General features: G+C 39.7%; 55 protein-coding genes, 6 tRNA genes and 1 pseudogene (2 of these 62 cut by a window edge). 33 read left to right on the top strand and 29 right to left on the bottom strand.

The genetic code is table 11. The annotated features are described in order from the left end of the window. Positions 1–402: the final stretch of a potassium transporter Kup gene (locus tag ACPF64_RS02920; protein WP_151744118.1), read on the top strand. Its footprint begins 1,476 nt before the window's first position; 402 of the gene's 1,878 nt are visible here — the last part of the coding sequence; its start codon lies off the left edge, out of view; it ends in the stop codon at positions 400–402. 56 nt (positions 403–458) lie between these two features. Here ACPF64_RS02920 and ACPF64_RS02915 read toward each other — a convergent pair whose 3' ends face one another. Continuing rightward, a complete protein-coding gene (locus ACPF64_RS02915) occupies positions 459–896 on the bottom strand; it encodes a hypothetical protein (protein WP_426455533.1) in 438 nt (145 codons plus the stop codon). Positions 897–1,151: 255 nt separating this feature from the next. Here ACPF64_RS02915 and ACPF64_RS02910 point away from each other — a divergent pair, with 255 nt between their 5' ends. From ACPF64_RS02910 to ACPF64_RS02900, 3 genes are all read left to right on the top strand, one after another. Continuing rightward, complete coding sequence (locus ACPF64_RS02910) at positions 1,152–2,231, top strand: DNA/RNA non-specific endonuclease (RefSeq protein WP_426455532.1); 1,080 nt, start codon at positions 1,152–1,154, stop codon at positions 2,229–2,231. A 97-nt stretch (positions 2,232–2,328) separates the two neighbouring features. Next, positions 2,329–2,928, top strand: a complete 600-nt coding sequence (locus ACPF64_RS02905; protein WP_419296048.1) for a LysE family translocator — start codon at positions 2,329–2,331, stop codon at positions 2,926–2,928. A gap of 45 nt (positions 2,929–2,973) precedes the next feature. Continuing rightward, complete coding sequence (locus ACPF64_RS02900) at positions 2,974–3,216, top strand: hypothetical protein (RefSeq protein WP_016139941.1); 243 nt, start codon at positions 2,974–2,976, stop codon at positions 3,214–3,216. Between the two features lie 10 nt (positions 3,217–3,226). Here ACPF64_RS02900 and ACPF64_RS02895 read toward each other — a convergent pair whose 3' ends face one another. The 3 genes from ACPF64_RS02895 to ACPF64_RS02885 all read right to left on the bottom strand — a co-directional run bounded on the left by ACPF64_RS02895 (position 3,227) and on the right by ACPF64_RS02885 (position 5,265). Further along, complete coding sequence (locus ACPF64_RS02895; protein ID WP_426456100.1) at positions 3,227–3,391, bottom strand: hypothetical protein; 165 nt, start codon at positions 3,389–3,391, stop codon at positions 3,227–3,229. A 47-nt stretch (positions 3,392–3,438) separates the two neighbouring features. Further along, entirely contained in the window at positions 3,439–4,128 is a 690-nt protein-coding gene (gene aqpZ, locus ACPF64_RS02890) for an aquaporin Z (protein ID WP_132070514.1), read from the bottom strand. 132 nt (positions 4,129–4,260) lie between these two features. Next, complete coding sequence (locus ACPF64_RS02885; protein WP_426455531.1) at positions 4,261–5,265, bottom strand: AraC family transcriptional regulator ligand-binding domain-containing protein; 1,005 nt, start codon at positions 5,263–5,265, stop codon at positions 4,261–4,263. 109 nt (positions 5,266–5,374) lie between these two features. Between ACPF64_RS02885 and ACPF64_RS02880 the strand changes: the two genes are divergently transcribed. Next, a complete protein-coding gene (locus ACPF64_RS02880) occupies positions 5,375–6,013 on the top strand; it encodes a hypothetical protein (RefSeq protein ID WP_426455530.1) in 639 nt (212 codons plus the stop codon). 41 nt (positions 6,014–6,054) lie between these two features. On the opposite strand, the gene hisF is transcribed toward ACPF64_RS02880, so the two are convergent. Continuing rightward, positions 6,055–6,813: an imidazole glycerol phosphate synthase subunit HisF gene (gene hisF, locus ACPF64_RS02875; RefSeq protein ID WP_426455529.1), complete on the bottom strand. Its 759-nt coding sequence runs from the start codon at positions 6,811–6,813 to the stop codon at positions 6,055–6,057. A 112-nt stretch (positions 6,814–6,925) separates the two neighbouring features. Between hisF and ACPF64_RS02870 the strand changes: the two genes are divergently transcribed. From ACPF64_RS02870 to ACPF64_RS02855, 4 genes are read left to right on the top strand one after another with little or no spacing between them, the layout of a single operon-like run. Further along, positions 6,926–7,876, top strand: coding sequence for a homoserine kinase (locus ACPF64_RS02870; protein ID WP_426455528.1), 951 nt, complete (start codon positions 6,926–6,928; stop codon positions 7,874–7,876). Between the two features lie 11 nt (positions 7,877–7,887). After that, positions 7,888–8,517 (top strand): DUF1294 domain-containing protein, encoded by a 630-nt coding sequence (locus ACPF64_RS02865; RefSeq protein ID WP_202724383.1) that lies wholly within the window; start codon positions 7,888–7,890, stop codon positions 8,515–8,517. A 36-nt stretch (positions 8,518–8,553) separates the two neighbouring features. Further along, positions 8,554–8,946, top strand: a complete 393-nt coding sequence (locus ACPF64_RS02860; protein ID WP_045433518.1) for a DUF4870 family protein — start codon at positions 8,554–8,556, stop codon at positions 8,944–8,946. Between the two features lie 3 nt (positions 8,947–8,949). Next, positions 8,950–9,255 (top strand): antibiotic biosynthesis monooxygenase family protein, encoded by a 306-nt coding sequence (locus ACPF64_RS02855; RefSeq protein ID WP_426455527.1) that lies wholly within the window; start codon positions 8,950–8,952, stop codon positions 9,253–9,255. A gap of 32 nt (positions 9,256–9,287) precedes the next feature. On the opposite strand, the gene ACPF64_RS02850 is transcribed toward ACPF64_RS02855, so the two are convergent. Beyond that, positions 9,288–10,190, bottom strand: coding sequence for a DMT family transporter (locus ACPF64_RS02850; RefSeq protein WP_426455526.1), 903 nt, complete (start codon positions 10,188–10,190; stop codon positions 9,288–9,290). 97 nt (positions 10,191–10,287) lie between these two features. Between ACPF64_RS02850 and ACPF64_RS02845 the strand changes: the two genes are divergently transcribed. Together ACPF64_RS02845 and ACPF64_RS02840 are read left to right on the top strand one after the other, a co-directional pair. Then, complete coding sequence (locus ACPF64_RS02845) at positions 10,288–10,839, top strand: helix-turn-helix domain-containing protein (protein WP_426455525.1); 552 nt, start codon at positions 10,288–10,290, stop codon at positions 10,837–10,839. A gap of 177 nt (positions 10,840–11,016) precedes the next feature. After that, positions 11,017–12,708, top strand: a complete 1,692-nt coding sequence (locus ACPF64_RS02840) for an ATP-binding cassette domain-containing protein (protein ID WP_426455524.1) — start codon at positions 11,017–11,019, stop codon at positions 12,706–12,708. Positions 12,709–12,764: 56 nt separating this feature from the next. Here ACPF64_RS02840 and hisA read toward each other — a convergent pair whose 3' ends face one another. The 5 genes from hisA to hisB form a co-directional block, all read right to left on the bottom strand. Further along, a complete protein-coding gene (hisA, locus tag ACPF64_RS02835; protein ID WP_004639792.1) occupies positions 12,765–13,496 on the bottom strand; it encodes a 1-(5-phosphoribosyl)-5-[(5-phosphoribosylamino)methylideneamino]imidazole-4-carboxamide isomerase in 732 nt (243 codons plus the stop codon). Between the two features lie 94 nt (positions 13,497–13,590). Then, complete coding sequence (locus ACPF64_RS02830; RefSeq protein ID WP_426455523.1) at positions 13,591–14,232, bottom strand: 3'-5' exonuclease; 642 nt, start codon at positions 14,230–14,232, stop codon at positions 13,591–13,593. 88 nt (positions 14,233–14,320) lie between these two features. Continuing rightward, positions 14,321–14,863: a DUF805 domain-containing protein gene (locus tag ACPF64_RS02825; RefSeq protein ID WP_426455522.1), complete on the bottom strand. Its 543-nt coding sequence runs from the start codon at positions 14,861–14,863 to the stop codon at positions 14,321–14,323. Between the two features lie 152 nt (positions 14,864–15,015). Then, the gene (hisH, locus tag ACPF64_RS02820; RefSeq protein ID WP_005038212.1) at positions 15,016–15,633 is read right to left on the bottom strand and encodes an imidazole glycerol phosphate synthase subunit HisH; all 618 of its coding nucleotides are present in this window, start codon (positions 15,631–15,633) and stop codon (positions 15,016–15,018) included. Beyond that, positions 15,633–16,226, bottom strand: coding sequence for an imidazoleglycerol-phosphate dehydratase HisB (gene hisB, locus ACPF64_RS02815; RefSeq protein ID WP_002116767.1), 594 nt, complete (start codon positions 16,224–16,226; stop codon positions 15,633–15,635). The genes hisH and hisB overlap by 1 nt, the downstream gene beginning before the upstream one ends. Positions 16,227–16,328: 102 nt before the next feature. Between hisB and ACPF64_RS02810 the strand changes: the two genes are divergently transcribed. The 3 genes from ACPF64_RS02810 to ACPF64_RS02800 all read left to right on the top strand — a co-directional run bounded on the left by ACPF64_RS02810 (position 16,329) and on the right by ACPF64_RS02800 (position 17,095). Next, positions 16,329–16,712, top strand: coding sequence for a GNAT family N-acetyltransferase (locus ACPF64_RS02810; protein ID WP_003653877.1), 384 nt, complete (start codon positions 16,329–16,331; stop codon positions 16,710–16,712). 105 nt (positions 16,713–16,817) lie between these two features. Then, positions 16,818–16,893 (top strand) — tRNA-Phe (locus ACPF64_RS02805). Positions 16,894–17,019: 126 nt separating this feature from the next. Next, positions 17,020–17,095, top strand: a tRNA-Phe gene (locus ACPF64_RS02800). Between the two features lie 161 nt (positions 17,096–17,256). On the opposite strand, the gene ACPF64_RS02795 is transcribed toward ACPF64_RS02800, so the two are convergent. From ACPF64_RS02795 to ompR, 5 genes and pseudogenes are all read right to left on the bottom strand, one after another. After that, a complete protein-coding gene (locus ACPF64_RS02795; protein ID WP_004789884.1) occupies positions 17,257–17,688 on the bottom strand; it encodes a GNAT family acetyltransferase in 432 nt (143 codons plus the stop codon). A gap of 130 nt (positions 17,689–17,818) precedes the next feature. After that, the gene (locus ACPF64_RS02790; protein WP_005044101.1) at positions 17,819–19,333 is read right to left on the bottom strand and encodes an acetyl-CoA hydrolase/transferase family protein; all 1,515 of its coding nucleotides are present in this window, start codon (positions 19,331–19,333) and stop codon (positions 17,819–17,821) included. Positions 19,334–19,368: 35 nt separating this feature from the next. Continuing rightward, positions 19,369–19,509: pseudogene (locus ACPF64_RS02785) on the bottom strand (hypothetical protein). Positions 19,510–19,524: 15 nt separating this feature from the next. Continuing rightward, on the bottom strand, positions 19,525–20,982 hold the full coding sequence (locus ACPF64_RS02780) for an ATP-binding protein (protein WP_004639784.1): 1,458 nt from the start codon (positions 20,980–20,982) through the stop codon (positions 19,525–19,527). Positions 20,983–20,999: 17 nt separating this feature from the next. Further along, positions 21,000–21,764, bottom strand: a complete 765-nt coding sequence (gene ompR / locus ACPF64_RS02775) for a two-component system response regulator OmpR (protein WP_000060753.1) — start codon at positions 21,762–21,764, stop codon at positions 21,000–21,002. A 668-nt stretch (positions 21,765–22,432) separates the two neighbouring features. Between ompR and ACPF64_RS02770 the strand changes: the two genes are divergently transcribed. Both ACPF64_RS02770 and ACPF64_RS02765 read left to right on the top strand, forming a co-directional pair. Further along, on the top strand, positions 22,433–24,781 hold the full coding sequence (locus ACPF64_RS02770; protein ID WP_270903321.1) for a Tex family protein: 2,349 nt from the start codon (positions 22,433–22,435) through the stop codon (positions 24,779–24,781). 297 nt (positions 24,782–25,078) lie between these two features. Continuing rightward, positions 25,079–27,265 carry a solute carrier family 23 protein gene (locus ACPF64_RS02765; RefSeq protein ID WP_426455521.1) on the top strand — a complete coding sequence of 729 codons (2,187 nt, stop codon included), beginning with the start codon at positions 25,079–25,081 and terminating at the stop codon, positions 27,263–27,265. Positions 27,266–27,332: 67 nt separating this feature from the next. On the opposite strand, the gene ACPF64_RS02760 is transcribed toward ACPF64_RS02765, so the two are convergent. Beyond that, positions 27,333–28,223, bottom strand: coding sequence for an SDR family NAD(P)-dependent oxidoreductase (locus tag ACPF64_RS02760; protein ID WP_003653865.1), 891 nt, complete (start codon positions 28,221–28,223; stop codon positions 27,333–27,335). A gap of 273 nt (positions 28,224–28,496) precedes the next feature. Then, on the bottom strand, positions 28,497–29,774 hold the full coding sequence (locus ACPF64_RS02755) for an O-acetylhomoserine aminocarboxypropyltransferase/cysteine synthase family protein (RefSeq protein WP_426455520.1): 1,278 nt from the start codon (positions 29,772–29,774) through the stop codon (positions 28,497–28,499). 296 nt (positions 29,775–30,070) lie between these two features. Between ACPF64_RS02755 and ettA the strand changes: the two genes are divergently transcribed. Further along, positions 30,071–31,732, top strand: coding sequence for an energy-dependent translational throttle protein EttA (gene ettA / locus ACPF64_RS02750; protein ID WP_003653862.1), 1,662 nt, complete (start codon positions 30,071–30,073; stop codon positions 31,730–31,732). Positions 31,733–31,794: 62 nt separating this feature from the next. Here the strand turns inward: ettA and ACPF64_RS02745 are convergent, their stop codons facing one another. Continuing rightward, positions 31,795–32,487: a hypothetical protein gene (locus tag ACPF64_RS02745; RefSeq protein WP_426455519.1), complete on the bottom strand. Its 693-nt coding sequence runs from the start codon at positions 32,485–32,487 to the stop codon at positions 31,795–31,797. A gap of 156 nt (positions 32,488–32,643) precedes the next feature. On the opposite strand from ACPF64_RS02745, the gene ACPF64_RS02740 reads away from it, so the two are divergent. From ACPF64_RS02740 to ACPF64_RS02720, 5 genes are all read left to right on the top strand, one after another. Next, positions 32,644–33,042 carry a cation efflux protein, CzcI-like gene (locus tag ACPF64_RS02740; RefSeq protein ID WP_026057133.1) on the top strand — a complete coding sequence of 133 codons (399 nt, stop codon included), beginning with the start codon at positions 32,644–32,646 and terminating at the stop codon, positions 33,040–33,042. A gap of 54 nt (positions 33,043–33,096) precedes the next feature. Next, entirely contained in the window at positions 33,097–34,512 is a 1,416-nt protein-coding gene (locus ACPF64_RS02735; protein ID WP_426455518.1) for a TolC family protein, read from the top strand. A 2-nt stretch (positions 34,513–34,514) separates the two neighbouring features. Next, on the top strand, positions 34,515–35,732 hold the full coding sequence (locus ACPF64_RS02730; RefSeq protein WP_426455517.1) for an efflux RND transporter periplasmic adaptor subunit: 1,218 nt from the start codon (positions 34,515–34,517) through the stop codon (positions 35,730–35,732). Next, complete coding sequence (locus ACPF64_RS02725; RefSeq protein WP_426455516.1) at positions 35,722–38,880, top strand: efflux RND transporter permease subunit; 3,159 nt, start codon at positions 35,722–35,724, stop codon at positions 38,878–38,880. The genes ACPF64_RS02730 and ACPF64_RS02725 overlap by 11 nt, the downstream gene beginning before the upstream one ends. 132 nt (positions 38,881–39,012) lie before the next feature. Next, on the top strand, positions 39,013–39,957 hold the full coding sequence (locus tag ACPF64_RS02720; RefSeq protein ID WP_426455515.1) for a cation diffusion facilitator family transporter: 945 nt from the start codon (positions 39,013–39,015) through the stop codon (positions 39,955–39,957). An 18-nt stretch (positions 39,958–39,975) separates the two neighbouring features. Here the strand turns inward: ACPF64_RS02720 and ACPF64_RS02715 are convergent, their stop codons facing one another. Next, positions 39,976–40,314 carry a hypothetical protein gene (locus ACPF64_RS02715; protein ID WP_005038239.1) on the bottom strand — a complete coding sequence of 113 codons (339 nt, stop codon included), beginning with the start codon at positions 40,312–40,314 and terminating at the stop codon, positions 39,976–39,978. Between the two features lie 274 nt (positions 40,315–40,588). Here ACPF64_RS02715 and ACPF64_RS02710 point away from each other — a divergent pair, with 274 nt between their 5' ends. After that, positions 40,589–41,536, top strand: coding sequence for a hypothetical protein (locus ACPF64_RS02710; RefSeq protein ID WP_045433461.1), 948 nt, complete (start codon positions 40,589–40,591; stop codon positions 41,534–41,536). 90 nt (positions 41,537–41,626) lie between these two features. Here the strand turns inward: ACPF64_RS02710 and ACPF64_RS02705 are convergent. The 8 genes from ACPF64_RS02705 to ACPF64_RS02670 all read right to left on the bottom strand — a co-directional run bounded on the left by ACPF64_RS02705 (position 41,627) and on the right by ACPF64_RS02670 (position 46,657). Next, positions 41,627–41,702, bottom strand: a tRNA-Glu gene (locus ACPF64_RS02705). Between the two features lie 30 nt (positions 41,703–41,732). Beyond that, positions 41,733–41,808: transfer RNA gene (locus ACPF64_RS02700), tRNA-Glu, on the bottom strand. A gap of 121 nt (positions 41,809–41,929) precedes the next feature. After that, complete coding sequence (locus tag ACPF64_RS02695; protein WP_132070479.1) at positions 41,930–42,829, bottom strand: hypothetical protein; 900 nt, start codon at positions 42,827–42,829, stop codon at positions 41,930–41,932. A 119-nt stretch (positions 42,830–42,948) separates the two neighbouring features. Next, positions 42,949–44,370, bottom strand: coding sequence for an amino acid permease (locus ACPF64_RS02690; protein ID WP_016139971.1), 1,422 nt, complete (start codon positions 44,368–44,370; stop codon positions 42,949–42,951). A gap of 128 nt (positions 44,371–44,498) precedes the next feature. Then, positions 44,499–44,574: transfer RNA gene (locus ACPF64_RS02685), tRNA-Glu, on the bottom strand. Positions 44,575–44,599: 25 nt separating this feature from the next. Continuing rightward, a tRNA-Ala gene (locus ACPF64_RS02680) sits at positions 44,600–44,675 on the bottom strand. A 57-nt stretch (positions 44,676–44,732) separates the two neighbouring features. After that, a complete protein-coding gene (gene gltX, locus ACPF64_RS02675) occupies positions 44,733–46,241 on the bottom strand; it encodes a glutamate--tRNA ligase (protein WP_426455514.1) in 1,509 nt (502 codons plus the stop codon). 116 nt (positions 46,242–46,357) lie between these two features. Further along, positions 46,358–46,657: a hypothetical protein gene (locus ACPF64_RS02670; RefSeq protein WP_016139973.1), complete on the bottom strand. Its 300-nt coding sequence runs from the start codon at positions 46,655–46,657 to the stop codon at positions 46,358–46,360. Between the two features lie 399 nt (positions 46,658–47,056). Here ACPF64_RS02670 and ACPF64_RS02665 point away from each other — a divergent pair, with 399 nt between their 5' ends. Beyond that, positions 47,057–48,055, top strand: a complete 999-nt coding sequence (locus tag ACPF64_RS02665) for a sulfate ABC transporter substrate-binding protein (protein WP_426455513.1) — start codon at positions 47,057–47,059, stop codon at positions 48,053–48,055. An 88-nt stretch (positions 48,056–48,143) separates the two neighbouring features. Here ACPF64_RS02665 and ACPF64_RS02660 read toward each other — a convergent pair whose 3' ends face one another. Further along, positions 48,144–48,743, bottom strand: a complete 600-nt coding sequence (locus tag ACPF64_RS02660; RefSeq protein WP_426455512.1) for a TetR/AcrR family transcriptional regulator — start codon at positions 48,741–48,743, stop codon at positions 48,144–48,146. 122 nt (positions 48,744–48,865) lie between these two features. On the opposite strand from ACPF64_RS02660, the gene ACPF64_RS02655 reads away from it, so the two are divergent. The 9 genes from ACPF64_RS02655 to ACPF64_RS02615 form a co-directional block, all read left to right on the top strand. Continuing rightward, positions 48,866–49,471 carry an NAD(P)H-dependent oxidoreductase gene (locus ACPF64_RS02655; protein WP_003653833.1) on the top strand — a complete coding sequence of 202 codons (606 nt, stop codon included), beginning with the start codon at positions 48,866–48,868 and terminating at the stop codon, positions 49,469–49,471. A gap of 258 nt (positions 49,472–49,729) precedes the next feature. Further along, positions 49,730–50,653, top strand: coding sequence for a 16S rRNA (cytosine(1402)-N(4))-methyltransferase RsmH (gene rsmH, locus ACPF64_RS02650; protein ID WP_426455511.1), 924 nt, complete (start codon positions 49,730–49,732; stop codon positions 50,651–50,653). Beyond that, positions 50,653–50,985 (top strand): cell division protein FtsL, encoded by a 333-nt coding sequence (ftsL, locus tag ACPF64_RS02645; protein WP_003653828.1) that lies wholly within the window; start codon positions 50,653–50,655, stop codon positions 50,983–50,985. Before rsmH ends, ftsL begins: the two co-directional genes overlap by 1 nt. Positions 50,986–50,996: 11 nt before the next feature. Continuing rightward, complete coding sequence (gene ftsI / locus ACPF64_RS02640; protein WP_045433434.1) at positions 50,997–52,829, top strand: penicillin-binding protein PBP3; 1,833 nt, start codon at positions 50,997–50,999, stop codon at positions 52,827–52,829. 3 nt (positions 52,830–52,832) lie between these two features. Further along, positions 52,833–54,332, top strand: a complete 1,500-nt coding sequence (locus ACPF64_RS02635) for a UDP-N-acetylmuramoyl-L-alanyl-D-glutamate--2,6-diaminopimelate ligase (RefSeq protein ID WP_426455510.1) — start codon at positions 52,833–52,835, stop codon at positions 54,330–54,332. An 8-nt stretch (positions 54,333–54,340) separates the two neighbouring features. Next, positions 54,341–55,741, top strand: a complete 1,401-nt coding sequence (locus ACPF64_RS02630) for a UDP-N-acetylmuramoyl-tripeptide--D-alanyl-D-alanine ligase (protein WP_426455509.1) — start codon at positions 54,341–54,343, stop codon at positions 55,739–55,741. After that, positions 55,742–56,860, top strand: a complete 1,119-nt coding sequence (gene mraY, locus ACPF64_RS02625) for a phospho-N-acetylmuramoyl-pentapeptide-transferase (protein ID WP_003653822.1) — start codon at positions 55,742–55,744, stop codon at positions 56,858–56,860. A 59-nt stretch (positions 56,861–56,919) separates the two neighbouring features. Further along, positions 56,920–57,252, top strand: coding sequence for a DUF7709 family protein (locus tag ACPF64_RS02620; RefSeq protein WP_004639737.1), 333 nt, complete (start codon positions 56,920–56,922; stop codon positions 57,250–57,252). Between the two features lie 2 nt (positions 57,253–57,254). Next, on the top strand, positions 57,255–57,671 hold the 5' portion of the coding sequence (locus tag ACPF64_RS02615) for a putative RNA methyltransferase (RefSeq protein ID WP_347019400.1). 408 nt of this gene lie beyond the right edge of the window; only the first 417 of its 825 coding nucleotides appear in the window; its start codon is at positions 57,255–57,257; its stop codon lies off the right edge, out of view.

Genomic DNA, 57,671 nt, shown 5'->3' with positions numbered 1-57,671 from the left:
ATGCTGCATAACATCAAGCACAATAAAGTGCTGCATCAGCGCAATATCTTGGTTACTGTAGTGATTGAGGATGTACCTTTTGTCGAGCCAGAAGACCGTATTTCAACAGAAACTTTAGCTGAACATTTCTTCCGTATTAAGATTTTCTACGGCTTTAAAGATGAAATGAATGTACCAAAAGCACTCATGCAAGCTTACGAGCAGTTAGGTCTTGAATATGACTTAATGCATATCAGCTTCTTTATTTCCCGCGATCGTATTGTTCATTCGGTGGGTGATGGTATGTCTCCATGGAGAGAGAAACTGTTTATCTCTATGCAGCGTAATACCAGTCCGGTGAGTGACTTCTACCAAATTCCAACCAACCGTGTGGTTGAGTTAGGTAGTCAAATCGAAATATAAAAATTTGATGTAATAAAAAAACCAAGACAAATGTCTTGGTTTTTTTATGGCTCTGATTATTGAGCTTGCATAGGTGCATCGGCTGGCAAACCACCATCTTTTGCCATTGGGTCTGCCGACTGAGTTGAATCTGCCGCAGGTGGTGCAGCATTCGGATCTTGTGGCGCTGGAGACGCCTGATCTTGTGCAGGTGGCACTGCATCAATTGGTGCTGGAGGTGCCATTTCACCGCCTGCTGGAGGTGCTGGTGGAACATCTGCCGGAATAGGAGCACCGGTAGGCGCTGCATTTGTCGGTGCAGCAGAAACTTGTTGTACTTGTCCGCTATTGACTAAATCGCTAATAGAACCAGGTTGGCCATTTACCGTTGTCGTAACTTTCACTTTAGACAAACTTTCTAAAGTATCTCCTGGTTGGACTGCTGGTTCAGCCAAAGCTGCCATACTACATAATCCCGTGATTACGCCAATACCAATAATCTTTGAATGGATCATTAAGTGGACTCCGATTATATTTTTATCCAAATTTGTGGAGCTAACCATGTCATAAGCAATCAGTGCTTTTCAACGAAAGATACGCAATTGGCGTAATTGAATAGCCAAAGCCTCTCATAATTCCAACAGATTGTTACGTAATGGGGAATGGAGTTACAAAAAAGATGACCATGTTTTAACCATTTGAAAGATAAGAGATATACTTAAAAAAGCAGGGTTGTTAAGCTGCGTGTGGACAGTGGTATTGATAGAAACATGGCAAGTAAAAAACGTAGTAAAGGTACAAACTCTTTTTCTCTAAGTGAGCATTTTGGCAAGATTATTCTTGCTTGTATTGCTGCGGGAAGTTTTGCAATTGCTTTTGGTAGTGAAAAGATTTCGCAGTGGTTTTCACCTTTAAGTACTAACTCGACTTGTTTAAATCAGTTCTATCGTGAAGTTCCTCCTGCTTTAAATAAAGAAAGTTTAAAAAAAGACAGTTATCCGCTGTGCTTTAACGGCTTTAACGTTTTGTATTCAGGCATCTCTAAAACGCCGTTATGGTCGGCTGAGCATTTAAATGCAGAACGTTTGAGTGTCAAAATTAAGCGTGAAGATAACTTTCATGAAGAAACTCGTGTTGATCAAAAGCATCGGGCACTGTTAAGTGACTATCGTGGTTCAGGTTATGACCGTGGTCATATGGCACCGAATGGCGATATGCCAAATAAGAGCTCACAGTCTGATAGCTTCTCGTTAAGCAATATGGTGCCGCAAGCGCCTAAAAATAATCAGGAAGTTTGGCGTAAACTTGAAGAAGCCACACGCGCCCTTGCGACCAAGCAAAAACAAGATGTATATGTTGTTACTGGCCCTGTTTTTGAGGGCAAACGCCTTAAAACCATTGGTAAGGGTGTCATTGTTCCAACCGCAGTTTATAAAGCGGTGTATATGCCAAAAACTGGCGCTATTGGGGCTTACTACGCACCCAACAATAACTCTCTGCAAGTGAAAGTGGTGAGTGTTTGTTACCTTGAAGAACGTTTAGGCGTTAATCTGTTTCCACAGTTAACTGAGCAGCAAAAGCGTAATGTCTATCGTCTACCTTTAACGGCAACGTCGGTTAAGCCAAATCAGAAGTTAGACTATTTACATTGGGATGGTGAGAGCCAATGTGAGCAGGACTTAAACGCTGATCAAATTAAAGCGTTACAAGACCAGTTTAAAAAGCAAAAAAGTGGCTCCTCAGAAGCGATGGAAGCAAAAGTTCCAAGCATTGATGAAGAAACACGCCAAGCCATTGTGAAGCAACTGGTTGAAGCATTGGTGAACTATTTCTTGCAAATAATGAAATAAGCAGTTTTTTTGATTGTTATTGCAACACCGTAATTATTTAAAATAGAATCCATAGACAGATCTGTCTATGGATTCTATTTTAATAAGGACAATAACAATGTTTGCCTCGATGTTTCTTTTTTCATTTGCAATGTCTATTACCCCCGGTCCTGTTAATACCGTAATTTTATCGACCAGTTTAAATCATGGTTTAAAAAGGTCGCTTCCCTATATTTCAGGTGCCACGATTGGTTTTACCTTACTTTTAATTTTTATGGCATTTGGTCTTCAGAGTTTATTAACTCAGTTTCCTGTTGTATTAAAAATTCTTGCGATTTGTGGAACGCTATTTGTTTGTTATATCGGTATAAAAATTATTCTCTCGGCTACCAACATTTCCATTTCAAGTGCTCCTGTAGAACAGATGATTATTCCCAATTTTAAAGATGGTTTCTTGTTACAGTGGCTCAATCCGAAAGCATGGTTGGCTTGTGTGTCTGGTATTACCATGTTTACAAGCATTGAAAATCCGCAGTCTTTACCTATCTTTATCATTATTTATTTTTTCACTTGCTATGCATGTTTGTTCTTTTGGGGACTATGTGGTGATAAATTTTCGGCGGTGCTTAACCATGGCAACCGTTTGAAATATTTTAATATCTTGATGGGAGCATTTCTAATTTTATCGGCACTTTTAATTTTGATTGATTTTTTTTAAATTGGTCGTATTACACTGTGAATATATAACAACGAGACAACACTTATGTTTAAGCCATTTGAAAAGGGTACAGAGTCTTCTTCAATTGAAGATTTAACATTAGAAAATGATGTCGATTGCGTCAGCATTTATGGCAACTTGCAAATTACCAAAGACAAAGTCGGGTTAGAACAAGCAAAGGCATTGCAGAGCTTTTTAAACGAAGTGGTTGCGGCTTTGGAAAAAGAAGAATTGCCTGAGAAAATTGAACGTCCAGCTGAACAAGAAATTAATAATCCGTTTTTATAATTTATGCATTCTATGTGTGATGTTTAGCAGAGTCATGCTGCCATACAGTCTTTAATGCCAAGTTAGGTCTTATTGAGTTTGTATAGACATTTCTTACTTTTGAAAGCCCAAAAGTAAACAAAAGGCTTTGTTGATCAGAGGGTACATTCATGTACCCCTGCTCAACAGGTGACATCCATGTCACCCACCGCGATAGCATATTGAAGCTATAGATATAAAGAATTAATCCTTATCCCCAGCAACCACCTTATAAATAAGCGCACCAATTACAGCACCCAAAATCGGCGCCACCCAGAACAACCACAACTGACTTAAAGCAGCCGTTTCAGCAAAGAACGCGACACCTGTACTACGTGCAGGGTTCACAGAAGTGTTCGTGACTGGAATACTGATTAAGTGAATAAGCGTTAAGCCTAAACCAATCGCAATAGGGGCGAAGCCAGCAGGTACACGACCATGTGTTGATCCTAAAATAATGATTAAGAAGAAAGCTGTAAGTACCACTTCAATAATGAAAGCAGAACCTAAGCCAAACTTGTTTGGTGATAAATCACCGAAACCATTTGAAGCAAAACCACCAACACCGCTAAAGCCAGCTTGACCTTGAGCAATAATGTAAAGAACAAATGCCGCAGCAGTCGCACCGACCACTTGAGCAATAATATAGGGAATCAAATCTTTAACATCAAAGCGGCCGCCGACCCACAGGCCAACACTTACCGCGGGATTAAAATGTCCACCTGAGATATGCCCTAGAGCATAAGCACCTGTGAGTACGGTTAAACCAAAGGCAAGGGCTACACCTGCAAAGCCAATACCAAGTTCAGGGAAAGCTGCGGCTAATACTGCGCTACCACAACCACCAAAGACTAGCCAAAACGTACCTAGAAATTCAGCAAAATATTTATTCATTCTGATTACTCATTTATTTAATCTATTTTAATTAATGTGAATTACGTCACATAAATTTGAAGCATGTGACTATATGAAATTTTTGTTTTCAGTGTTGTTTTAATCAAGAAAAGATTTGTAAGTTTTGGTTGGTTATTCTTTGTCTAAAAATTGATCTCGCCATTGTTGTGGTGTTTGATTGGTCCAATGTTTGAATGCTCTTTGAAAAGCACTTTGTTCTGAGTAACAAAGCAAAAGGGCAATCTCTTGTAAGCTTAAATGCAGATCTTTTAAATACTCGGTTGCGAGCATAAACCGTACTTGCTGAACACGTTCCTGAAATGTGGTGTTTTGTTGTTGTAAGTGGCGCTGAAGTTGTCGGACCGAAAGGCCTAGCTGAGCTGCAATATATTCAATTTGATATTGATCCTTTTGTAGCCCAGTCAAAATTGAGTGCTGTAAGCGTTGATCAAGTTGTGTCGAATTTGGTAATTGTTCTAAAAGTGCTTGGGCTTGTTGAACCAGTAATTGTTGTAGTGTGTGGTCAGCACTGCTCAGAGGCTTATTAATTTCAGTAATTGGAATGAGTAATTGGGTACGGGGCTGGCTAAAACGAACAGGACATTGAAAGTATTGTTCATAAATCCTGATGTTTTTAGGTGGGGCATTTAAAAAATGTACTTCATGCAAATGCACATCTTGGTGAGACATAAAAAGGCGTAAAAATTGAATAACCAGAGCAATCGCAATTTCATCAGTAAGTTGGGTAGGGTGCAACTCTGTAGCTTCCCAGCGAATAGAAGCATATTGCCCATAGAGCTCAACCACTAATGGACTTCCGTCATAAATTAGACGATGAAAGTCATGATAACGAATTAAAGCTTCGCCTAAGTTATCGCAAGAGAGTGCAAGGTAGGCAATAATTCCTAAGTGTTTCGGTTGTACATATTTGGCAATTTCTAGACCTAAACCCGGCTTGGGGTTTAATTTATAGATGACTTCTAATAAATCACGCCAAACCACATAGTCAAAGCGTTCTAGATTTTGAATTTGTTCTAATTGTTCTGGTACTGCTAACTGATTGGCTTCACAGTAAGCTTTTAGGAGGTGTCCGAGTCCTCCATAGACCGAACCTGTATAATTTTTTAGTTGTGGCATCCCTGACCACCTCTTTCTTGTCGTGATTTGTCAATGAAACCATAAATTCTGGTCAATACATAGCATATCGAATTTTATATTCTGAATAAAAAGAAAAAGGAGTAAAGCGATGTTAAAAGGGTTTATTGCCGGAATTGCTGTTGCCAACGCATTTGAATGGGTAGCTCATAAATATATTTTGCATGGGGTACATCGTGCTGGACAACCGAGATATAGCCCTGTGCCAAAAAGCATGGAGTCACATTGGGCACATCATCGTGAAGTACGTAAACAGCAATTTCATGATGATTGTTATGTGGAAGGTGTTGGAAATTGGCGGACTAAAAATGAGTTAATTTCACTAGCAGTGGTGGCAACCGTTTCAAGCGCAATTTTCTATCCATTTTCAAAAGGTATGGCACTTGCAGCTTGGTACAGTGCTGGAAATTATTATTATATTCATCGTCGTGCACATTTGGAGCCTGAATGGGCGAAGCGTAAAATTCCATGGCATTACGACCACCACATGAACTCTAATCAAGACGCTAATTGGTGTGTGACCAAGCCTTGGTTTGATTATGTGATGGGAACACGTGTGGTGTCTTCGGCAGATTTAAAAGAACAAAATCCTTTGGGCATACGTTTACTGACAGTGATTGCTAAACCTTTATCTCAAGCTGTAGAAAAAATCTTTCCTGCAAAATGGGTCGAGAAAAAAGAAAAGCCTAAACTCATCGGTGATCTGAATGTTGTAGACGGTGCTGCATAAGAAAATAAAGGGGCATATCGCCCCTTTAAATATCAATAAACTTACAAGCGCATTTCGATGCCTTGTGCAGCTAAATATTGTTTAGCTTCTGGAATGGTATATTGGCCAAAGTGGAAAATACTTGCTGCCAATACTGCATCAGCGCCACCTTGTAAAATACCGTCTGCAAGGTGTTGTAAGTTACCTACACCGCCTGAAGCAATCGTTGGAACGGTAACGCGGTCATTAATAGCACGCATTAAAGCAATATCGTAACCTGCTTTAGTACCGTCGGCATCCATACTGGTAATGAGTAACTCACCCGCACCGAAGTCAGCCATTTTTATGGCCCATTCAATCGCATCGATACCGGTTGGTTTACGGCCACCGTGGGTAAAAATTTCCCATTTGTTGTCGCCAGTTTTTTTGGCATCAATCGCAACCACAATACATTGCGCGCCAAAGTGTTGTGAAGCTTCTTGAACAAATTCAGGATTAAATACGGCTGCTGAGTTAATACTCACTTTATCCGCACCTGCATTTAATAACGAACGAATATCTTGAACCTTACGTACACCACCACCGACAGTTAATGGCACAAATACAGTCTCGGCCATACGTTCAACAGTACGGTAAGTGGTATCGCGTCCATGATGTGTAGCGGTAATGTCTAAGAAAGTAATTTCGTCTGCACCTTGTTCGTTATAGCGACGTGCCACTTCAACAGGGTCGCCAGCATCACGAATATCGAGGAATTGAACGCCTTTAACTACGCGTCCGTTATCAACGTCTAGGCAAGGAATAATACGTTTAGCAAGCATAGCTTTTTCCAAAAATAATCGCCGTTGGTGAAAGTTCCTACACAGGCGCTACACCTTCATGGAGGGAAGAGGTATTCTATCAAACTTCACAGATGTTTTTTGCAGGTTTTCCATGTCGGTTTATACCCCGTTGAGTTTAGATGAAGTTCGCACCTTTGCTGCACCTTATGGATTAGAGGTGTTGGAGCTGAACCCAATTCAGGGAGGTATTCAAAACACCAATTATTTTCTGGTTGATGTAAACCGCAAACAATATGTACTCACCGTATTTGAAGAGTTAGATGCACAAGGGGCAGGCGAGCTGATTCCTGTTCTTGAACAATTGGGAACACACGATGTACCAGTGGCTGTACCGTTAAAACATAGCGGACAAGCGGTTCATGTTATTGCAGAAAAACCTGCACAGATTGCACCACGTCTTATGGGTCACCATCCCATGCAAACGACAGTAGCGCAAGTTGCCGCGATTGCGGACGCACAGGCGAAACTGCATGTTGCTTTACAAGATTTTCCGCTTGAGCGTGAATATAGACGTGATCATCAATACTGGACAGGTGTTGCAGAACAGCTTAAACCCAACATGACTCAAGATGACCAAACGTTACTTGAACAGGTCTATCAAGCATTTAATGCTAAAACAGCGCAGTATTCAAATCGACCAACAGGTTTTATTCACTCAGATTTGTTCCGTGACAATACTTTGTTTGAAGGTGACCAACTACAAGGTATTTTAGATTTTTACGAGCTCAATCAAGACGAGTTAGTGTTTGATATTGCGATTACCATCAATGATTTTTGTACCGAATATCCAGCAGCGCATTTAAACTCAGACAAAGTAGCGGCTTACTTAGAGGCATACCAAAAAGTTCGTGCGCTTACTTCAGATGAACTTGAATGTTTAGATGTATTCTTAGCAATGGCAGCATGCCGTTTTTGGTCAATGCGTTTGCAAGTTGCTCAAAAAAATAAAGAAGAAGGACGTACAGGCGACGACATTTTGCAAAAAGATCCGCAAGAAATGCGAGCAATGATGCAAGACCGTTTAAGTCATGTAAAAGCATAAAAGGAATAGAGATGCGAGATCAGGGGCGATTAGTCGAATGGTTCGACGAAAAAGGTTATGGCTTTATTCAGCCAGATGATGCTGAAAAAGAGCGAGTCTTTTTGCATATCAAAGATTTTGCACGCCCTGGTCCTCGGCCAATTATTGGCTGTGCACTGGAATATCTAGTTATCCTTGATGAACGTGGTCGCTTTCGTGCCCAGCAGGTAACTTACCTAAAAGCATCTCAAACTCGTAAAGCTTCAAAGCCAGCAAAAACAGAATCTGCTTTTCAAGCTAAACCATGGTCTGCCATGCAAATGGGGATCGTATTTTATTTTGTTTTAATGGGCATTATGAGCTTTATGCATACTTTGCCAGCTTACACCTTGTTGTTTGTTTTAATGATGAATGTGCTGAGTTATTGGCTCTATTCACAAGACAAAGAAGCTGCACAATTGGGGAATCGCCGTGTGCCTGAACAAACATTGCATATTGTCAGCTTTCTAGGGGGCTGGCCTGCTGCATGGTGGGCACAACAAAAACTGAGACATAAAACACAAAAACAACCCTTTCGTAAGATTTATTTTTGTACCATATTCCTTCATTTACTTTTGATTTTGTGGCTAATTTCTCCCTTAAATGTGTTGCGGGGCTCATAAAAGTAAATCGTTTTATTAAACTCGAGAGGTATAAAAATGAATAGTTCTATCGACCAAGATTCAAATCGTACTTTAACTCTTATTTTATATGTACTTTATATTGTTGCCATTTTTACTGGCGGCTTACTTGCGGTTATTGCTCTAATTATTAACTATGTAAAACGTTCTGATGTGCAAGGTTCAATTTTTGAGAGCCACTTTACATGGCAAATCAGAACATTCTGGTGGTATCTGGCTTGGAATATTATCGCCTTTTTGCCGTTTATTTTCTTGTTCTTTACCGGTGAAAATACCGATCTATTTGCAGGTGTTGCAATCTCATCTACCGTATTCTGTGTAGGCGTAATTACTGCTGCGTGGATTTGGATTGTATATCGTGCAATTCGCGGTTTGATTGCGTTAAATGATAACCGTCCGATGTATCAATAAACCATGATTATTGAACATGTGCATTTGAGCATAAAGGCTGGGCAAAGTGAGGCGTTTCTTGCGGCATTCGAGCAGGCCAAACATATTGTCTATCCAATGGAAGGCTTTAATGCTGTCCAGCTGATTAGACATGCAACTGATCCACATCATTATATTTTAATGATTTTTTGGGATGAGATTGAAAATCATACTGAAGGGTTTAGAAAGTCTGATGCTTATCAGGAATGGAAAGCATTGCTCCATCCCTTTTATGATCCAATGCCAACGGTTGAGTACTACCAACCCTGTATTTCATTGAAGAAAAAATAATTGATAAAAAAGAGAGCATTTCGCTCTCTTTTTTATTCTTGAATTCTTTTGACTTTTTTGGTCGGTAACTTAATTTTTAACTCACTCACTAAAACACCTAATACCACTAAAGCACCACCCAAAAGAGCAATGACTGGTAAACGCTCACCAGCAATTCGACCAATAATGCCCGCCCAAACGGGTTCTCCTGCATAAATAATTGCAGCCCGTGAAGGGTCAACCACACGTTGAGCCCAGTTCATCACAAATTGAATGAGTGCACTGGCTAAGCCTAATGCAACAGCAATCATCACAAGAGGCCATGAGAATGCTGGAATCGTATGTTCACCAACCACAGGCATAATGGCAAAAGAAATTAGAGATGCGACAGCGAGTTGAATGATGGTGACACGGCGTAAATTTACTTTTCCAGCAAAGTAGCTAATAAAAATAATCTCTAAAGCAATTGCAAATGCACCCAGTACTGTTAAAAGCTGTCCAAAACTTAATGAAATTTGCTTAAAACCATTGCCTGTCAACAAAACAAGACCAGCAAACGCAAGGGCCGCTCCAACCCAAGTCATGATATGTGGAGTTTTTCTAAAGATAAGCCACATTAAAAGAGGGACAAGCGGCACATAAAGTGACGTTAAAAATGCGGATTCACTACTTGGAATGGTTTGAAGACCAATCGTCTGTGTGCCATAGCCCGCCGCAATTACAAGGCCAATCGCACTCCCTGCACCTAAATCTTTTAACGTAACGCCTTTCATACTTTTTAATGAAATAACTAATAACGTTAAGGCAGCTACAGCAAAGCGACAGCCCACAAAAAACATAGGTGACGAAAAATTCAGTGCATACTGCACAGTAAGGAATGTTCCACCCCAAATAATGGTAATTAGGATAAGAGCTAGCTGTGGGGCTTTGCTTGAGCTCAGAGAAATTGGTGACATATCTGATCAGGAGAAATTGTGCAATATACTGCACATATTGCACTATTCTTCTATTTTGTGCAATATATTGCTCATATTTTATTTGCTACGTTAATTTATGAGCCAGTCCAGTACCGTTTTACAGCATGTCGGCACAAATATCCGTTCCTTAAGAGACGAGCGAGATTTAAACCAACAGGACTTGGCCGATCAAGCGGGTGTGAGTAGACGGACAATCGCAGCTTTGGAAACAGGGCAGGTCAATATTAGCTTGGCTAAACTCGATGCGATTGCAGTCGTGTTGGGTGTAGATTTTAGAACAATTGTGAGTGCGCCTGAACTTAAAGAGCAAGCCTTAGTAAATGTACTAGCTTGGCAGGGAGACAAAGAAGAAAGCAGCGCAACTTTACTAGCTTCAGTCCCATCCCGCTCCCAAGTTGAGCTTTGGACATGGTCGTTGGCAGTGGGGGAATCTTATATTGCCGAAGCAGATGCGGAAGGATGGCAAGAACTAATTTATGTATTAGAAGGTGAGTTGACCATACAATTTACCGATAGCATAAAAATAATTCCTGCTGGTTCATCTTTTAGTTTTGCTAGTTCAGTGACTTATACCTATATCAATAGTGGTAAACAAGTGCTTAAATTTATTCGAAATGTGGTGTATTAACTTTAAAGTCTTTTTAAAATTATGTGAGTTATTAAGTTTTATATATAGAACTTTTATTATTTAAAAACTTGTAATTTTAATTAAAAAAACATGAATAACAATAAATAAGGCAAGTTATAATATTTCCTGTGTAATGAAATTATTTTTAAATTGTTTTAATAGAAAAAAGATACAGAAATGAAGTTTTTATTAAGTTCGCAAGATATTCAAAACTATAAATTTTTATGGAAAGTTTCTAAAGAAAATTATAAGAAACAGAAGGGTAGTATGTTTCTCATGTTTTTATTAGTGATGTTTTCAGCATTCTTTACAACATTATTACCATACCTGCTGAAAATTATTATCGACTATTCTGCACATGAATATAGCTTTTTGTTCAATATTCAACTCCCATTTAATTTTTTATATCTACTTGTACTTGCCTACGCGACTGCATGGTTGGTGAATGAGTTATGCCATTGGACGCAAAATATTTTTGGTGCTTATTTGATGGTCGATTTCAAAGGAGCATTAATTTCTGCTGGCTTAAAAAATTATTTAAATATTAAAAAAGATCAACAAGATCAAATTGAAGCGGGAACAGTAATCAGTGATCTTGAAAGAGGAAGTTCTGCTTTTGGTGAAATTAATTTAACGTTACTTCTTCATTTGGGACCAATTATTTTTCAATTGGTTATGATTTTTGCAGTTTTATTTACGACCATTAGCTTAGTTTTTAGTATTAGCTTTTTATTAATAGCTATCGTTATTTTTATAGTTTCCTTTCATATAAATAAAACAAGTAGTTCACTATTTGATGCCATGTATGAACAAGACAATCTGGTGAATAGCCATTTGATACATCAAATATCCAACTCCTATGAAATTAAAATAAAAAATGCAGTACCGTTTCAATTGTCAAAATTTAATGCCACATTAGATTCATACATCACAACAGCTAAAGATAGGAACAAGAAAATAGGGTTATTGATGATTTCTCAATTGTTCCTGATCTTTCTATTTTTACTCGTTTTTATGTTATTTACAGTGTTTCTTTCAACTGAAAAGCAGCTTACACCGGGTGCTTTTGTATTGATAAGTACTTATATTATTCAACTCACCAATCCTTTTTTAGCTGTTTCCCAAAGCTTGATGCGCTTAAATGGAAACTTTGTGGCCTTAGCAAAATATCGACAGTATTTTAATCTCAAGAAAGAACAATATACGTCTTCTGCCATTCAGTATTCTGAAGTCCTCTTCCAATTTGTAAATGCTCAATTTTTATTAGGAAAAAGAGCAGTAAATCATTTGAATTTAACAATACTAGCCAATAAAACGTATGTCGTGATTGGCCCAACAGGTCTAGGTAAGACTTCTCTAATGAATTATTTAATGGGGGTATATCAGATTCAATCAGGACAGCTTTTGTATAAAAATATTGATATCAGTCAAAATTTTTCTAAGCATATTTTTGATGAGGTTGTTTACGTTGCACAGCAACCAGTTATTTTCCCTTATTCTCTTAGAGATAATTTAGTTTATAACTCCTCGCATATATATGAGGATTCTTACTTACTTCAGATGCTTGATCAATTTAACCTGTTACATATTTTGAAAAAGCATCAACTGACACTTGATGATGATTTAACTGAAATTTATAAGAATTTTTCAGGAGGAGAAAAGCAAAGAATTTGCATTCTTCGAGGACTTTTAGCTCGCCCGCAGCTCATCATCTTAGACGAACCGACTGCCGCCTTGGACGTAGATACTGCAAAAAATATACTTGAATATATTCAGCAAGTCGTTCCATCCGTAATTATGATTACACATTCACCCTACGCAATGGAACTTGCAGATGAGGTTATCGATTTAGAAAAGTTATTAAACTAAAGATAATCAAAAAATAAAAAAAGAGCCTAAACAGGCTCTTTTTTACATCTTAAAAATTAAAGACGATTTTCATCTAACAAAAGCTGAGCTTCACGAAGGCTCAGTGTGCCTTCATAAATTGCGCGGCCTGTAATCGCACCTAAAATGCCTGGTTGGCCTATTAAGTTACGAACGTCATCAAGGTTAGTTACGCCACCAGAAGCAATTACTGGAAGGCCTGAGTATTGAGCCAAGTTTACAGTTTGCTCAACGTTTACACCTTGCATCATGCCATCACGAGCAATGTCTGTGTAAACAATGCTAGACACGCCTGCATCTGCAAAACGTTTTGCTAAATCAGTTGCTTTAACGTCAGTAACGTTTGCCCAGCCGTCAGTTGCAACCATACCATTCATGGCATCAATACCAACAATGATGTGTCCTGCAAAGCGTTTACAAGCTTCTTCTACAAATTCAGGCTCTTGAACTGCTTTAGTGCCGATTATCACAAAAGTCACGCCAGCTTCTAAATAGTGCTCAATTGTTTCTAAAGAACGAATACCACCACCAATTTGAATTGGTAATTCTGGCTGAGCTTTAGCAATTGCTTCAACAATAGGTTTATGAATTGGAGTGCCTGCGAAAGCGCCATTCAAATCGACCAAATGCAAACGACGTGCGCCTTCATTTACCCAATGCTGGGCAGTTGCAACTGGATCGTCAGAGAAAACGGTATCGTCTTCCATACGCCCTTGTTTTAAACGCACACATTTACCATCTTTCAGGTCAATTGCAGGAATGATTAGCATGCTTCCGCTCCTTGCTTCATCATGATTATGAAATTTTGCACATCTTAGCAAAGTATTGATCAATCGCTAAGCCTTAGAAAAGACTTTTATAACTTTACGCTTGAAGTGCGGTTTGAATAGTTTGAGAAATGTGAGCGGGTAATAGTTTTTGTTTTCTGAGCTCTTGAAATACCAATAAAGCAGCATAGGCATCGGCAGCAGCGTAGCTGATTTGCTGAGAGCTAAGCGGTTTTCGTGCCCAGTCTGACGTTCCGATTTTTTTCGACTTTGCAAGATATTGCTCAAATAACAGCGCAACTGCTTTTTGTACCCCCAGTTGTTGTTTAAAACCAAAATGGCTAAAGCCTTTTGCGAGGTCGACACAACCTTCGAGTTCAATCCCTTTTTTATGAAAAATATGCTTATCGTTTTTGAGACCAAAGCCAACTTTAATTTGCTTTTGGTTAGACAAAATGGGTTGTAAAAATTTTAAAGTCGATGAATTTACATGAAATAAGTAGGCTTTTTTTGCTGTGGCAAGCTGAATCAAATGTGGACCTGTCGACACTTCACCCACCCGAAAAGTTGGTTTAGATTCAGAATCAAATCCCAAAATGACAGCATTTTTTAATTCTTCTTCAATAGTTTTGCATTGCTCAATATTTTCAATCACGACAATATTTTGATAGTTAAGATTTTCAAAAGGAGGAAGTTGTTGAATAGAGGCTTTATCAAGGAGGGGAGAGGCTTCGGACATATTTAACAGCATACAAATGAATTGAGCTATTAGCTTTATATATGAATAAAGCCTAGAGAACTAGGCTTTATCAATGATTTAACAATGTTTATGGTTGGGTTGTTGAGCTAATTTTAATTTGTTGACTTTTTTCAATGTAAGTTTGATAGCTTGGGACTGCTATTGCAATAATGCCAACAATAAAGAGGATTGGAATAATGACAATATAAATCCAACCCAATATACGCTCCCAACTTGGCGTTGCCCGCGCTGGACCGTAGTCGTTAGTACCTTCATCACCTTTAGCTGCAAAAAGATAAATAATAAGGCCAATATTTACCAAGGGTACGAGTAGAAGTAGTGAAAGCCAACCACTATGATTTCGATCATGTAAACGACGAATCATAAGTATAAAAGTAGAATAGAAATATGCGATATAAAAAACAAATAATAAAATGAACCCAACCGTGACAGGTACATTACTGCTGGATTCAGCTACCAGACCAGCAGACATACCAATCACTGCAAAAGCACTAGTGAAAATAATAGCATAAAGCAGTAACCATGCTGCATAAGAGAGTCGTCCAAAACGACCACTTGCTTTAAAGGGGGAATCTTGTTGAATCGGTTGATTTTCAAAAGGTGAATTCATTTTGTTTTCCTGATCATTTGGTTTTATTTAAAAGTATAAATATTCAATATTTTGTTGAATAAAATATCATTCTGTAAATGATTGGTTGTTATTATAAATAAAAAAATAGATCACGCCATCTCGACTTGATCTATTTTATTTTTTAAGGGAAATTAAATATTCCATTCCACAAAGTTTTTCAGTAACTGCAAACCGGCAGTATGACTTTTCTCTGGGTGGAATTGAGTAGCAAATAAATTCTCTTTGTGAATTGCTGTGCAGAAGTTCACGCCATAGTCACAGGTCGCAGCCACAACACTTTCATCTTTTGGCTCGACATAATAACTATGTACAAAGTAGAAGCGGGCATCTTGTTCGATGTTGTTCCACATAGGGTGGCTTGGGTCCAATTGGTGAACCTGGTTCCAACCCATATGAGGCACTTTTAACCCTTCCATTTGAGGGAAGTGTTTTACTACGCCGTCAAAAATACCTAGTGCATCTACACCGCCATTTTCTTCTGAGCTTTGTAGTAGGGCTTGCATACCTACGCAAATTGCAAGAACTGGTTTGTTAAAAGCAGCTTTACGTACGACTTCATCAATGCCTGCTTCGCGCATGCCTTGCATACAGTCACGCATTGCGCCAACACCTGGAAAAACAATTTTGTCGGCTTGTGCAATTAATTTTGGATCATTGGTCACATCGACTGTAGCGCCCACATACTCAAGTGCTTTAGCTGCTGAGTGTAGATTGCCCATGCCATAATCAAGTAACGCGATACGTGTCATTAGAGGCTACCTTTTGTCGATGCAATCGTGTTTTCTGCACGTGGATCAACTTCACATGCCATACGTAAAGCACGAGCAAGCGCTTTGAACACACTTTCAATTTGATGGTGGCTATTTTTACCTTTCAAATTATCGATGTGTAAGGTCATAAGCGCATGGTTTACGAAACCTTGGAAAAACTCAGAAAATAAATCGACATCAAATGTACCGATACGTGCGCGGGTAAATGGAATATCCATAAATAAACCCGGACGACCAGATAAATCTACAACAACACGAGACAAGGCTTCATCTAATGGTGCATAAAAATGACCATAGCGTTTTAAACCTTTTTTATCGCCTAAAGCTTGTGCAAAAGCTTGTCCAAGCGTGATTCCACAGTCTTCTACAGTGTGGTGATCGTCAATCTCGAGGTCTCCGTCACAATGAATATCGATATCAAATAAGCCATGTCGCTTGATTTGATCAATCATATGGTCTAAAAATGGAACTCCAGTGTTTAGTGTGCCTTGACCAGTACCGTCGAGATTTAATCGAACTCGAATTTTGGTTTCATTGGTATTTCTAACCACTTCACTGATACGTTGCGTCATGGACACGTTCCTCAAAAAAACGTCAAAAATGATTGGATGTAACGATAATTTCGCTGTGACGAATTCGTGACAGCATCATAGTTTGCTCAGGAGGGTTAATCAATGCCTATTACCGTACATGCTTATAGTTCTCTAGATAATTCAGAGATTCGCGATCAGCTTGAGCGACTGTATGATACAAGTCCGGAGTTTGGTGACGGGCACGATGCGATTGAACAACTTGAACAAGATTTACAACAGTATACCACGCTATACACTGCTGAATTTAACACCAAAATTATAGGGGCAATGTGGTCTTCAGGACAAGGTGAAAGCAAGGTTCTTGAATATATTGTTGTGCATCCTGCCAACCGTGGTCGTGGGGTAGCAGAGCGTTTAGTTGAAGAAGCTTGTCGTATAGAAGAGTCAAAAGGCGTGAAAATTTTTGAGCCGGGTTGTGGCGCTATTCATCGTTGTTTGGCTCATATTGGTAAATTACACCATTAAAAGTCCAGTTCGTATGTGATGGTGATTTAAAAATAATCACTTGTTACAAAAAACACGGAAGTTGCTTGACGTGATCATATAAACATTGTTTAATACGCCCACTTCGGCGTGATAGCTCAGTAGGTAGAGCAACGGATTGAAAATCCGTGTGTCCCCAGTTCGATCCTGGGTCTCGCCACCATTATATGTGTTTTCAATCCCTGATCCCATCAGGGATTTTTTTTGAGTATAAAAAATACTCATTTAAATCAAAAACTCAGGATAATAGTTGACTATTGTTCTGAGATACGGCTTAATACAGGCCATCGGCGTGATAGCTCAGTAGGTAGAGCAACGGATTGAAAATCCGTGTGTCCCCAGTTCGATCCTGGGTCTCGCCACCATATTCGAAAAAGCCTCATACATAACGTATGAGGCTTTTTTCATGCCTATTGTTTTATCTGAACAAATCATTTTCTTACTTGTGGGTAAAATGAGATTTATCCACAAGCATTGTCACTTATCCCCAAGTTCTTATTATGTCAAAGCTATAACAAGTAAGGGCTTAATCATGTGAACTATCGTTAATTAGACGTTTTCCTAAACATACCGCTTCTACTTCGTCATAGCCGAGCTGTTCATAAAAATTCAGTACATTTAGGTTATCTTTACGCACCAATAATTGTAGTTTTGGGCAGCCCCGAGCAATCAGTCGCTTTTCAAGCTGCTGAACGAGCGCTGTAGCTATTCCTAAGCGTTGTTGGTGGGGGTGAACAGCCAAATAATTAATCCAGCCTCTATGGCCGTCATAGCCGCCCATAAGCGTGCCAATGAGTTGCTCATCTTTAATGGCAACCAAAAATAAATCATCTTGTTGTGAGACTTTTCTGAAAATATCGGTTTCAGGATTATTCCAAGGACGAGTCAGGCCGCAGCTTTCCCATAAAATAACGACATCTTCCAGATCCGCATTTGTAAATTGACGAATAATAAACATATGGATTTCTACTTTTTGTTTTGATGTGCTGAAAAGATAAAATAAAAATTGGGGCTTGAGCAGTATTTTATGAATAATTTAAACAAATAAAAAAGCACCCCCTTAGGAGTGCTTGAATTAAACCAGTTATTTAAGCTGATTTTGCAACTGGTGCTGCTTGAAGCATTTGACCTGTTTCTTCGAAGTTTGCATGCCAAGACAATGCTTCACGAAGTAAATGAGGCGTATGTCCACCTTTAGCGCATGCACGATCAAAGTAATCATTTAATGCATCACGGTAAAGTGGATGTACACAATTGTCGATAACAGCGCGAGCACGTTCACGAGGTGCTAAACCGCGTAAGTCCGCTAAACCTTGCTCTGTCACTAAAATATCAACATCGTGTTCACTGTGGTCAACGTGGCTCACCATTGGCACGATAGAAGAGATATCGCCGCCTTTAGCAATTGATTTAGTCACAAAGATCGCCAAGTGAGCGTTACGAGCGAAGTCACCTGAACCACCAATACCGTTCATCATTTTAGTACCGCACACGTGAGTCGAGTTCACGTTACCGTAAATATCAAACTCAAGCGCAGTGTTAATGCCGATAATACCTAAACGGCGAACCAGTTCTGGGTGGTTAGAAATTTCTTGTGGACGAAGTACTAATTTGTCTTTGTAAGCTTCGATATTGCCAAAAACTTTTTCGCCACATTTTGCAGAAAGTGTAATTGAGCTACCAGATGCAAATTTCATTTTGCCTGCATCAATTAATTCAAAAGTACAGTCTTGTAATACTTCTGAGTACATGATGAGGTCTTCAAAGTCAGAATCTTTTAAGCCTGTTAATACAGCATTGGCAATAGAACCGATACCTGCTTGTAATGGGCCAAGGCTTTTTGGTAAGCGACCTTCAGCAACTTCTTTGTTAAAGAAAGCAATGAGGTGGTTTGCAATGCCTTGAGTTTCATCATCTGGCGGAGTTACCGTTGATGGTGAGTCATGCGTATCGTTAAATACAATACCGACAATCTTTGCGGGATCGATTTGGATTGCTGATGTACCAATGCGCTCATCCACTTTTGTTAATGGAATTGGAGTGCGTGTTGGACGATAGGTTGGAATGTAGATGTCGTGCAAACCTTCAAAGCTTTCGCTTAAAGATGTGTTGATTTCAACAATTACTTTCTCGGCAAAAATAGCAAAACTTGCAGAGTTACCTACAGAAGTCGTTGGAATAATGCCGCCATCTTCAGTAATTGCAATTGCTTCAATCACTGCAACATCAGGACGTTTAAGCTGTTGGTTACGCATTTGCTCAACAGTTTCAGACAAATGTTGGTCAATAAACATAACTTCGCCATTGTTAATGGCGCGACGTAAGGTATTGTCCACTTGGAATGGCATACGACGAGATAAAACACCTGCTTCCGTGAGTTGTTTGTCTAAGTCGTTACCTAAGCTGGCACCCGTAATTAACGTGATTTTTAACGGATTTTTCTTTGCAAGTTCTACAAGTGCTTGTGGAACAGCTTTAGCTTCACCAGCACGAGTAAAACCACTCATACCTACGGTCATTCCATCTTCGATGAATTGTGCAGCTTGTTCAGCACTGATGACCTTGTCATGAAGAGAAGCTAGGCGAATACGACTTAAAGACATTGGACATCCTCAGAATTGTCAAAACATAGGGGATTTTAGCTATGAAAAATTGAAAAGTGCATAGGTGTTAGGCTAAGGTCTAATTTTGTAAATAAATGGTGGTATAAAATATATTTATAGTTTTTATTTTATTGATTTTTAATTATTTTATTTGTCTTTAAAACGAGGCTTTTAATAACTAACTGGTTAAATTAAAAGCGCTCACTCAAAGTTTGTTTTATTTTTTCTAATGGATTGATCGAGCTATTTTCTTCAGTGCTTGGTTTCGGGATAGGTAAAGAAATAATAACTTCTAAACCGCCTTGTTCACGGTTATGAATTTGAATTTCACCATGATGAATATCAACAATACGTTTGACAATGGCAAGACCAAGACCGCTTCCTTGAACTGTTCTTGCCGAGTTTCCTCTAACAAAAGGTTGCATTAACTCTTCTATTTGATCTGCTGGAATACCTTCACCATGATCGGCAACAGTAATTAAAATATGTTCATTTTCAACTTTTGCACTGAGCTCTATCGGTTCAGCACCATAGCGTTTTGCATTGTTAATCAGGTTGGCAATAAGTCGCTTTAAAGAAAGGCTACGTGCCGGAATAATTGGCACATCCTGCATTTCGAAGTGAATATCAAGTGGCTTAAACTGGATAACAAGTTCTTGCAAAAGCATATTGATATTGGTGTCTTTCAATTCTTCATCTGAGCCATCACGCATATAGGAAATGAACTGATTAAGAATCGCATCCATATCATCTACGTCATAGACCAGACCTTCACGTAAAAACTCATCAGGTAACATTTCCGCCGTTAAGCGAATACGTGTAAGAGGAGTCCTTAGATCATGTGAAATGCCGGCCAGCATAATACGTCGTTCACGCTCAGTTTGGTCAAGCGTATAAACCATGCGGTTAAAGGCTTGGTTCACCTGACGAATTTCCAGTGGACCATGATTAGTATCTAAATAGGGAGCTGTTCCAGCCTTACTATATTCATTGGCAGCATTTTGCAAACGACGTAAAGGGCGGTTCATCTGCCTAACTAAAATCAGAATAATAATAGCTGAAAGTAATGGAACACCAACGATCCAACCAACTAATAGCTCAGGGCTATAATTGGCATAGGTTTTTAAAGGTTCACGGACCCAGTTCCCGTGCATTTCAGGTGTTTGAATCCAGATGCGTGGGCTAGGCTTAAACTGGAAGTAAACCGTAACATCCTTCGTCCCAATCTCATTTGCCAGTTTTTGTTCGATCTGATTGGTAAAGAACTCAGCAATAACTTTATCGCGGACGCTTGGATATTCTTTCGGGTTGGTAACGTATTCAATACCAACACGATTACGTAACCACGCATCAACATCAACTTCGGTGTCACGATGAAAAATTCGTATATCTGGATTGTTGACGAGTTCAAGTTCAACTGCTAAATAACGGGCATGTTGTTGAATTTCAGGTAAATAGAGAGTGCGCCAAAAGAACCATAACGACATAAATAAGCTAAAAAATACCACCAGCAGTACCAGAATGGTGGTACGCATGGCAGCAGAGCGTGGCTTAATTTTGTCGAGAAAACGTTCCCACCGAGTTCGTTTCCGTTCAGAGTAGGTGGTGTAGTCAGTAAAGTTTTGTGGCGCGATTGGTTCTAAACTCACTCTATTTTATCTCAAGCTTATTCCGCACCATCTGGAACAAATACATAACCCACGCCCCATACAGTTTGGATATAACGTGCACGTGCAGGATTATCTTCAATTAAACGACGTAGACGAGAGACCTGAACGTCAATTGAACGTTCCATTGCACCCCATTCACGACCACGAGCCAAGTTCATGAGTTTGTCGCGGGTTAATGGTTCACGTGGGTGTTGTACCAATGCTTTTAATACTGCAAATTCGCCAGTCGTTAAGGTAACGATTTGTCCTTCGCGTGTCAGCGTGCGGGTAGACAAGTCTAAAGACCATGGTCCAAAGCTTACAACTTCAACTTGTTGGCTTGGAGCACCGGGAACTTCACGAACTTGGCGACGCAATACAGCACGGATACGGGCTAAAAGTTCATTTGGGTTAAATGGTTTTGGTAAGTAATCGTCTGCACCAGCTTCCAGACCTGCAATACGGTCTGAATCGCTACCACGCGCTGTTAACATGATAATAGGTGTATCAATATTTGATTGGCGTAAACGACGGCAAATACTCAAACCATCTTCAACTGGCAACATAAAGTCGAGTACGATAAGTGAAAATAACTCACGTTGTAATAAACGGTCCATTTGCGAAGCATCGTGGGCAGTTTTTACAACAAAGCCTTTATCTTCCAAAAAACGTTGCAAGAGGGTACGTAAACGCACATCGTCATCGACCACTAAAATACGTTCGACACGATCCGTTTCGTTGTGTACGGTTTCAGGATGTTCAGCAGGTACAACTAAACTCATGATGTACTCCCTTTTAAAGTCATAATTTATATATTATTGGGTCGGTCAGGCTTATTGCCAGCAAGCCCTCAGTATAATGCTGATGTTCTCGTTAAGACTATGTATCAATTTGCTCAAAATTACAATTTCCAAGGTGGTTTGAAACCAAAAAACAACATCTTAAGCCCATAATTTAGCAAAGACTGATCTAAAAAAACAAATACTTAAATATTTGATAAATTTTTAATAATTAAATAGTAATAACTAATTGTTTCAAATAAGTTATTTTAGGTAAACCAAGTTGGTTGTTATAAAGCTTTTAATTGTTGAAGTAAGCAGATGGTTGGGTTGGTTAAAAGATTGGACGAATAAAACCTTGTTGAATCGCTATGTTTTTAGCTTTTGAGGAATGTATCAATATGATCATTTTCTCATAATTTATAATAAAATTTTGTCACTTTCATGACACAAGGCCTACGTTTATATTTTATAAAGATAAAAAAACAGAGCTCAGCCTCAACTTTTTCATACTTGAACTCCTGTTTTTATGTGCTCTAGTAGTCGTAAAAACTATAAATATTCAGAGTCAATACAAAAAAACGTTTTGAATACGCAAACAAGTGTGGATTTTATGGGCTTGGTCTTTATAATCAGTGCTTTTAAACTTTATCCTTGTGGGATCAAACACGATGACTGACTTAGTTCAGCAGTTGGCAAGTGAGCTTGCCGTACGTCCAAACCAAGTAGAAGCTGCCATCCGCTTAATTGATGAAGGTGCCAGTGTTCCATTTATTGCCCGTTACCGTAAAGAAGTAACACAAGGTTTAGATGATACGCAGTTACGCCAATTAGATACTCGTTTAGCGTATTTACGTGATTTATATGAGCGCCGTGAAAAGGTTATTCAGTCATTGCAAGAACAGAATAAATTGAGTGATGACTTGTTGGCGCGGGTGAATGCAGCCGAAACAAAAAATGCTTTAGAAGAAATTTATGCACCGTATCGCCCTAAGCGTACAAGTAAGTCTTTTAAAGCAAAAGAAGCAGGTTTAGGACCAATTGCTGAAAAAATTATTGCAGAACAAGTTGACCCAACAGAAGCATTGGCTGGATTTAGTCATGAAGACTATCCAGATGTTGAAAGTCAGTTAGATGCGATTCAGCATATTCTGATTGATGACTGGGCACAAAATATTTCACTTACTACAGAATTAAAAACAACTTTTGCAAAAACTGCGGTTTTAAAAAGTGCAGTTGCATCTGAAGAAAAGAAAGAAGTTGGTAAAAAATTCCGTGATTACTTTGAATTCTCTGAAGGTCTAAACAAATTACCTTCTCATCGTTTATTGGCGATGTTACGTGGTCGTCAAGAAAACGTATTGGGTTTGAAAGTAGATGGTGAAGATGATGCACCACTGGCGCGTATTGAAACTGAATACAACCTTGAGCAAATTCAACCTCAAGCACGTCAGGATTTCTTAAAGCAAACTGCAAAATTATTCTGGTTAGGTAAGATTCGTCCTCAAATCGAACATTCATTGCTGACAGAAAAACGTCTTACTGCCGAAGCAGAAGCAATGCAGGTATTTGCTGAAAATCTTCGTCATTTATTATTGTCAGCGCCAGCTGGTAGCCGTACGACTTTGGGTGTTGATCCTGGTATTCGTACAGGTGTGAAACTTGCAGTGATCAGCGATGCAGGTGATGTACTTGCTCACAGCACGATTTATCCATTTGCTCCAAAAGAAGATAAAGAAGGCTCAATTGCTGAACTTGCACGCCTATGCCGTGAATATAATGTAGAGCTCATTGCAATTGGTAATGGTACAGCTAGCCGTGAAACAGAAGCTGTTGTTGCTGAAATGATGGCTGCGAATACTGATCTGAATCTAACACGAATCACTGTAAGTGAAGCGGGTGCATCTGTTTACTCTGCAAGTGAACTTGCGTCGGCAGAACTTCCAGAACTTGACGTTTCAATTCGTGGTGCAGTTTCTATTGCTCGCCGTTTACAAGATCCACTTGCTGAACTTGTTAAGATTGATCCGAAATCAATCGGTGTTGGCCAATATCAACACGATGTGAACCAGACTGGTTTGGCAAAAACACTTGATGCAGTGGTAGAAGACTGTGTGAATGCTGTCGGTGTTGATGTAAATACCGCTTCACCAGCAATCTTGGCTTATATCGCAGGTTTAAACAAAGCAATTGCTCAACAAATTGTTGAATACCGCAAAGAGCACGGTCGTTTTGACAACCGTCAAGCGTTGAAAAGCGTACCTCGTTTAGGTGAGCGTACTTTTGAACAAGCAGCTGGTTTCTTACGTATTCAAAATGGTTCTGAACCTTTAGATGCCTCTTCAGTTCACCCTGAAAGTTATGGTCTTGTTGAGAAAATTGTTGCAGCAAAAGCAACAACTGTTAAAGACATCATTGGTAATACCGAAATCATTCGCCAAGTAAAAGCTGATGAATTTGTTGATGACAAATTTGGTTTACCAACAATTCAAGACGTTTTAGCTGAACTTGAAAAACCGGGTCGTGACCCACGTCCAGAGTTCCGTACTGCTAAATTCCGTGAAGATATTACTGAAGTTGGTCAATTGACAGAAGGTATGCAGCTTGAAGGTGTGATCACTAATGTCACAAACTTTGGTGCCTTTGTTGATATTGGTGTACATCAGGATGGCTTAGTTCATATTTCTGAATTAGCAAATGAATTTGTATCTGATCCGCATAAAGTTGTAAAACCGGGCCAGATTGTACAAGTGCGTGTTATGCAGGTTGATGTTGAACGTAACCGCGTGAACTTAAGTATGCGTGCTGAAGGTTCTGCGCCTGTTAAAGCGCCGCGTCCACCACGTCGTGAGCAAAATACAGAACAGCGTTTTGAGCGTAAACCTCAAGCTAAGCGTCCTCAACCGCGTAAAGATCAAGCTGAACGTCCTCAGCGTAGCAAGCAAGATAAACCACAAGAACAAAAGATTGGCGGTTTAGGTGCATTGTTACTACAAGCAGGGATTAAAGGCTCTAAATAAGAGTTTTTAATTGATAAAAAGGCCTCCAATCGGAGGCTTTTTTTATGGGTTAAGAATTATTTTTAATAGTTATATAAAAGCAGTTAAGAAAAAAATCGCAGTCGTAAAGATGAGGTGAATCTTAAGATCAACAAAACGTTGTGAAACCTACAATCAAATATACAACGTTATAGCATAACTCAACTTTAACGATATTCAGTTGTCCGACACCATCAACCAAGCCTTGAAGCAATTAATCACTTTCAGGCTGTAATAGTACAACTTTGCTTATTTCTTTATATTATAAATGGTTGTTTTATGTCGGTTTTAAACCTGAAAAATAGATTTCATTTAAAAGACCTCCTGTCCGGAGTGGTCGTATTCCTTGTGGCATTACCGCTGTGTTTGGGTATCGCTTTAGCCTCAGGAGCTCCCATTATCTCTGGCATTATTGCTGGTATTGTTGGTGGTATTATTGTTGGCTTACTGAGTGGTTCCCACATCAGTGTAGCCGGACCAGCAGCAGGACTAACTGCGGTAATTCTTGTACAGTTAGAGCAATTAGGCGGCAATTATGCCGCCTTTTTATTGTGTATTATTTTCGCAGGTGTTCTACAAATTCTATTTGGATTATTTAAGTTAGGTTTTTTTGCGAACTTTATCCCAAATAATGTCATTTTGGGATTACTAGCCGCTATTGGTGTCATCCTGATTGCGACACAATTGCCTTATCTGTTTGGTCTTTCTGATTTTTCATGGAAACAGGTTTGGACTTCAACGCCAGATGCATTTCTTCAGCGTTTTGATGGAGGAGCTGCACTCATTGGTTTGCTCAGTTTATTCTTAATTTTAGCGTGGGATAGCAGTCCACTCAAAAAACTAGCTTTACCTTCTGCCCTGATTGCAGTTGTGTTGGCAGCGGTTTTAAATTTTATTTTGGTGAGTATTGGCTCACCCTGGGCAGTGCAAGTTGATAACCTCATTCAATTGCCGAATATATTGCAAGCACCCGAAGAAGTATTAATTTTCCCTGATTTTAGCTATTTAGCTGAGCCTATGATTTACACAGGGGCAATTACTCTGGCTGTCGTTGCATCGTTAGAAACATTATTGAATCTGGAAGCGGCAGATAAAATCGACCCTCAAAAACGCTCTTCTCCTCCTAATCGTGAACTCTGGGCACAAGGTACAGGTAACATTATTTCGGGCTTAATTGGTGGCATGCCCGTGACCTCGGTTATTGTGCGTAGTTCGGTGAATGCAAATACAGGGGCGCGTAGTAAATGCTCTACCATTATTCATGGCGTATTATTGCTACTGGCAGTTTTGTTCTTTGTGCCATTAATGAACATGATTCCTCTGTCTGCATTGGCTGCGATCTTAATCGTGACAGGCTTTAAGCTTACCCATCCAAAACTATTTAAACAGCTTTATCAAAAAGGTTGGAAACAGTTTTTACCTTTTATTATTACCTTGGTTGCAATTTTATTGACCGATCTTTTAATGGGAATTTTAATTGGTCTGTTCACCAGTAGTGCTTTTATTCTCTATGGTAATTTTAATAAAGGTATTCGTGTTTATAGAGAGAAGCGCTTGCATGGCGTAGTGACTCGTATTGAACTTCCATCACAAGTGACCTTTCTTAATCGTTCTGCGCTTATTTCAGCATTGGAACATGTACATAAACATCAGCAACTTATTATTGATGCGACTCAATGTGATTCGATCGATCCTGATATCTATCAAGTTATTCAAGATTATCAAAGTGAAACGGCCATTAAACGCCAAGTAAATCTTAAACTGGTCGGATTCAAACAGCACTATCAAGACGTTGATGATGCGGTGCTTGATATTGATATTAGTACACATGATTTGCAACAAAAACTGAGTCCTCAACAGGTTGTAAACTTACTTAAAGAAGGGAACGAACGTTTTGTAAAAAATGAACGTCTACAACGAGATATTTATCGTCAAATTCGAGTTACCGCAGATGAAGGGCAGCATCCGATAGCAGCAGTCCTTGGTTGTATGGACTCACGTGCACCTACCGAAATGATTTTTGATGTGGGTATTGGTGATCTATTTAGCTTACGAATCGCAGGTAACATCGCAGGTCAGAAAGTATTAGGCTCGCTTGAATTTGCTTGTAAGGCTAAAGGCTCTAAAGTGATTGTGGTTTTAGGACATACCGATTGCGGTGCGGTGACGAGTGCATGTCAATTACGTCTAGAACAAAAGCAAGTGTCTGATGTGAAGGAAATGCCACACATTCAATATGTGCTTGGGCCATTAATGCATTCGGTTGATAGCGTATATGACATTATGCAGCCACGCGAATTAGGTAATGCTTTTATTAGCCAAGTGACAGCAATGAATGTTCATTACAACATCCAGTACATTATTAATAACAGCAGTGTGCTTAAAGATATGGTTGAGCGAGGTGAGATTGTAGTTGTGGGTGCAATTTACGATGTAAAAACAGGGCATGTTCAGTTTCTTGACTGATAAATTCTTTAATAAAAAAGCGCCTTAAATAAGGCGCTTTTTTATTCATTATGCTATTAACTCAAAATTACCAGTGTTCACCTGGGAAAATTCGTGCATATGCTTTTTGTGCCCAGTTCAGTTTTTCAGTTTTTTCACCTTTTGCAGCATCAGAGCTTGGGAATAAACGGAAACCAATCGACATGAACATATTGTTGATGCCTGGTGCAACCGAATAAGTCATTGAAGCTAAACGACCCAAGTTGGTTGCCATACGTTTTGGACGTTTCACAATTGCATAAGCAATTAAGTCCGCAGCCTGCTCAGGTGAAAGTGTTGGTACGTATTTATAAATTTTAGTTGGTGCAATCATTGGAGTACGAACCAACGGCATATAGATTGAAGTAATCGCGATTTTATGTGCATGAACCTCAGCTGATAGGCAGCGGCTAAATGCATCGAGAGCAGCTTTAGATGCTACATAGGCAGAGAAGCGAGTCGCATTTGCTAACACACCAATCGAGCTAATATTAATAATTTGCCCATCTTGACGTTGAATCATATGAGGCAAAATATTGAGAACTAAGCGCACTGCGCCAAAATAATTTAACTGCATTGTGCGTTCAAAGTCATGGAAACGATCATAAGACTCATGTACGGCACGGCGAATAGAGCGACCGGCGTTATTAATTAAAATATCAATGTGATCAACCGTAGCTAAAATTTCTTTAGATACTTGATCAATCGTATCCATATCGTTGAGATCACATGGGAAAATTGATGCCTTACCGCCACGACTTTCAATACCTGCTTTTACTTCTTCCAAAGTTTCTTGAGTACGGGCAACAAGTAAAACATGAGCACCAGCATCAGCAAGTTTGTTTGAAATCGTTAATCCGATTCCACTCGAGGCGCCTGTCACTAAAATGACTTTATCTTGTACCTTTTCCTGGAACAGAGCTTCTAATTTTTTATTCACAGCATTTTACCTAAGTAGGGGCAGGGACTATTTATTCCGGTATGTAATTTTTATTTTTTACAACCGTAGGTTCATCCAAATGAACTCATAAATATAGCTCTTATCTTAATAGATGTTTAAAAATTGTCTAGTCTGTAAATATATGAAATTTAACAATTTATTTAGAGTAAAAACTCTAAAATAGTATCTTAATCCATTAATTGTTTTTAGTCCTGTCATGAGCAGAAAATAAAAAAGCCTCTGTTTCCAGAGGCTTGTTAGGTAGTTTAAAAGTTATACAGCTGAAAGGGCTTGATCTAAATCGGCGATTAAGTCATCGATATGCTCAATACCAATCGAAAGACGGACCATATCTTCACTTACGCCCGCAGCTTTAAGTTCTTGTTCGTTGAGCTGGCGATGAGTTGTCGTTGCAGGGTGGCAAGCTAAACTTTTTGCATCGCCAATATTTACGAGACGAGTAAAAAGTTGTAGTGCATCGATGAAGCGAGTACCGCCTTCGAGACCATCTTGCACGCCAAAAGACAAAATTGCAGAAGGCTTGCCTTTTACATATTTTTGAGCCAGTTGGTGCTGTGGGTGATCTTTGAGGCCTGCATAATTCACCCATTTTACTTTTGGATGATTTTGCAAATATTCCGCAATTTTTTGAGCATTTTCAGTATGGCGTTCCATCCTTAAATTTAGAGTCTCTAGACCCTGTAAAATTAAGAACACACTGAGAGGGCTAATTGCTGCACCTGTATTGCGTAATGGAACTACGCGAGCTCGTGCAATATAAGCTGCATCACCTAATGCTTCGACATAATTAACCCCGTGATAACTCGGATCTGGTGTGTTGAGGACTTTAAAGCGTTCCGGATATTTACCCCAAGGGAATTTACCGCTATCTACAATCGCACCGCCGATGCTATTGCCATGACCACCGATATATTTTGTAAGAGAATGAATGACGATATCGGCACCATATTCAAATGGTTTTAATAAAGCAGGGGTGGCAACGGTATTGTCTACAACAACTGGAACACCATATTCATGAGCAATTTTAGCAATAACCTCTAGATCAATAATATTTCCGAGTGGGTTGCCAATAGACTCAACAAAAACAAGCTTGGTTTTGTCATCAATTAAGTTACGTAAGCTTTCAGGCTTTTGGTAATCAAAAAATCGGACTTCGATACCTTGTTTTGGTAAGGTATGGGCAAATAAGTTATAGGTTCCACCATACAATGTTGAGACCGAGGCGATATTGTCTCCCGCTTCGGTAATCGTTTGAATAGCATAGGTAATTGCGGCCATACCAGATGCTAATGCTAAAGCACCAATTCCACCTTCAAGCGCGGCAAGACGCTGTTCAAGCACAGAGGTGGTTGGGTTCATAATGCGGGTATAAATATTACCTTGAACCTTTAAATCGAAAAGGTCAGCACCGTGCTGGGTATTATCGAATGCATAAGATGTTGTCTGATAAATAGGGACTGCAACAGCTTTTGTGGTCGCCTCTGGTGAATAGCCTGCATGAATGGCTAAGGTTTCATCTTTATAAGTCATGATTACTTCATCTTCGTGAGTTAAATATTGAGCGAGTCTAGCCTAAAATTCATCTTGAAAATTGCAGAAATTCTGGTTTGTTTTCTAATTTTAGGAATAAAGATAGAAAAATATACGCTGAAACCTTGTATAAATCTTATACATAAACATTTTGCAACTTATTGAAAAAGAAAATTGTTTGATAAATCCGTACGATGAAAATCATAACTTCAAGTCAAAGAGGTTTTCAGCGTATAATACGCGCGATTATTTATCGCTTATTGCGATGTACTGGTTTTTCAATTGAGGAGTCCTGCGTGGCCCAATATATTTATACGATGAACCGAGTGTCTAAGATGGTTCCGCCAAAGCGCGAAATCTTAAAAGACATCTCTTTATCATTTTTCCCGGGTGCCAAAATTGGTGTGCTCGGTTTGAACGGTGCAGGTAAATCTACCTTGCTTCGTATTATGGCTGGCGTAGATAAAGATTTCTCTGGTGAGGCTCGTGCACAACCTGGAATTAAAATCGGCTATTTAGAGCAAGAACCACCGCTAGATCCGACTAAAGACGTTCGTGGTAACGTTGAAGATGGTGTGCGTGAAGCTTTAGATGCATTAGAACGTCTTGATCAGGTTTTTGCAGAATATGCAGATCCAGATGCAGATTTTGATGCGCTTGCAAAAGAGCAGGAAAAATTAGAATCAATTATCCATGCTTGGGATGCACATAACCTAAACAACCAGCTTGAAATTGCTGCGGATGCTTTGAATCTTCCAGCTTGGGATGCAGACGTATCATTACTTTCAGGTGGTGAACGCCGTCGTGTTGCACTTTGCCGTTTATTGCTCTCGAAACCAGATATGTTACTTCTGGACGAACCGACGAACCATTTGGATGCAGAATCTGTAACCTGGTTAGAACGTTTCTTGAAAGATTTCCCTGGTACTATCGTTGCGATTACGCATGACCGTTATTTCTTGGATAACGTGGCTGAGTGGATTCTTGAACTTGACCGTGGTATGGGTATTCCTTATCAAGGGAACTATTCTTCTTGGTTAGAACAAAAGAATGCTCGTTTAGAGCAGGAAAATAAACAAGAAGAATCTTTTGCTAAAGCATTGAAAAAAGAACTTGAATGGGTTCGTTCAAATGCTAAAGGTCAGCAAAAGAAAAACAAAGCGCGTATGGAACGTTTTGAAGAGCTTAACTCTAAAGAATTCCAACAACGTAATGAAACATCTGAAATCTATATTCCACCTGGCCCACGTTTGGGTAACAAAGTTGTGGAAGTGGAAGGCATCAGTAAATCATTTGACGGTCGCTTGTTGTACGAAAACTTAACGTTTACCGTACCTCCAACAGCGATTGTTGGTATCGTTGGTCCAAACGGTGCAGGTAAAACGACTTTATTCCGTATGATGACTGGCGAACAGCAACCTGATACAGGTACTGTGACTCTCGGTGAGTCGGTTAAAGTGGCTTATGTTGGTCAGATCCGTGACACTCTAGATAATAATAAAACTGTTTGGGAAGAAGTTTCTGGCGGTTTAGATATCTTAAAAATCGGTGATTACGAAATCGCATCACGTGCTTATATCGGCCGTTTTAACTTTAAAGGTCAAGATCAGCAAAAACGTGTAGGCGAATTGTCTGGTGGTGAGCGTAACCGTTTACAACTAGCGAAGATCTTACAGTTAGGTGCAAACGTAATCTTACTGGATGAACCATCAAACGACTTGGATATTGAAACTTTACGTGCGCTTGAGGATGCAATTCTTGTATTCCCTGGTACGGTAATGGTGGTATCGCATGACCGTTGGTTCCTTGACCGTATTGCGACACATATCTTGTCATTTGAAAATGAACAGCCAGAATTCTACGCAGGTAACTATGCTGAATATGAAGCATATCGCCAGTCACGTTTAGGTGATGACGCTGCTCAAAAACGTACCAAATACAAAAAAATTAGCGGTTAATCTCTGTTAATTTAAAAAACCAGCCTGAGGGCTGGTTTTTTTGTTTTAGGAATCTCAGTGCTTTATTTATTAAAATCACCATGTAAATCTGCCCATATTAAAGAGGGTGCAAAGACAATTACATCAAAGGTCATTGCTAAAGGGTATAAAACCTTGCGGGTAGCACGCTTGAATGGATGTTTTTTAGTTGTTTCAATTTTTTCCTGTAATTCAACCACGTATGGAGTTGCTAGTTTTTGTTGAATATCTTTTAGGCCTTTAGCTTCATAAAGCTGGCCTTTGAAAAAAATATTAATATAGGGATATGGGGTATTTTCTTGAGCTTGGAGCATGGCAAAATTCTGTTTAAAACCCAAATCCTTTAACATATTTTTTTGTTCTTCATTTAGATTTCCCATGCGTGTATTATAGCGAACTTGTATTACTCCGTGAAAATGATTTGGATCATCCATAGTGAGCACAAGTGGAGAGGGGATATTAAGCGTTCTTTCGGTGGCTGGAATGGTTTTAATAATTTTTAGAAACTCTGCGCTACCATCAGTCATTAAATAATTATAGTCTTGACCTATAAATACTAATCCTTGTTCCTGCTGATTTTTAACTGCCTGTCCTAGGGCAATAATTTGATCTGTTTTTAAGGTATTCGTCTGAACTTGGGTTGTTTCATCGGGTAAGGCTGATGATAGCATTGACGTTGCACAGCCAGTTAAGCCAAGGCAAATTGTTAATATAGATGCAGAAAAAAGCTTGTACATAATGATTACTCAATAATAAGTTATTTTTGTCTCGTCTAACGTGAGATAAGTTCTAAATTAAAAGGTGGGGGTATGAATCGAGGTTTTGTAATTTTATTACATGCCTACTGCCTGTTATAGTGGCTTTGTTCAACTTTTTAGTTTAATGGTGCGCTTTTGCCACGTTCCGCAATTTTTATGTCCATCTTGTTTAGTTTGCTCATATTCCAGAGTTTATGGAATGTGGCAGCGGCATTTTGCGCGCATGAAAATCAGGAAAAAGCATTGCATCATTTCGGGCATCATGCAGCTTTGAATGTTTATCAATCTTCACATCAAACGCATGCTGAACAGAACGATGCTGGAAACACCTCTCATAAGGCTCCTTTAAATTTGCAAGATCACCATGATCATTTACCTTCATGTTTTCACGTTGTGATGACTGAAGTTGCAAAGCAAGCAGAAGCACCTGTAGTACATGTTCAGGAACTCTCACAAATTTATCATTGGTCTAATTCTTACCAGTCACCCCATCTTACTGCTTTAAAACCTCCTCCTGTTTTAACCCCGCTATAGGTGGGGTAGCCAAAAAAAGCCCACCGCATCTCTTATTTATTGCGGGGCAAAAACATGTCTTCTATTTTTTCAACTCGAGTGAGTTCTCCTTCTCACTTAGAGAGTAACGTTAATAAAACGTTAAAAAAGGTTTTAACCATCTCAAGCCTATCTGTTGCCATGCTATTGGCTGCACAAGTAACGATGGCTCAGTCTGAGATTCAACAAGAACATTATATTCAAAAAGCAGCGTTTACTTTTGAGCAAGCGTTAGAACAGGTACAAAACTATCAAAGTCAGCAAGGTGTTTGGCAAGCACAGCAGCAAATGGCTGAGGCTAATTTAAAGCAAAGTCGTTTATGGGCCAACCCAAGTCTTTCCATTGAGCAAACGGGCTTCCAAAGTGATCAAGAAAAAGAACTCGCGATAGGTATTTCTCAGCCTTTAGATCTTTTTGGACAACGTAAGGCTGCGCAAAACTTAGCAAAAGTGGAAATATCAAAAATTGATTTGGCTGAGCAGCGTTATCAAGCTGAACTTGGATTAATCGTTAAATATTTTTGGTCGCAAGTGGCTTTGCTTGAGCTTGAAAAGTCTCTCATTGGCGAGCAGCTCGAAGTGAGCCAAGAAAATTTACAAGCATCAGAAAAGCGTTATCAGGCAGGCAGTATTGCGCAAGTTGATGTAGACCGAGTGCGTATGTCTCACTTGGAAAATCAGCGTTTATATCAACAAGTCGATTTAAAACTCCAAGTTGCGAAACAACAATTGGTGAACTTATGGGGTGGTGGTTCAAGTCAGTTTCAGCTATTCCAAAGTCCAAACCAATTATGGGCGCTGGCAGCAAATGTAGAACCAAGCCAAGATTCACAAAATAATTTATTGGAGCGCTCTTTCCAGTTAGATTCTCTTGCACAGCAAGCCAATATTCAACAGCTTAAAGCAAAAGCAAGACCACAACCTACCGTAACTTTGGGTGTTAATAACACTCGCTCTCCAGAGCAGAGTACAGATAACCAAATTCGTTTAGGTGTGGAAATTCCTTTAAATCTTTTTAATCGCCAGCAATACGGAATCAAGATTGCTCAGGCCAAACAAGAGCTGTCTCAACGTCAGCAAACCTTTTATCGACAGCAGAATCAAGCAGATATTGAGACTTTGATGTCTGAATTGAAAGGTTTACGCATCCAGTTTAAACAACTGAATGATCAGCAAGTTCCTCTTGCGGCTCAAGTCCAACAAAAAACATTGCAAGGTTTCCGTTTGGGTAAGTTCGCCGTTACCGATGTTCAGCAAGCCACCATGCAACTACAAGATGTGCGTTTACGTAAAGTCGAGCTATTAAAACAGGCTTGGCAAAATTCAATTGAAATTCAAAGTTTGCGTCTCGGTCTAGAGGCGGAACAAATCATGGCGAAAGATGCCTTAATGCAACTCAATCAACGTGCTTGGCAACAAAGCCAATCATTCCCAACTCAGGCAGGAGAATAAAAATGTCGGTAAATTTAAAGAAAAATTCTCAATGGCTTTGGGTGGGAGTGATTGCTGCAATCACTGCAATATTAATCGGTTTGCTCGTTTTAAATTCAAAAAATAAACCTGCCTCTTCTGAAGCCTCAGAAGAGCATGAGCATGCTGAAGAAGAGGGTGAAGGACATAATAACGAGGGTGAAAAACCATTGATGCTCTCTGCTCAACAAATGCAGGAACAAAATTTAAAAATTGAACAGGCTGAATTAGGTGAAGTTGCTCCGCTTCAAACTTATCCAGCCAAGCTGGTTGTAAATACTGACCGTCAAGCCCATGTCTCACCAAGTTTTAGTGGTCGTGTGGAAGCAGTCTATGTTGAATTGGGACAACAAGTTAAAAAGGGTCAGGCTCTCGCAAGCTTATTGGTTCCAGATTTAGTCGATCAACAAGCTAATTTGCAAATTGCACAGTCTAATCTTGATTTAACGCGTCAGGACTATGAACGTGAACGTAGCTTATGGTCTCAGGGAATTTCTGCTAAACAAGACTATCAAAGAGCTTATAACGCTTACCAGCAAGCACAGATACAAGTTAAAGCAGCTCGCTCACGCTTAAGTGCATTCGGCGCAGGTTCCGGTTCAGGAGGACGCTACACCTTAACAGCACCAATTGCTGGCATGGTGAGTAATAAAGATATTGTGGTAGGTGAAAACGTACAGCTAGCAGACCAGCTTTTTATTATTAATCAGCTTGATCAGTTGTGGCTGGAGTTTATTTTACCAAGCACCGCAAATATGAATGTGCAGCCAAATCAGCAAATTGAATTTAAATCGTTGCAAACTGGGAATGTATTTACCGCACAGGTTCAAAGCTTAACAACAGAGGCTGATGCTCAGACAGGGCGCTTACAAGTTCGTGCTAAGGTTTTAGCAAATAATAGTGAATTACGTCCAAACCTAATGGTTAACGTTGAGCTAAATTCAGGTTCAACGCAAAAAGTAACACGTGTAAAAGCACAAGCGATCCAGCAAGTTGAAGGTAAAGACGTTATCTTTACTCCAAAAATGGTCAAAACAGGCTTTGAGTTTGAACCTGTCACGGTACAGTTGGGGCAACGTTCTAAAGATGGTCAGTGGGTCGAAGTTGTAAAAGGTATTAATCCAAGCCAGCGCTATGTTGCAGAAGGCAGCTTCTTGCTGAAATCCGAACTGGAAAAAGGAGAGGCGGAGCATGGACATTAATAAACCTGAGCTGCCCAAACCTGAAGGGCTATTTGACAGAGTTATTCAGTTTGCCATTCAAAATGCTATTTGGGTCATGCTATTTGTGCTGACGTGGATTGGAGTCGGAATCTGGAGTTATCAAAAGCTTCCTATTGATGCGGTTCCAGACATTACCAATGCTCAGGTCCAGATTAATACTCAAGCAAATGGATATACCGCTTTAGAGGTCGAACAGCGGATTACCTATCCTATTGAAAATGCGATGGCCGGAATTCCTAATCTGGAACAGACTCGCTCTATTTCCCGTTATGGACTTTCTCAAGTCACCATCATTTTTAAAGATGGAACAGATATTTATTGGGCAAGACAACTGATTAACCAGCGTTTACAAGAGGCGGACGGACAACTACCTGAATCAGTTGATCCAGTTATGTCTCCTGTTTCAACGGGATTAGGTGAAATTTACCAATGGGTCGTAAAAGCAAAATCTGGTGCTAAAAAAGCTGATGGTACAGCCTATACAGCCATGGATTTACGTGAAATTCAGGACTGGATTGTACGTCCTCAATTGCAGCGTGTGAAAGGCGTGGCAGAAATTAACAGTATCGGTGGCTACAATAAAACTTATATTGTGTCCCCTGATTTAAAACGGTTGCAGCAGCTTCAGATTTCAATCAATGAATTTCAAACTGCTCTGCAAGAAAATAATGAAAATCGCGGTGCGGGTTTTATTGAAGAAAACGGAGAGCAACTCACCGTTCGTGTGCCGGGCATGCTAAGTAGTGTTGAAGATATTAAAAACATTACAGTGAGCACCAAAAATGGGTTACCAATTCGCGTGGCCGATGTGGCAAATGTTTCTATTGGGCATGATTTAAGAACAGGAGCTGCAACTTACAACGGTGAGGAAACGGTTCTAGGCATTGCCATGATGATGATGGGAGAAAATAGCCGTACCGTTGCTCAGGCGGTTGATACCAAAATTAAGGAAATTCAGCCTACATTACCTAAAGGTGTGGAAATCGAAACGGTTTATGACCGAACAAGTTTAGTAAACAAAGCAATTGCAACCGTACAGAAGAACCTTGTTGAAGGTGCAATTCTGGTTATTGTGATTTTGTTTATTTTCCTAGGAAATTTTCGAGCTGCTTTAATCACAGCCTGTGTTATTCCACTTTCGATGTTATTTACCCTTACAGGTATGGCTGAACAAAACATTAGTGCCAACCTCATGAGCTTAGGAGCACTTGATTTTGGGATTATTGTAGATGGTGCAGTTGTTATTGTAGAAAACTGTATTCGACGTCTAGCAGAAGCACAGCATGCTTTACATCGACCTCTTACACGGGCTGAGCGATTCAAAGAAGTATTCCTTGCAGCAAAACAGGCCCGTCGACCTCTTATTTTTGGGCAAATGATTATTTTGGTGGTCTATTTACCTATTTTTGCTTTATCTGGTGTTGAAGCCAAAATGTTCCATCCAATGGCAATGACTGTGGTGATGGCATTATTGGGTGCCATGATTCTTTCTGTGACATTTGTACCTGCCGCAGTTGCTCTTTTTGTTACAGGTGAAGTGAAAGAAAAAGAAACACGTTGGATGTTGCTTTTAAAGCAGAAATACCGAGATGTCCTCGATCAGGCTTATCAGCTTAAGATAGTGGTTGTTAGTTTTGCATTAAGTATTTTAGTGCTCACAGGCGTGTTAGCTACCCAAATGGGCAGTGAATTTGCTCCACAACTCAGCGAAGGTGATTTTGCCTTACAGCAAATGCGTTCACCGAGTACTGGGCTCGAGCAATCACTGCGAATGCAGGAAAATACTGAAAAACTCATTTTGAAAAACTTTCCCGAGGTAAAAGCTGTTTTTGCTCGAACAGGAACGGCTGAGGTTGCAACGGATGTGATGCCGCCAAATATCTCTGATGCAGTTATTTTACTTAAACCGCATGATCAATGGCCAAACTCTAAAGAGACGCTGGCTGAGCTGCGTTCACGTATGGAAGCTTTTTTAGCGACATTACCAGGTAATAACAGTGAGTTCTCTCAACCGATCGAGCTGCGCTTTAATGAGCTAATTTCAGGGATCCGGAGTGATATTGGTGTCAAGGTTTTTGGCGATGATATGCAAGTACTCAATGAGCAGGCTCAAGCACTCGCTCAGAAAGTACAAAAAATTTCAGGTGCTACCGCGGTTAAGGTAGAACAAACGAGCGGTTTACCGGTGCTGAGTGTTGAAATTAACCGACCTCTGGCTGCGCAATACGGACTATCTGCAAAAGCCATTCAAGATATTGTGGCGGCAAGTGTCGGTGGACAAAATGTTGGGCAAATTTTACAAGGCGATAGACGATTCGATTTTGAAATTCGCTTAGAAGACCAGCAGCGTACCATCCAAAACTTAGCTCAACTTCCGATTCAGCTACCAAATGGTGGACTGATCCAGCTTCAAGATGTCGCTAAAGTTGAACGTACATCAGGTTTAAATCAGGTGGGACGTGAAAATGGTAAGCGCCGTGTCATTATTACTGCAAATGTAGAAGGCCGTGACTTAGGATCATTTGTTCAAGAGTTAAGAACAACACTCGCAAAAGAACAACTGCCAGCGGGTTATTGGTTGGAATATGGCGGTCAGTTTGAAAATCTAGCGTCAGCTGCTGCCCGAATGAAAATTGTTGTTCCATTGGCGCTTGCTATGATTTTCATTCTACTTATGGCTGTATTCCATAATGTTAAAGAAAGCCTGTTGGTCTTTAGTGGTGTGCCATTTGCTTTGTCAGGTGGTCTTATTGCTCTGTGGCTAAGAGATATTCCGCTTTCCATGTCGGCTGGTGTTGGGTTTATTGCCTTATCAGGTGTCGCTGTTTTGAATGGTCTGGTGATGCTGAGCTTTATTAAAGAGCTTAGAGAAAAATTTGATATTCAAACTGCAACATGGAATGGAGCGATCTTGCGTTTAAGACCTGTACTCATGACGGCTTGTGTCGCGTCACTAGGTTTTATTCCAATGGCTTTAGCAACTGGAACTGGTGCAGAAGTACAGCGACCTTTGGCAACTGTAGTAATCGGTGGCATTATTTCATCTACGATATTAACGCTGGTTTTATTACCAGTTATTTATCGATGGATGAATGAAGGCAAGACGAAAAGTGTTGAACATTCATAATGTCATCGATTTGAGATATCTTTTTTGATTACAGAACTTGAGTCAAAAAAGTGTTTGAAAGAGGTAAAAATAATAATGCATTCATTGTTACTTTTACCTCACCATAAAGATAAATAATAAGGAGTCCGCAACATGGGTGGACAACATGATCATAGTCATGCAGTAGTGACTGAAGGTAATGCTAAAAAATTAACAATTGCCTTAGCTCTTACTACAACGTTTTTAATTGTTGAAGTCATTGCAGGTTTAATCACGCAAAGTTTGGCATTGCTCTCTGACGCTGCACATATGTTTACAGATGCAGCTGCTTTGGCAATTGCTTTGGTTGCCATTCAAATTTCAAAACGTCCCGCTGATAATAAGCGTACTTTTGGCTATCAGCGCTTTGAAATTTTGGCAGCTTTATTTAATGCGCTCATGCTCTTTGTGGTGGCAGTTTATATTTTATATGAGGCCTATATCCGGTTCTCTAAGCCACCTGAAATCCAAAGTGTGGGTATGCTTATTGTGGCAACGGTTGGCTTAGTAATTAACCTCATTTCAATGAAAATTTTAATGTCGGGTGCTAACTCTAGTCTAAATATTAAAGGTGCTTATCTAGAGGTCTTAAGCGATGCACTGGGTTCGGTAGGAGTGATCATCGCGGCAATAACGATTTATTTCACCAACTGGTACTGGATTGACACGCTTATTGCCGTACTCATCGGCTTTTGGGTATTACCAAGAACATGGATTTTGCTTAAACAGAGCATTAATATTTTGCTCGAAGGTGTGCCAGAAGAAGTGGATATTGAGAAATTACGTACAGATCTGCTTTCTTTAAATGGCGTTGAAAGTATTCATCAACTTAAAGTATGGGCCATTACGTCTAAAAATATTCATTTAACGGTGCATTTATTTGCGCCAGAAGCAGAGCGTACAAGGCTTTATAATGAAGCAGTTGAAATGCTATCTCATGAACATGGGATTGCAGAGGTTACTTTGCAAATTGAAGATGACGAGGAGATTAACTGTCAGCACACTGCCCAGCATGCTCCCCATGAACATGCTGACGAAGCACATTCACATCAGCATTAAACTGATGTGAATAATTGATTAGATTTCCCACTCGTTATTGCAGTCACGGCATTTCCAATGTTTTTGTGACTGCATAAATGCTTGCATAGACAGTTTAAAGTCTGGTAAATCACGCCAGAACATAAAACCTGCCCCTACAGTCACAACAAAAACAACTACTGTTGCAATTTGAAGAGAGCTGCTTGCACCATTGCCAAAAATCCACATAAAAATGCTAATAATAACCAAGAGTAAAAGCATAAAAATTGCAGGAATTAAGATAGCAAGGCTTTTAGGAACAGTTGGTTTTGCGCTGTTAATGCCTTGGCTTACAGGCATAATTTTAACACTTTGACATTGAGGGCAACGGTATTGCATAGGAACTCCACATTCAGTTTGAATCTATTCTAACGGAAATGTCGAAAAAGAAAAAAATTTGTAAGATATCGATGAAGTGCTTTGAGCTAGCAAAAAATTAATTTTGAATAAACAAAGAAATACAAAAAGCAGATGATTTATGCGTACACATAAAAATTAAAATAATATTGTAGAGCATGCTAATCTACAGAAAAATGAAGTGTGATTAGCACTATAAATGAGCTTAAATACTCATAAATAGGATGTGAAATAAATATAAAAAGGAGAGAGAGACTTGGGTCAACAAGATGACAATGAGTCGAAGCCTACAACAACAGCATCGGCTGTAGATAACCCAGATACCGCAAAACCGTCATTATCTCGTCGATTACTGCATAAGACATTGCAACATGCCCAAGATGCGGTCGGGTTCGCTAGTGATACGACACGTAATATTGCAGGGGTCGCCGATGCTGCATTAGATGCGCTCGACCAAGTGACTACTCACACCAGACGTGGAGTTGTCGGAATGACAAATCTGGCAGCAGGTACTGTACGAGATATGGTGTCTGAAACCAGTGAAACTGCACGTCAAGTCGCATTGATCATGGCACGTACATTTTTGGGGAAGAGCACCTTAACGCTGTATTTACCGGAAATGCTATTAAACAATCAAATTCGTAAGCGCATCGACCGTTCTGAAATTGATGATATTAAAATCAAGTGTGGTAATGATAGTTTCCAAGTCGAGATCGATGGGCATTACCATCGTTTCATGTATCGTTTAAGTTTAGATTTTAAAGTATTGGAATGCCGTATTGGGCAGGAAAAATTTTTGCGCCTACGTCAAATGGATGAGAGCCTTGATGTTCAGATCCGCCATGGGGGAACGCTATCAAACTGGGCTGTGCGCCGTATTGGTCGAGTTGGTTTTGAAGTCGTAAATATGTTACCGATTCCATCACTGATTAATCACTTGATTGGTGATATTCCTGGCATCCAGCGCGATGGTCACCGTATGTGGTTTATTGACCTAGAGCAAGCAGGATTTATTGACTTTATTAATAACCGTTCATGGATGGTAGAAAAGCTTCTGAGTTTGACTGATTTCAGTATTTTACCTGGCTTGAATATTTTGAGAGAAAGCCGAGAGTTGGTCCAGCAATTGGTAGATCAATTTGAAATTAGAGGACTACGGGTACAGTCGGGTCGCCTTGAAGTACAAGTGGGCATTGCGAGCTAATGGAGTATATGAAAAGCTAATCATTGATTGGTTTTTCATTTTTAAGGCAAGAAAAAAACCACTGACATTATGCAGTGGCTTTTTAGAATTTGGCGTCCCTACGGGGATTCGAACCCCGGTTACCGCCGTGAAAGGGCGATGTCCTAGGCCTCTAGACGATAGGGACATATGTGAGGCATACATCTGAAAAAATTATTGGCGTCCCTACGGGGATTCGAACCCCGGTTACCGCCGTGAAAGGGCGATGTCCTAGGCCTCTAGACGATAGGGACGTTTCAGAGGTGGGCGTATATTAGGTCGATTTAATAAAAGTGTCAAATAGTTTTCTGAATAAATATTAAAAAAAGCTATCAAGCGCTTAAAAATAACTCAAATTGTAGAAAATATATACATTTAGCCCTCTTTTTTCTGAAAAGGTTCAATAATTGCCTTTATCACGGAGGGATGTTGTAAATATCCTAAAATCTCATGAGGCTGGTTGGCGAAGGTAAAAATTTTCTGATTAATAATAGGTGGATCAAAATTAAAAGGAGCCTCACATAATGGAAATGCAGTCAGAAAATCATCTTGGGAATAAAAATTAAACCATTCGCCGTCAATATGGGGTGGCCTAGAAATTGGACTCGGGAGCTTACTTTGAATGACGCGAAAAGATAAAGGAGACGCTAATGTTATAAATCGTTTAATCGAAAACCGATATGAAGGGTTTGAAAGTAGATTAAAAGCAATAACTGAGCCGAGAGAGTGTGCAACGACGATATAATCATCATCCTCTCGCATTTTTTGTAAAATCCGCTCATTCACTTCCTGCATAAATTCAGGATTAGATAAGTACATATAAGTTTCAATCAGAAACTGCTGTATTAAGCTCTCATGCAATTTTGGAAAGTTGTTTAAAAGAACAACCAATTCTTTGAGTACTCGATCCTTTACGAGCTGAGAGGTGAGATAAAGTCGTTCTGAGAAGCTTTTTTCAGCTGGGTCAGTTGCTGGTAGTAATAAAGGAACAAATGGAGTGTGTTCTTTAGCTGGAGGATTGTTGCGATGTAATTGAATGGGTAAATAATTATTTAAAAAAGACTTAGGTAATAAAGTATTAGGGTTTAATTGATTGCTTAATTGATATTTAGTCATCAGATCGCCATAAAATGGCATATGAATATGAAGATCGCGCACGTTAACTTTGCAAGGCATCTGTTTTAGACCGAGCTTAAATACTTTTAACCAATGCTCTTTCAAGCGATGTGCTGTGTAATTCTGTTGATTCATCCCGTGGATAAATATAATTTTCATTCTATACAAGGAATTGTTTTTAATATAAATTTTAATCTACAACGGTATGTTATATAAAACCAGTATGCAGACAAAAAAAAGTGTAGCTTTTTGCTACACTTTCATTGAATAAGAGTGGTTTAGACTTTATTGCGGTAAAAAATAAAATAGCTGACATAACATAAAGCTGTAAAAATAAGGCAGCCTACGAAACCAGCACGCATTTCAGGGTCTGCTGCCATACTTAAACACGTAATAAAGCAGAAAATAAAACCTAAAATAGGGACGATAGGAAATAATGGAGCAGCATATTGTAAGTCTTTAACTGTGTGGCCAGATTTGTACCATTGGCGACGGAAATTAAATTGACTTAAACAAATGCTCATCCAGACAATAACCATAGTAAATGCTGCAACGCCAAGCAGATTTTTAAAAATAGTCTCTGGGGCAAATTGCTCTGATAACAAGCCTGGAATTGCTCCAAACATTGTTACAACTAAGGCAACAATAGGTGTTCCACTTTTTGAGAGCGTAGCAAATACGCTAGGTAATAATTTTTGTTCTGACAGTGACCACATCATACGTGAAGCGGCATAAAGTCCTGAGTTTGCTGCCGAAAGCAGAGCTGTAATAATTACAAACCGAATAATGTCATCTGCATAGGGAATGCCAATATAATTAAATACGGTAACGAAAGGACTACTACTTACGCTTTCACTGCCTAAACCTGCAAGCTGGAAGGGAAGCAAAGCACTAATAACAATAATGGTTCCGACAAAGAAAATAAGAAGGCGCCAAATCGCAGCGTTAATTGCTTTGGGTACATTCTGAGCTGGATCTTTGGTTTCACCTGCTGCTACGCCAATTAATTCAGTGCCTGAGAAAGCAAAGTTAACAATTAGCATGGTGGTAAAAATAGGAATTAAACCGTGTGGGAACCAGCCTTGAGCTGTAAGATTGCTAAATAGCGGTGCAGTTTGGCTACCATGAAAAGGAATTAAACCAAAAATTGCTAATAGGCCTAGCACAATAAAAGCAATAACGGTAATGACTTTAATAAGAGCTAGCCAAAACTCAGACTCAGCAAAAATGCGGGTTGAACTAATATTTAAACCAAAAATAGTGATTGCAAAAACAATTGTCCAGATCCACATTGAAATATGTGGGAACCATTCCTGCATGAGTAATGCTGCGGCTGTGAATTCAGTTCCAAGCGTTGCAGTCCAGGTCAGCCAGTACATCCAAGAAATCATATAGCCTGTACTAGGACTAATATATTTTTTGGCATAGGCACCAAAAGAGCCAGAAACAGGCATGTGTACAGCAAGCTCTCCTAGGCAAAGCATGACCATATAAGCGATCGCGCCACCAAGAATATAGGCAATAATTGCGCCAATAGCTCCAGTTTGTGAAATGACTTCCCCTGAACCTAAAAATAAACCAGTTCCGATTGCCCCGCCTAGTGATAGCATAACAAGATGGCGAGTACTCATGGCTCTTTTTAAAGGTGCAGTACTGTTCTGATGCTGATGAGCATCTAGTTGATTGTCAGATGGCTGCATATTACACATTGAGAGAATTAAGAAAGACGCTATTTTAGATAAAATAGACAAATGTGCAATCTAGAAAGAGATAAAGAATAAACAGTAAGGTGACGATAGAGTCTTTTAATAATTTTTAAAGCAGAATATGGCGTCCCTACGGGGATTCGAACCCCGGTTACCGCCGTGAAAGGGCGATGTCCTAGGCCTCTAGACGATAGGGACTTGATGAGGCAAACACAAAGGAGCGTGGTGGAGTCAAGCGGGATCGAACCGCTGACCTCTACAATGCCATTGTAGCGCTCTACCAACTGAGCTATGACCCCAGTTTGTGTGAGCGCAATATTAGGTTGAATGCGCTCACACGTCAACTAAAAAATGAATTAAACTTCGCTAGTTGCTTCATTTTTCGGCAATTTTAAGCTCTCATTGAGTTTTTCCCAATTTTTAACTTCTTTCTTGCTTGGTCCACCCACAATTTCTAAAGCGCGACGTAAACGAGCGAAAGTTAAATCAGGTCCAAGAGTGACCATCGACTGCATTACAGGGGTCGAGCTGGTTGAACCCGCAATTGCGATAAAGAACGCAGGCATGAAATCGCGTAATTTAATCTCCATCTGGTTCGCAAGATCCATTAGGGTTTGGCTCACAGTGTCATTATTCCAAGTGAACTGGCCTTCAAGGCGCCAAATTGCAAATTGTAAACTTTGACGAACCTGTTCAGGTGTCAACTTTTTACTTTCAAACATTTCAGCGGTAATTTGTGGCATATGGTTAAAATAGAAACCAGCCCAATTCACAGCTTCAGAAAGTAAATTAATACGTGGTTGAATGGCAGCTGCAATATCTTCTAAAGTGCTGCGATCACTCTTCCAAGTTAATAAGCGGTCTAACAGTTGGCCCGGGGTTAAACCTTTGATCCATTGACCGTTAAGCCAGTTTAATTTTTCAACATCAAAAATTGGTCCGCCGAGTGATACACGTTGAATATCAAAGTTATCCATCATGTCTTGTAAGGTGAACACTTCTTTGTCGTCCGGCATTGACCAACCCATACGGCCTAAATAGTTTAACAAGGCTTCTGGTAATACACCGATATCGCGGTAGTAGTTAATTGATGTCGGGTTTTTACGTTTAGATAATTTTGATTTATCTGGATTACGTAACAATGGCATGTGGCAGAGCGTTGGCATTTCCCAACCAAAATATTGGTAAAGCAACTGATGCTTCGGTGCAGATGGAAGCCATTCTTCACCACGCAATACATGAGTGATTTCCATTAAATGGTCATCAACGACATTGGCCAAATGATAAGTTGGTAATCCATCATTTTTAAGAAGAACTTGCATGTCGACTTGCGCCCAAGGAATTTCCACTTCCCCGCGTAATAAGTCATTAAACTTACAAATACCTTCTTCAGGTACTTTCATACGGATGACATGTGGTTCACCCGATTCTAAGCGACGTGTCACTTCTTCTTGAGAAAGTTTTAACCCACGACCGTCATATTTTGGTGTTTCACCACGTGCTTGTTGTTCTGCACGCATCTGATCTAGTTCTTCAGCTGTAGCAAAACAATAAAAAGCATGACCTTTTTCAACAAGTTCTAATGCGTATTGCTTATAAATTCCCATACGTTCAGATTGACGGTACGGTGCATGAGGGCCCCCCACATCTGGACCTTCCGACCAATTTAGACCTAACCAACGCAATGAATCCAAAATCATTTTTTCAGATTCTGGTGTAGAGCGAAGTTGGTCTGTATCTTCAATCCTTAAAATAAATTCTCCGCCATGTTGTTTCGCAAAACACATATTAAATAAGGCGATGTAGGCGGTGCCGACATGAGGAAAACCAGTAGGGGAAGGTGCAATACGAGTACGAACTTTCATAGGTAATGGGTCAAAATAAAAATTGAAACTATTATAACGAAAAAGCCCAGTATTCTGACGTTTTATTTAACATCAGACTGGGCTAAAACTGAAACGAAGAGGGGGTGTTTCAGATTTTAAGAAGTATGCGGCTGAAAGATTGCCTGAACAAAACGTGAAAAACGTTCATGCTGAGCAGCGAGAAAATTTTGAGTCGGTGTAACGCGAATAGTATTGAGTACTTTAAGCTCATCATCTGTAGAAGGTAATACAATAGGATTACGTTTCTGTTGATCTAAAGCTTTTTCAATAAGCGAAGTTTGCTTATCTGACCCAGTTTTATTCGGGGTATCTTTAAGTACTGCTGCTGCAGAAAACTGTGATGCCAAACCCAGCACCAAACTTAAGCTTAACGCTTTTCCATAATGAATTTTCATTATTAATCATCCCCTCTGTTCATTACATTTCATCTATTTTTTGAGTTTAACGAAATGTAAAATTACGGTAATGCTACGATTTAAACATAAATCTTAATAAAAAAGTGGAACTGTGTCACACTTTTTACAAAAATTATCTATATTTTAATCTGGTCGACCCCAATGTAGGTCATATGTATCCTTTACGCTTCATTATTTAACAAATTAATGTGTAGATAAAGTGAAGGCCCTCATTAAGTTGTAAGAATAATTACAAAAAGTTTCAAAAAAGAAATGATTTAGGCATCTTAAGCTATATATTTTAAAGAGATTAATAAAAAATATATTAATATAAGTAATTGATTGTAAATTATAAAATTAAAAATATAGTAAAACTAAAACCAATGATGGATTTTGTAAATGAAAAAAATATCAATAATAGCTGTAGCTGTGTATTTGGGAATGGCAACAGCAGCTCAGGCAGCTACTTCTTTTTTAAACGTTTCTTATGATCCGACCCGAGAATTTTATCAAGAATATAATCAGGCTTTTGGGAAGTTCTGGAAACAGCGTACGGGTCAGGATGTTGAGTTTAAACAGTCGCATGGTGGGTCTGGTAAACAAGCTCGGGCGGTAGCTACGGGTCTTGAAGCCGATGTTGTAACGTTAGCGTTGGCGAATGATATTGATGAGATTGTGAAAGCAGGTTTTATCCAACCGAATTGGCAAAAAGAATTTCCGAATAATTCTGCACCTTATACTTCGACTGTTGTGTTCCTAGTACGAAAAGGTAATCCAAAAAATATACGTGACTGGAATGACTTAACAAAACCGGGTGTTGAAATTATCACCCCTAACCCTAAAACAGGGGGCGCACCTCGTTGGATCTATTTGTCTGCGTGGGGTTATGCTTTAAAACAACCGGGTGGTAATGATGCCAAGGCTCGTGACTTAGTTAAAAAGCTTTATCACAATGTAAAAGTACTTGATTCGGGAGCACGCGGTTCGCTAACAACATTTGCCGAACGTGGTATTGGTGATGTTTTATTATCTTGGGAAAACGAAGCTTTATTGGCAACGAAAGGACCTGATAAAGACAAATATGAAATCGTTTACCCATCAATTTCAATTTTGGCAGAGCCATCAGTCGCAATTGTAGATAAAACCGTTGATAAAGATGGGAACCGAACTTTAGCAAAAGGCTATTTGAACTTTTTATATTCACCGTTAGGGCAAGAGTTAGCGGCTAAACATTATTTCCGACCACGTAATGCTCAAGTGGCAGCAAAATATGCAGCACAATTCCCAAAAATTAAATTATTTACTATTAACGATGTGTTCGGTGGTTGGGCGAAAGCTCAGAAAACTCACTTTGCTAATGGAGCTGTCTTTGATCAAATTTATGATGGGAAGCAGTAATTAACTAAGTTTTTCCATGTGGCCGCTTATTTAATAATTAAGCGGCTTTTTTGAATTTTAAGATTTTCACATCTAATTTTTGATTAATTTAGAAATTACCCAATCTTTTTAATAAGGTGCTGATAAAGATATTAATGTAGTGGTCTACATCATCTTTAAAAATCATATATTGTAAAGCTAGCCCATAACTTAATGATACAAGCTCTATAACAATAGAGTCATAGTCATCAGGCTCAGCTATCTGCATTAAAGAAAAAAATTGCTTCATGATCTTGGTTACTTCTTGCTGATGAGTTTTCCAAACCTTTTGATACTCCTCTGCGAAGGTAATATCACGTGCAGCAAATAGTTGTAGCTCTATTGATATCTTCAGCCATTCATCGTTTGTAAAAAAAACCTTCAGCCATTGGCGCAACGAATCGATTAATTGCTCAGTATTTGAAGGAGCACTGGTAAATATTTCTTGTAATTGTAAATTTTCATTAGCGAATTGAAGCTCCATCAGCTCAAGTAAAAACGCTTCTTTATTGTTGAAATTAGAGTAGAAGGCACCTTGAGTATAACCTGCTTGTTTAGAAAGATTCCTGATTGATACTGCGTTATAACCATATTCAGAAATGAGTGCAAACCCAGCTTCAATGAGATGCTGTCGAGTTTGTACCTGTTTTTCATTGCGAGAAAGAGTCATAAGAGCCAGATCAAATAATAGTTGAGATATCACTTGTTATCTTAATTTTTATAAGATATTTTCGCTACTTATTTATTTTAGATATCACTTGATATTTGAATGTGCGACAATAAAGGCGATATATGTCTCAACTCTCTAAACGTATTGTAGTTATTAATGGTCATCCATCCGATATCAGTTTTAATCATGCATTAGCTCACAACTATGTAGCACAAGTAAAAACATTAGGTGTTCACGTAGATCTTATAGAAATTGCTAAGTTGGATTTCGAGCCTAATTTAAAATATGGTTATGAGAAACGTATGGATCTGGAACCTGATTTAATGAATGCGTTGGAAAAAATCCAGGCTGCCGATCATTTGGTATGGTTCTTTCCAGTGTGGTGGGGAGGTCTTCCGGCCATCGCTAAAGGTTTTATTGACCGACTCTTTTTACCAAATCTTGTATTTAGTTACCGAGAAAACAGCAATCGTGTTATTGGTCATTTACACTCCAAATCAGCACGACTCATTACTACTTTAGACCAGCCAGGCTGGTTTTATCGTTGGTACTATGGTGAACCAAGTACACGTCAACTTAAAAAAGCGACTTTGCAATTTTGTGGGGTCAGCAGAGTCAAAGTTAATTATATTGGAACAGTGCGGGGAGCAAGCTCAGACCAACGGCAAAAATGGTTAAATCAAATCGGTAAATATGCTGAGAAAGATTGCCAGCTCATCTCGTCCTAAGGCAAATCCGTGAGAGTCTCTAACGGAATAAGCGTAAAGGAAAAAGAGAATTTTTTAGGTAAAGTGGTTAATAATAATTTTTATAAATTCGTATTTAGCTATAAAAAATTATTCTTGGTTTCTTATTTTGCTTAAAAAGTGCTAACAAAACGGTTTTATCTATGAAAAATTAATATTTTCCTACAAAAAGCCGTTTGGCGTTGGTCATAAACAAGGTGATAATGTGCAGTTACATTTTCACGCTATGATTTAACACCTATGTCGCATATTTCTGTCTTACTTTCCGAGACCATTGAGAGCTTATTGGCAGATCGCACAACTGGGGTGTATATCGATGCAACCTTCGGAAGAGGTGGGCATACACGTTTATTGCTTTCTAAACTTGATGAAAATGCACGAGTGTACGCATTTGATAAAGACCCTCAAGCATTGGAAGTTGCTGCTGCTTTGGCCCAAGAAGATTCAAGATTTACTATCATTCATGCCAGTTTTGCTGATATCAAAGAGAAGATGCAGGAAATTGGCGTGATGAGTGTTGATGGAATTATGGCTGATCTAGGGGTTTCATCTCCTCAACTTGATCAGGCTGAGCGTGGTTTTAGCTTTATGCAAGATGGTCCGTTGGACATGCGAATGGATAATTCTAAGGGTTTAACTGCGGCCGAGTGGTTACTTAAAATTGAAGAAGAACAATTAGCAAATATTATTTATCAATATGGTGAAGAGCGTTATAGTCGACGTATTGCTAAAGCCATTAAACTAGCTGGAAAACTAGAAACGACGGCCCAATTGGCGGAAGTTGTTAAAACTGCTCATCCAAAATGGGAAAAACATAAACATCCAGCGACACGTGCATTTCAGGCTATTCGAATTGCTATTAATAAAGAGCTTGAAGATATTGAACTGTTTTTGCCGCAAGCTGTAGACTTACTAAAACCGGAAGGACGTTTATCTGTTATTAGTTTCCATTCTCTTGAAGACCGACTGATTAAGCAGTTTATTCAAAAAGAATCTACGTTAGCAGAAGATTTCGGTTGGGGAATGCCTGAGCAGCGGGTAGATACAAGAAGATTAAAGAAAATTTCACGGGTTCGTGCGAGTGAAGAAGAAGTAAAAGTGAACCCTCGTTCACGTAGTGCATGGCTTCGGGTTGCTGAACGCTTGGAAGAAAAAGGCGCGTAATGAAAAGCAGTGATGAAATCGCAACCACAGAAAATAACGTGGTGAAAAAAGTTGTTGTGTATACAGTATTGGTGGCGCTTGTTTTTATAAGTGCCATGATGGTGGTATTTCAAGTATTTGAATATCGTCATGATTATAGAGAGCTTAGCTCTTATATGCGCGAACGTGATGATCTCAATGCTGAATGGGGGCGTTTGCTCATTGAGCAACAAACCTTTGGTGCAACGGCACAGATTGGTACGCGTGCTGTAACTCAGCTACGGATGTTTTCTCCACCGGCTGCAGAAACGGTGGTAATTTCTTTACCAATGACCTCAGAGCAAAATAAGTAAGGCCTTGCTGTATGGTAGATAAGCGAACAAAACAAACACGGAAAAAACAGCAGTCTATTTCGGAAAAACCAACTCTTGCCTTTGATATGTGGCGGTTTTATCTGCTCTGGGCAGTAGTGCTGCTCTGTTTTGTTGTTTTAATTGCACGTGCATTTTATGTACAAGTAATTAATAAGGATTTTTTACAAAACAAGGCCAATGCCAATATTTTGCGTACTGAGCGTGTAGAAGCTATGCGTGGCGTGATTAGTGACCGCCATGGGGTACCTTTGGCAATTAGTACACCGATTATGAAAATCGTAATGGATCCACGTGATTATTTCGATACGAAGCACTTATATGACCAAATTACAGAAGAATTAAAGAAAGATCCGAATAATCGTAAATTAAAAAGACAATTACCCGATAAAAATTTGAATCTTGATGAATTGGCGGATGTTGTTGGTTTAGACCGTGCCGATCTTAAAAAACAGATGAATGCACGACCACGTTCTCGTTATCTGGTTTTGAAGAAAGAAATACCACCGCAACAGGCAGACCTCATTACGAAGGGTAACTTTCAAGGGGTATATGCCGAGAAAACGTATAAGCGTTATTATCCTCAACCACAGCCAAATGCCCAGATTATTGGTTTAACCAACAGTGAAGGCCAAGGGATTGAAGGCTTGGAGATGCAGCTCAATAAACAGCTGTCAGGTGTGGATGGTGAGCAAAAAATTATTCGTGATAAGCGCGGAAACCGTCTAAAAGTTTCAGAGGTTATTCGTGAGGGTGAACCGGGCGAAAACATCACTTTAAGTATTGACTCCCGTTTGCAGTACATTATGTACCGTGAATTAACAGCTGCTGGTGTTGCAAATAACGCTCGTTCGGCAACAGCTATTGCTGTAGATGTTAAAACTGGCGAAATTTTGGCAATGACTAGTTGGCCGTCATATAACCCAAATGACAAAAACGGTTTATCTAATAAAGATGCCATGCGTAACCGCGGTGCGATTGATATGTTCGAACCGGGTTCAACCATGAAGCCATTTACTGTTTCTGCGGCACTGGAAACTGGACAATATACGCCAAATACCATTGTAAACACTTCTCCGGGTTCAATGCGTTTAGGTTGGCATACCATTCGTGATACTCATAATTATGGTGCATTAACTGTAAGTGGCGTAATTATCAAGTCTTCAAACGTGGGTTCTGCAAAAATTGCATTGTCGCTTCCAAAGCAAACATTGCCGAGCTTCTTTAATCGCGCTGGCTTTGGTAAACGTTCGGCTGTGAAGTTCCCGGGTGAAAGCTCAGGTTTGGTGCTACCGGTAAGTAAATTAAATTCTTCCCAAATTGGTACCATGGCTTATGGTTATGGTCTAAATGCGACTATTCTCCAGTTGGCGCAAGGCTATGCAATGCTTGCAAATCATGGCGAGAAAATGCCTTTAAGCCTGCATAAGTTAGATCAGGCACCTAAAGGTGAACAAGTTCTTGCTCCAAAAATTGCCGATCAGGTTTTGCTTATGCTAGAGCAGGTGACTATGCCTGGTGGTACTGCAAAACAAGCTAATATTCCGGGTTATCGCGTGGGTGGTAAAACAGGTACGGCGCATAAACTTCGTGCAGACCGTAAAGGTTATTCAAATAATGAATACCGTGCTTTATTTGCTGGTGTTGCCCCAATTAGTGACCCGCGTTTAGCCGTTATTGTTGTGGTTGAAAACCCGCAAGGCCGTTATTACGGTGGTTTGGTTGCTGCCCCTGTTTTTGCACGCATTATGCAAGAATCATTGCGCTTAATGAACGTACCGCTTGATAAGCCCCTTGATACTCCAGAAAACCCTATTCGCAGGTAAGCTATGTCTGTTTCTTTTCAAGAAATTAATCCAGTCGAGATTGATGCACAGTGGTCTAAGCAGCCTTTTCATGGCTTTAGTTTAGATAGCCGTAAAGTTGAGTCAGGCCAAATCTTTATCGCCTTGACCAGTTATAGCCAACCTGAAAAAACGCGTATATTTGCTGAGTCAGCTTTAGCCAATGGTGCACTTGCTATTATTAGCGAGACTGAGTTGGGTTTGGAAAATGAGTGGGTATGTCCTGATGTGCGTCAACGTATGGGTGAATGGCAACAGCGTTATTTGCAGAAGATAGATCCAGTTGCACCAGCACGTATTGTTGCAGTGACAGGCACAAACGGTAAAACGACAATTTCACGTCTAATTGCTGAGTTAATTAGTTCGCAACAACAGCAATGTGCAGTGATGGGAACTACGGGTAATGGTATTTTGCCAGACTTAACACCATCAACGCATACCACACTTGATGCTTTACAATTACAAAATGCGTTACATGACTATGCTAAACAAGGTGCAACTTTTGCGTCTTTGGAAGCAAGCTCACATGGTTTAGAGCAGGGCCGTTTAAATGGTTGTGCTATTGAAATTGCCGTTTATAGCAATTTGAGCCGTGATCATCTGGATTATCATGGCACTTTAGAGGCTTATGCTGAAGCTAAGGCTCTTTTATTCCGCTTCAGCTCTTTAAAAGTGGCTGTTATTAATCTGGATGATGAGTATGCTGCTCTAATGATAAATGCAGCAAAACAAAATCCTGCTCAGCCAAAGATTCTGACGTATTCGCTTACTCAAAATACAGCAGATTATTATATTAGTGACCTAAGTTACAGTTTGGCAGGGGCGACTTTTAATTTAGTCAGCCAGCAAGGTTCTTTTGCTGTTCAAAGTCCATTATTGGGACATTTCAATGTCGAAAACTTGATTGCAGCACTTATTGCTGCTGAGCAAGCAGGTTTTGATTTAGAAGCATTAGTCGCTTTTGTCCCTCAATTGATTGGTGCACCGGGACGAATGCAGGTCATTCGTGATGGTGAGCGTTTATTTGTTGTGGATTATGCGCATACGCCAGATGCTTTGATTCAGGTACTTAAAACTCTAAAACGTCATGTATCTAATCAGCTTTGGGCGGTATTTGGATGCGGGGGAGATCGTGACCGTGGGAAACGCCCACTAATGACTCAAGCGGCTTTAGATGGCGCAAATCCGATTATTTTGACTTCAGATAACCCAAGAACTGAAGACCCTGAACAAATTTTTGCTGACATGAAGCAAGGAATCGATTTTTCAGGGCACCGTATGCATGAAATTCATGACCGCCGTGAAGCAATTAAATTTGTTGCACAGCAGGCTCAGGCTGGTGATATTGTTGTTATTGCTGGTAAAGGTCATGAAAACTATCAAGAAATTAATGGTGTGCGTCACTGGTTTGATGATGTTGTTGAAGTTCAATCAGCTATTGCTGCGCAACACCATACTGTAGACGCTGCTTACCCTGCACAATAGGACAAATTATGCATACTTCAACCACCAGTACCGTGCCTTTGGAACCGTGGACAGCTCAGCAATTACAACAGGCAACACAGGGCTACTGGCATCAAGACCAGATCCCTCAAACTGAAATTAAACGTATTTTGACGGACTCACGTCATGCGGAAACTGGGGATGTTTTTTTAGCACTTAAGGGTGAACGTTTTGATGCGCACGACTTTGTAGCTCAGGTTGCCGCGAATGGTTGTCAAATCGCTATTGTTGAACGTCCTTTAGAGATAGAAATTGCACAGTTAGTTGTTGCCGACACTCGCTTGGCTCTCGGGCAACTTGGCGCTTATCGCCGTGAGCAAAATACACAACTAAAAGTGATTGCATTAACAGGAAGTAGTGGCAAAACTACAACCAAAGAAATGCTGGGTAGTATTTTATCGCGCTTAGCACCGACACTAATCACTCGAGGCAATTTAAATAATGACCTCGGTGTACCCATGATGTTGCTTGAACTGAGAAAAGAACATCAGTTTGCTGTAATGGAACTAGGTGCAAGTCATCAGGGTGAAATTGATTATACTTCTAAGTTGGTGCAGCCGCATGTTGCAGGCATTTTAAATATTGGGACAGCTCATTTAGGCGAATTTGGCGGACGTGAAGGTATTTGCCGCGCAAAATCAGAAATTTATCGTCATATTTTACCAAATGGCGTTGCAATCGTTCCACAACAAGATGACTTTACGGCTGAAATTCATAAAGCTGCACAAGCACATCGCATTTCTACATTTGGCGTAGGGGGCGATATTTATGCAACAGATATTGAGTTACTGCCTCAATCAACAAATTTTACCCTACATACGCCGCAAGGGACGAGTACCGTTAAACTCCCTTTTGCAGGTGAGCATAATGTGCAAAATGCTACTGCGGCTGTAGCCTTTGCTTTGGCGCTTGGTATTGGACTTGAAGATATTGTCCAAGGCTTAGAGCAAGCTCAGGGTGCTAAAGGTCGTCTAAACTTTATTCAAAAATCTCCTTACTTATTTATTGATGATACTTACAACGCCAATCCAAATTCTATGCGTGCTGCTGCGCAAGTATTGTTGCAGCAACAAGGCATAAAAGTGATGGTAATGGGTGATATTGGTGAATTGGGAGATAGCAGTTGGCAAGAGCATCACGATTTAGGCCATGATCTCGCCGAACTTCCTTTAGATCATATTATTGCAGTTGGGCAGTTTGCTTCAGCCGCTCTCGAGGGTGCAGACTCTCATTCCAATAAAGTGAAAGCATTTCAGACACAAGCTGAGGCGCTTCCATTTCTAATCAATCTAATCCAAACACATCAACCCCAGTCCATGAGTTTCCTGTTTAAAGGTTCTCGCTTTACTCATATGGAAACGTTGATGGCTGATTTGATGGAGAAACTTTAAATGCTGTTATGGTTGTTTGAACAACTTGCGGGCTATCATAGTTCGTTTCAGGTCGTTCGTTATTTAACATTACGTTCTTTACTCAGTGTATTAACGTCCCTGACCATTGGTTTGGTCCTTGGACCGATCATGATTCGTAAATTACAAGCGTTAAAATACGGTCAGGCAGTAAGTTCATTTGCTCCTGAAAATCATGCTAAAAAGATGGGTACACCAACGATGGGTGGGATTTTAATTCTGCTTTCAATTGGTATTAGTACTTTACTCTGGGCTGATTTATCTAACCCTTATGTCTGGATTGTGCTTGGTGTAATGGTTGTGTTCGGTGCTGTAGGTTGGGCAGACGACTGGATTAAAATTCGCTATAAAGACAATGCAGGTTTACCTGCACGTAAGAAGTTTTTCTGGACTTCTGTTGCATCCCTTGGTGCTGGTATTGCGTTATATTTAATCGCAACTCAACAGTCCAATGCAGAACATACTGCAAATATGCTGGATTTATTGATTCCTTTCTTTAAGAATCTTTCAATTCCACTCTCAATTGTTCCTTTAGGCTTGGCATTTATTGTATTTACCTATCTGGTGATTAATGGTGCCTCTAACGCGGTTAACTTAACCGATGGTTTAGATGGCTTGGCGATCATGCCTGTTGTAATGGTAGCTACAGGCTTAGGTGTATTTGCTTACTTGTCTGGTGACATCCGTTTCGCTAACTATTTACATATTCCATATGTAAAATATACCTCTGAGCTTGTTGTGATCTGTTCTGCCATGATTGGCGCAGGTTTGGCATTTCTTTGGTATAACGCGCACCCTGCCCAAATCTTTATGGGTGATGTTGGCGCTTTAGCTTTAGGCGCGATGCTTGGAACAATTGCTGTCATGGTGCGCCAAGAAATCGTATTTGCGATTATGGGTGGTGTGTTTGTAATGGAGGCAGTATCTGTCTTCTTGCAAATTGGATCGCTGCGAATGCGTAATAAACGCGTATTCTTAATGGCGCCGTTGCATCATCACTATGAAAAGCAGGGCTGGAAAGAAACCCAAGTTGTGATTCGTTTTTGGATTATTACAATTATATTAGTAGTTTTAGGTCTAATGACTTTAAAATTGCGATAGATCTTATTTTAGTGTCAATATAAAGCCAGTTCTACTGGCTTTTTTTATTGGAGAGATGAATGACAAAAGTTGCTGGTCTAGACCAATTATCTGTAATTAATCAAAAAGTGGTTGGTGAGGGTGAGGTATTACCTCAGGTCGTACTTAAAGATGGAAGTCAGGTACAAACAGGAACTGTCGCTACAATGTTGCATAATATTGAATTATATAATGCAGGGCAAAGAGGACAGATTGAAGAGGAATTAAAGATCGCAATTCCAACTTTAGTCAAGGTTGGTCTATTTGATTTATTTCAGGTGGACGAATGGATTAACGGAACAAATGCTGGGCGTACATTTGTGGGAATGCACGCAAAGACTTATTTACAACAAAAAGAACAAGAGAATAATTAAAAGTGACTAAGCAAATTTTAATGTGTCCTGTGTGTCGTCAATCTCTGGATTTAAATGAAAAAACTTGGCGATGTGGACAAGGGCATAGTTATGATGTCGCTAAACAAGGTTATGTGAACTTACATGTTGTACAACATAAACATAGTAAAAACCCTGGAGATACGCCAGAGTCAGTCGATGCGAGACGAGCTTTTTTACAAGGTGGTTATTACCAACCCTTACAACATGCTGTAGTCGATTTATTGAAACAACTCGATGTAAAAACTGTACTTGATATTGGGTGTGGGGAAGGCTATTACACAAGTGCTATGCAGCAAGTGGTTGAGCAATGTGTTGGTGTTGATATTGCAAAAAATGCGGTACAGCGTGCAGCAAAGCTGAATAATGAGGTGACTTGGGTTGTGGGAACTGGTGCGACT

Source organism: Acinetobacter sp. KB005 (genome assembly GCF_049949095.1).
Taxonomy (GTDB): Bacteria; Pseudomonadota; Gammaproteobacteria; order Pseudomonadales; family Moraxellaceae; genus Acinetobacter; species Acinetobacter calcoaceticus.
Note: the sequence above shows the minus strand (reverse complement) of the source record. Positions and strands in the feature narration are given on the sequence as shown.

Coding starts and splice junctions, on each gene's coding strand:
- ACPF64_RS02900 (WP_016139941.1), top strand. CDS start 2,974: ATGTTTAAGCCATTTGAAAAGGGTACAGAGTCTTCTTCAATTGAAGAT.
- ACPF64_RS02910 (WP_426455532.1), top strand. CDS start 1,152: ATGGCAAGTAAAAAACGTAGTAAAGGTACAAACTCTTTTTCTCTAAGT.
- mraY (WP_003653822.1), top strand. CDS start 55,742: ATGCTGTTATGGTTGTTTGAACAACTTGCGGGCTATCATAGTTCGTTT.
- ACPF64_RS02720 (WP_426455515.1), top strand. CDS start 39,013: ATGGGTGGACAACATGATCATAGTCATGCAGTAGTGACTGAAGGTAAT.
- ACPF64_RS02795 (WP_004789884.1), bottom strand. CDS start 17,688: ATGTTTATTATTCGTCAATTTACAAATGCGGATCTGGAAGATGTCGTT.
- ftsI (WP_045433434.1), top strand. CDS start 50,997: ATGGTAGATAAGCGAACAAAACAAACACGGAAAAAACAGCAGTCTATT.
- hisF (WP_426455529.1), bottom strand. CDS start 6,813: ATGCTTGCTAAACGTATTATTCCTTGCCTAGACGTTGATAACGGACGC.
- ACPF64_RS02810 (WP_003653877.1), top strand. CDS start 16,329: ATGCCTATTACCGTACATGCTTATAGTTCTCTAGATAATTCAGAGATT.
- ACPF64_RS02855 (WP_426455527.1), top strand. CDS start 8,950: ATGATTATTGAACATGTGCATTTGAGCATAAAGGCTGGGCAAAGTGAG.
- ACPF64_RS02770 (WP_270903321.1), top strand. CDS start 22,433: ATGACTGACTTAGTTCAGCAGTTGGCAAGTGAGCTTGCCGTACGTCCA.
- ACPF64_RS02895 (WP_426456100.1), bottom strand. CDS start 3,391: ATGTCACCTGTTGAGCAGGGGTACATGAATGTACCCTCTGATCAACAA.
- ACPF64_RS02745 (WP_426455519.1), bottom strand. CDS start 32,487: ATGTACAAGCTTTTTTCTGCATCTATATTAACAATTTGCCTTGGCTTA.
- ftsL (WP_003653828.1), top strand. CDS start 50,653: ATGAAAAGCAGTGATGAAATCGCAACCACAGAAAATAACGTGGTGAAA.
- ACPF64_RS02730 (WP_426455517.1), top strand. CDS start 34,515: ATGTCGGTAAATTTAAAGAAAAATTCTCAATGGCTTTGGGTGGGAGTG.
- ACPF64_RS02755 (WP_426455520.1), bottom strand. CDS start 29,774: ATGACTTATAAAGATGAAACCTTAGCCATTCATGCAGGCTATTCACCA.
- ACPF64_RS02850 (WP_426455526.1), bottom strand. CDS start 10,190: ATGTCACCAATTTCTCTGAGCTCAAGCAAAGCCCCACAGCTAGCTCTT.
- ACPF64_RS02715 (WP_005038239.1), bottom strand. CDS start 40,314: ATGCAATACCGTTGCCCTCAATGTCAAAGTGTTAAAATTATGCCTGTA.
- ACPF64_RS02830 (WP_426455523.1), bottom strand. CDS start 14,232: ATGTCCGAAGCCTCTCCCCTCCTTGATAAAGCCTCTATTCAACAACTT.
- ACPF64_RS02725 (WP_426455516.1), top strand. CDS start 35,722: ATGGACATTAATAAACCTGAGCTGCCCAAACCTGAAGGGCTATTTGAC.
- ACPF64_RS02620 (WP_004639737.1), top strand. CDS start 56,920: ATGACAAAAGTTGCTGGTCTAGACCAATTATCTGTAATTAATCAAAAA.
- ACPF64_RS02735 (WP_426455518.1), top strand. CDS start 33,097: ATGTCTTCTATTTTTTCAACTCGAGTGAGTTCTCCTTCTCACTTAGAG.
- hisB (WP_002116767.1), bottom strand. CDS start 16,226: ATGACGCAACGTATCAGTGAAGTGGTTAGAAATACCAATGAAACCAAA.
- ACPF64_RS02860 (WP_045433518.1), top strand. CDS start 8,554: ATGAATAGTTCTATCGACCAAGATTCAAATCGTACTTTAACTCTTATT.
- ACPF64_RS02840 (WP_426455524.1), top strand. CDS start 11,017: ATGAAGTTTTTATTAAGTTCGCAAGATATTCAAAACTATAAATTTTTA.
- ACPF64_RS02665 (WP_426455513.1), top strand. CDS start 47,057: ATGAAAAAAATATCAATAATAGCTGTAGCTGTGTATTTGGGAATGGCA.
- ACPF64_RS02870 (WP_426455528.1), top strand. CDS start 6,926: ATGTCGGTTTATACCCCGTTGAGTTTAGATGAAGTTCGCACCTTTGCT.
- ACPF64_RS02695 (WP_132070479.1), bottom strand. CDS start 42,829: ATGAAAATTATATTTATCCACGGGATGAATCAACAGAATTACACAGCA.
- gltX (WP_426455514.1), bottom strand. CDS start 46,241: ATGAAAGTTCGTACTCGTATTGCACCTTCCCCTACTGGTTTTCCTCAT.
- ACPF64_RS02635 (WP_426455510.1), top strand. CDS start 52,833: ATGTCTGTTTCTTTTCAAGAAATTAATCCAGTCGAGATTGATGCACAG.
- ACPF64_RS02630 (WP_426455509.1), top strand. CDS start 54,341: ATGCATACTTCAACCACCAGTACCGTGCCTTTGGAACCGTGGACAGCT.
- hisH (WP_005038212.1), bottom strand. CDS start 15,633: ATGACACGTATCGCGTTACTTGATTATGGCATGGGCAATCTACACTCA.
- ompR (WP_000060753.1), bottom strand. CDS start 21,764: ATGAGTTTAGTTGTACCTGCTGAACATCCTGAAACCGTACACAACGAA.
- ACPF64_RS02765 (WP_426455521.1), top strand. CDS start 25,079: ATGTCGGTTTTAAACCTGAAAAATAGATTTCATTTAAAAGACCTCCTG.
- ACPF64_RS02905 (WP_419296048.1), top strand. CDS start 2,329: ATGTTTGCCTCGATGTTTCTTTTTTCATTTGCAATGTCTATTACCCCC.
- ACPF64_RS02670 (WP_016139973.1), bottom strand. CDS start 46,657: ATGAAAATTCATTATGGAAAAGCGTTAAGCTTAAGTTTGGTGCTGGGT.
- hisA (WP_004639792.1), bottom strand. CDS start 13,496: ATGCTAATCATTCCTGCAATTGACCTGAAAGATGGTAAATGTGTGCGT.
- ACPF64_RS02885 (WP_426455531.1), bottom strand. CDS start 5,265: ATGCCACAACTAAAAAATTATACAGGTTCGGTCTATGGAGGACTCGGA.
- ACPF64_RS02880 (WP_426455530.1), top strand. CDS start 5,375: ATGTTAAAAGGGTTTATTGCCGGAATTGCTGTTGCCAACGCATTTGAA.
- ACPF64_RS02690 (WP_016139971.1), bottom strand. CDS start 44,370: ATGCAGCCATCTGACAATCAACTAGATGCTCATCAGCATCAGAACAGT.
- ACPF64_RS02915 (WP_426455533.1), bottom strand. CDS start 896: ATGATCCATTCAAAGATTATTGGTATTGGCGTAATCACGGGATTATGT.
- ACPF64_RS02825 (WP_426455522.1), bottom strand. CDS start 14,863: ATGAATTCACCTTTTGAAAATCAACCGATTCAACAAGATTCCCCCTTT.
- rsmH (WP_426455511.1), top strand. CDS start 49,730: ATGTCGCATATTTCTGTCTTACTTTCCGAGACCATTGAGAGCTTATTG.
- ACPF64_RS02655 (WP_003653833.1), top strand. CDS start 48,866: ATGTCTCAACTCTCTAAACGTATTGTAGTTATTAATGGTCATCCATCC.
- ACPF64_RS02865 (WP_202724383.1), top strand. CDS start 7,888: ATGCGAGATCAGGGGCGATTAGTCGAATGGTTCGACGAAAAAGGTTAT.
- ACPF64_RS02660 (WP_426455512.1), bottom strand. CDS start 48,743: ATGACTCTTTCTCGCAATGAAAAACAGGTACAAACTCGACAGCATCTC.
- ACPF64_RS02790 (WP_005044101.1), bottom strand. CDS start 19,333: ATGTCTTTAAGTCGTATTCGCCTAGCTTCTCTTCATGACAAGGTCATC.
- aqpZ (WP_132070514.1), bottom strand. CDS start 4,128: ATGAATAAATATTTTGCTGAATTTCTAGGTACGTTTTGGCTAGTCTTT.
- ACPF64_RS02845 (WP_426455525.1), top strand. CDS start 10,288: ATGAGCCAGTCCAGTACCGTTTTACAGCATGTCGGCACAAATATCCGT.